Annotated in this window: 55 protein-coding genes and 2 riboswitches (1 of these 57 running past the window's edge); of the genes, 15 read left to right on the top strand and 40 right to left on the bottom strand. The window is 70.1% G+C overall.

The genetic code is table 11. The annotated features are described in order from the left end of the window. Window positions 1-156 precede the first annotated feature (156 nt). Window positions 157-681: a TetR/AcrR family transcriptional regulator gene (locus tag AWQ68_RS28480; RefSeq protein WP_245656159.1), complete on the bottom strand. Its 525-nt coding sequence runs from the start codon at window positions 679-681 to the stop codon at window positions 157-159. A gap of 65 nt (window positions 682-746) precedes the next feature. After that, on the bottom strand, window positions 747-1,559 hold the full coding sequence (locus AWQ68_RS28475) for a sugar phosphate isomerase/epimerase family protein (RefSeq protein ID WP_066945806.1): 813 nt from the start codon (window positions 1,557-1,559) through the stop codon (window positions 747-749). Between the two features lie 80 nt (window positions 1,560-1,639). Here AWQ68_RS28475 and AWQ68_RS28470 point away from each other — a divergent pair, with 80 nt between their 5' ends. From AWQ68_RS28470 to disA, 5 genes are all read left to right on the top strand, one after another. Then, the gene (locus AWQ68_RS28470) at window positions 1,640-2,338 is read left to right on the top strand and encodes a class I SAM-dependent methyltransferase (protein WP_066945803.1); all 699 of its coding nucleotides are present in this window, start codon (window positions 1,640-1,642) and stop codon (window positions 2,336-2,338) included. 64 nt (window positions 2,339-2,402) lie between these two features. Then, window positions 2,403-2,783: a MerR family transcriptional regulator gene (locus AWQ68_RS28465; protein WP_066945800.1), complete on the top strand. Its 381-nt coding sequence runs from the start codon at window positions 2,403-2,405 to the stop codon at window positions 2,781-2,783. After that, the gene (gene trxA, locus AWQ68_RS28460; protein ID WP_066945797.1) at window positions 2,780-3,094 is read left to right on the top strand and encodes a thioredoxin; all 315 of its coding nucleotides are present in this window, start codon (window positions 2,780-2,782) and stop codon (window positions 3,092-3,094) included. Before AWQ68_RS28465 ends, trxA begins: the two co-directional genes overlap by 4 nt. A gap of 60 nt (window positions 3,095-3,154) precedes the next feature. Beyond that, on the top strand, window positions 3,155-4,582 hold the full coding sequence (gene radA, locus AWQ68_RS28455; RefSeq protein ID WP_066945794.1) for a DNA repair protein RadA: 1,428 nt from the start codon (window positions 3,155-3,157) through the stop codon (window positions 4,580-4,582). A 56-nt stretch (window positions 4,583-4,638) separates the two neighbouring features. Beyond that, complete coding sequence (gene disA, locus AWQ68_RS28450) at window positions 4,639-5,727, top strand: DNA integrity scanning diadenylate cyclase DisA (protein WP_066945791.1); 1,089 nt, start codon at window positions 4,639-4,641, stop codon at window positions 5,725-5,727. Window positions 5,728-5,758: 31 nt separating this feature from the next. Here the strand turns inward: disA and AWQ68_RS28445 are convergent, their stop codons facing one another. Beyond that, window positions 5,759-6,523, bottom strand: coding sequence for a hypothetical protein (locus AWQ68_RS28445; RefSeq protein ID WP_066945788.1), 765 nt, complete (start codon window positions 6,521-6,523; stop codon window positions 5,759-5,761). Between the two features lie 82 nt (window positions 6,524-6,605). On the opposite strand from AWQ68_RS28445, the gene AWQ68_RS28440 reads away from it, so the two are divergent. Beyond that, on the top strand, window positions 6,606-7,472 hold the full coding sequence (locus AWQ68_RS28440) for an iron-sulfur binding domain-containing protein (RefSeq protein WP_066945785.1): 867 nt from the start codon (window positions 6,606-6,608) through the stop codon (window positions 7,470-7,472). On the opposite strand, the gene AWQ68_RS28435 is transcribed toward AWQ68_RS28440, so the two are convergent. The 6 genes from AWQ68_RS28435 to AWQ68_RS28410 all read right to left on the bottom strand — a co-directional run bounded on the left by AWQ68_RS28435 (window position 7,473) and on the right by AWQ68_RS28410 (window position 15,152). Then, window positions 7,473-8,408 (bottom strand): sugar phosphate isomerase/epimerase family protein, encoded by a 936-nt coding sequence (locus tag AWQ68_RS28435; RefSeq protein ID WP_066945782.1) that lies wholly within the window; start codon window positions 8,406-8,408, stop codon window positions 7,473-7,475. It abuts the gene before it with no gap. 325 nt (window positions 8,409-8,733) lie between these two features. Beyond that, complete coding sequence (locus AWQ68_RS28430; protein WP_066945780.1) at window positions 8,734-11,238, bottom strand: ATP-dependent Clp protease ATP-binding subunit; 2,505 nt, start codon at window positions 11,236-11,238, stop codon at window positions 8,734-8,736. 269 nt (window positions 11,239-11,507) lie between these two features. Further along, on the bottom strand, window positions 11,508-11,852 hold the full coding sequence (locus AWQ68_RS28425; RefSeq protein ID WP_066945776.1) for a histone-like nucleoid-structuring protein Lsr2: 345 nt from the start codon (window positions 11,850-11,852) through the stop codon (window positions 11,508-11,510). A 514-nt stretch (window positions 11,853-12,366) separates the two neighbouring features. Then, window positions 12,367-12,963 (bottom strand): RDD family protein, encoded by a 597-nt coding sequence (locus tag AWQ68_RS28420; RefSeq protein ID WP_084464489.1) that lies wholly within the window; start codon window positions 12,961-12,963, stop codon window positions 12,367-12,369. 180 nt (window positions 12,964-13,143) lie between these two features. Next, window positions 13,144-14,475 carry an RDD family protein gene (locus AWQ68_RS28415; protein ID WP_066945770.1) on the bottom strand — a complete coding sequence of 444 codons (1,332 nt, stop codon included), beginning with the start codon at window positions 14,473-14,475 and terminating at the stop codon, window positions 13,144-13,146. Window positions 14,476-14,585: 110 nt separating this feature from the next. After that, on the bottom strand, window positions 14,586-15,152 hold the full coding sequence (locus tag AWQ68_RS28410) for an amino-acid N-acetyltransferase (protein WP_066945767.1): 567 nt from the start codon (window positions 15,150-15,152) through the stop codon (window positions 14,586-14,588). Window positions 15,153-15,548: 396 nt separating this feature from the next. Then, a riboswitch (cyclic di-AMP (ydaO/yuaA leader) is annotated at window positions 15,549-15,695 on the top strand. A 75-nt stretch (window positions 15,696-15,770) separates the two neighbouring features. On the opposite strand from AWQ68_RS28410, the gene AWQ68_RS45825 reads away from it, so the two are divergent. Further along, window positions 15,771-16,820 carry a C40 family peptidase gene (locus tag AWQ68_RS45825; protein ID WP_281217758.1) on the top strand — a complete coding sequence of 350 codons (1,050 nt, stop codon included), beginning with the start codon at window positions 15,771-15,773 and terminating at the stop codon, window positions 16,818-16,820. 100 nt (window positions 16,821-16,920) lie between these two features. On the opposite strand, the gene AWQ68_RS28400 is transcribed toward AWQ68_RS45825, so the two are convergent. The 3 genes from AWQ68_RS28400 to lysX form a co-directional block, all read right to left on the bottom strand. Further along, on the bottom strand, window positions 16,921-17,169 hold the full coding sequence (locus AWQ68_RS28400) for a LuxR C-terminal-related transcriptional regulator (RefSeq protein WP_066945764.1): 249 nt from the start codon (window positions 17,167-17,169) through the stop codon (window positions 16,921-16,923). Between the two features lie 203 nt (window positions 17,170-17,372). Next, window positions 17,373-17,768, bottom strand: a complete 396-nt coding sequence (locus AWQ68_RS28395; RefSeq protein WP_066945761.1) for a winged helix-turn-helix transcriptional regulator — start codon at window positions 17,766-17,768, stop codon at window positions 17,373-17,375. 90 nt (window positions 17,769-17,858) lie between these two features. Beyond that, a complete protein-coding gene (gene lysX / locus AWQ68_RS28390; protein ID WP_373281549.1) occupies window positions 17,859-19,346 on the bottom strand; it encodes a bifunctional lysylphosphatidylglycerol synthetase/lysine--tRNA ligase LysX in 1,488 nt (495 codons plus the stop codon). Between the two features lie 109 nt (window positions 19,347-19,455). Here lysX and AWQ68_RS43745 point away from each other — a divergent pair, with 109 nt between their 5' ends. Further along, complete coding sequence (locus AWQ68_RS43745; protein WP_169809005.1) at window positions 19,456-19,596, top strand: type II toxin-antitoxin system VapB family antitoxin; 141 nt, start codon at window positions 19,456-19,458, stop codon at window positions 19,594-19,596. Here the strand turns inward: AWQ68_RS43745 and AWQ68_RS28385 are convergent. The 4 genes from AWQ68_RS28385 to AWQ68_RS28370 form a co-directional block, all read right to left on the bottom strand. Next, entirely contained in the window at window positions 19,575-20,357 is a 783-nt protein-coding gene (locus tag AWQ68_RS28385) for a type III pantothenate kinase (RefSeq protein ID WP_066945758.1), read from the bottom strand. The genes AWQ68_RS43745 and AWQ68_RS28385 overlap by 22 nt on opposite strands. A 46-nt stretch (window positions 20,358-20,403) precedes the next feature. Further along, a complete protein-coding gene (locus AWQ68_RS28380; RefSeq protein WP_066945756.1) occupies window positions 20,404-22,959 on the bottom strand; it encodes an L-aspartate oxidase in 2,556 nt (851 codons plus the stop codon). Window positions 22,960-23,055: 96 nt separating this feature from the next. Next, window positions 23,056-23,904, bottom strand: a complete 849-nt coding sequence (gene panC / locus AWQ68_RS28375; RefSeq protein WP_066945753.1) for a pantoate--beta-alanine ligase — start codon at window positions 23,902-23,904, stop codon at window positions 23,056-23,058. Continuing rightward, window positions 23,895-24,785 (bottom strand): Rossmann-like and DUF2520 domain-containing protein, encoded by an 891-nt coding sequence (locus AWQ68_RS28370; protein WP_066945750.1) that lies wholly within the window; start codon window positions 24,783-24,785, stop codon window positions 23,895-23,897. The genes panC and AWQ68_RS28370 overlap by 10 nt, the downstream gene beginning before the upstream one ends. Window positions 24,786-25,167: 382 nt before the next feature. On the opposite strand from AWQ68_RS28370, the gene AWQ68_RS28365 reads away from it, so the two are divergent. Further along, on the top strand, window positions 25,168-26,130 hold the full coding sequence (locus AWQ68_RS28365; protein WP_066945747.1) for an SAM-dependent methyltransferase: 963 nt from the start codon (window positions 25,168-25,170) through the stop codon (window positions 26,128-26,130). Here AWQ68_RS28365 and AWQ68_RS28360 read toward each other — a convergent pair. Next, on the bottom strand, window positions 26,114-27,319 hold the full coding sequence (locus AWQ68_RS28360) for a cytochrome P450 (protein WP_066945744.1): 1,206 nt from the start codon (window positions 27,317-27,319) through the stop codon (window positions 26,114-26,116). The genes AWQ68_RS28365 and AWQ68_RS28360 overlap by 17 nt on opposite strands. A gap of 120 nt (window positions 27,320-27,439) precedes the next feature. After that, a riboswitch (SAM riboswitch) is annotated at window positions 27,440-27,555 on the top strand. 47 nt (window positions 27,556-27,602) lie between these two features. Between AWQ68_RS28360 and AWQ68_RS28355 the strand changes: the two genes are divergently transcribed. Further along, window positions 27,603-28,892, top strand: coding sequence for an aminotransferase class V-fold PLP-dependent enzyme (locus tag AWQ68_RS28355; protein ID WP_066945741.1), 1,290 nt, complete (start codon window positions 27,603-27,605; stop codon window positions 28,890-28,892). A 44-nt stretch (window positions 28,893-28,936) separates the two neighbouring features. Beyond that, window positions 28,937-30,127, top strand: coding sequence for an NADH-quinone oxidoreductase subunit D (locus tag AWQ68_RS28350; RefSeq protein ID WP_066945739.1), 1,191 nt, complete (start codon window positions 28,937-28,939; stop codon window positions 30,125-30,127). Between the two features lie 7 nt (window positions 30,128-30,134). Here the strand turns inward: AWQ68_RS28350 and AWQ68_RS28345 are convergent, their stop codons facing one another. The 11 genes from AWQ68_RS28345 to dacB all read right to left on the bottom strand — a co-directional run bounded on the left by AWQ68_RS28345 (window position 30,135) and on the right by dacB (window position 39,873). Next, window positions 30,135-30,584 (bottom strand): DUF3180 domain-containing protein, encoded by a 450-nt coding sequence (locus AWQ68_RS28345; protein ID WP_066945735.1) that lies wholly within the window; start codon window positions 30,582-30,584, stop codon window positions 30,135-30,137. A 19-nt stretch (window positions 30,585-30,603) separates the two neighbouring features. After that, a complete protein-coding gene (gene folK / locus AWQ68_RS28340; RefSeq protein WP_066945732.1) occupies window positions 30,604-31,107 on the bottom strand; it encodes a 2-amino-4-hydroxy-6-hydroxymethyldihydropteridine diphosphokinase in 504 nt (167 codons plus the stop codon). Continuing rightward, the gene (gene folB, locus AWQ68_RS28335) at window positions 31,104-31,475 is read right to left on the bottom strand and encodes a dihydroneopterin aldolase (RefSeq protein ID WP_066945729.1); all 372 of its coding nucleotides are present in this window, start codon (window positions 31,473-31,475) and stop codon (window positions 31,104-31,106) included. Before folB ends, folK begins: the two co-directional genes overlap by 4 nt. Further along, on the bottom strand, window positions 31,472-31,891 hold the full coding sequence (locus AWQ68_RS28330; protein WP_066945727.1) for a nuclear transport factor 2 family protein: 420 nt from the start codon (window positions 31,889-31,891) through the stop codon (window positions 31,472-31,474). The genes folB and AWQ68_RS28330 overlap by 4 nt, the downstream gene beginning before the upstream one ends. Next, window positions 31,878-32,735, bottom strand: coding sequence for a dihydropteroate synthase (gene folP, locus AWQ68_RS28325; RefSeq protein ID WP_066945724.1), 858 nt, complete (start codon window positions 32,733-32,735; stop codon window positions 31,878-31,880). Before folP ends, AWQ68_RS28330 begins: the two co-directional genes overlap by 14 nt. Window positions 32,736-32,779: 44 nt before the next feature. After that, window positions 32,780-33,361 carry a GTP cyclohydrolase I FolE gene (folE, locus tag AWQ68_RS28320; protein ID WP_373281550.1) on the bottom strand — a complete coding sequence of 194 codons (582 nt, stop codon included), beginning with the start codon at window positions 33,359-33,361 and terminating at the stop codon, window positions 32,780-32,782. An 8-nt stretch (window positions 33,362-33,369) separates the two neighbouring features. Then, on the bottom strand, window positions 33,370-35,370 hold the full coding sequence (ftsH, locus tag AWQ68_RS28315; protein ID WP_066945721.1) for an ATP-dependent zinc metalloprotease FtsH: 2,001 nt from the start codon (window positions 35,368-35,370) through the stop codon (window positions 33,370-33,372). Window positions 35,371-35,634: 264 nt separating this feature from the next. After that, window positions 35,635-36,192, bottom strand: a complete 558-nt coding sequence (gene hpt, locus AWQ68_RS28310) for a hypoxanthine phosphoribosyltransferase (RefSeq protein WP_084464484.1) — start codon at window positions 36,190-36,192, stop codon at window positions 35,635-35,637. Between the two features lie 11 nt (window positions 36,193-36,203). Next, window positions 36,204-37,190, bottom strand: coding sequence for a tRNA lysidine(34) synthetase TilS (tilS, locus tag AWQ68_RS28305; RefSeq protein ID WP_066945715.1), 987 nt, complete (start codon window positions 37,188-37,190; stop codon window positions 36,204-36,206). Window positions 37,191-37,244: 54 nt separating this feature from the next. Further along, on the bottom strand, window positions 37,245-38,402 hold the full coding sequence (locus tag AWQ68_RS28300; RefSeq protein WP_174554160.1) for an Rv3626c family coenzyme F420 biosynthesis-associated protein: 1,158 nt from the start codon (window positions 38,400-38,402) through the stop codon (window positions 37,245-37,247). Window positions 38,403-38,493: 91 nt separating this feature from the next. Continuing rightward, complete coding sequence (gene dacB / locus AWQ68_RS28295) at window positions 38,494-39,873, bottom strand: D-alanyl-D-alanine carboxypeptidase/D-alanyl-D-alanine endopeptidase (protein WP_174554159.1); 1,380 nt, start codon at window positions 39,871-39,873, stop codon at window positions 38,494-38,496. Between the two features lie 88 nt (window positions 39,874-39,961). On the opposite strand from dacB, the gene AWQ68_RS28290 reads away from it, so the two are divergent. Continuing rightward, a complete protein-coding gene (locus tag AWQ68_RS28290; RefSeq protein WP_066945712.1) occupies window positions 39,962-40,459 on the top strand; it encodes an inorganic diphosphatase in 498 nt (165 codons plus the stop codon). Here AWQ68_RS28290 and AWQ68_RS28285 read toward each other — a convergent pair whose 3' ends face one another. The 6 genes from AWQ68_RS28285 to AWQ68_RS45820 form a co-directional block, all read right to left on the bottom strand. Next, window positions 40,460-41,626, bottom strand: coding sequence for a C40 family peptidase (locus tag AWQ68_RS28285; RefSeq protein WP_084464483.1), 1,167 nt, complete (start codon window positions 41,624-41,626; stop codon window positions 40,460-40,462). Window positions 41,627-41,815: 189 nt separating this feature from the next. Next, window positions 41,816-43,429, bottom strand: a complete 1,614-nt coding sequence (locus AWQ68_RS28280; RefSeq protein ID WP_157545827.1) for an RNA polymerase sigma factor — start codon at window positions 43,427-43,429, stop codon at window positions 41,816-41,818. A gap of 180 nt (window positions 43,430-43,609) precedes the next feature. Next, window positions 43,610-44,710 (bottom strand): saccharopine dehydrogenase NADP-binding domain-containing protein, encoded by a 1,101-nt coding sequence (locus AWQ68_RS28275; RefSeq protein WP_066945849.1) that lies wholly within the window; start codon window positions 44,708-44,710, stop codon window positions 43,610-43,612. 83 nt (window positions 44,711-44,793) lie between these two features. Beyond that, on the bottom strand, window positions 44,794-45,576 hold the full coding sequence (locus AWQ68_RS28270) for a hypothetical protein (protein ID WP_245656156.1): 783 nt from the start codon (window positions 45,574-45,576) through the stop codon (window positions 44,794-44,796). 95 nt (window positions 45,577-45,671) lie between these two features. Then, window positions 45,672-47,282 (bottom strand): ABC-F family ATP-binding cassette domain-containing protein, encoded by a 1,611-nt coding sequence (locus tag AWQ68_RS28265; protein WP_066945700.1) that lies wholly within the window; start codon window positions 47,280-47,282, stop codon window positions 45,672-45,674. A gap of 177 nt (window positions 47,283-47,459) precedes the next feature. Next, window positions 47,460-47,585, bottom strand: coding sequence for a hypothetical protein (locus AWQ68_RS45820; protein ID WP_281217756.1), 126 nt, complete (start codon window positions 47,583-47,585; stop codon window positions 47,460-47,462). Between the two features lie 215 nt (window positions 47,586-47,800). Between AWQ68_RS45820 and AWQ68_RS28260 the strand changes: the two genes are divergently transcribed. After that, on the top strand, window positions 47,801-48,181 hold the full coding sequence (locus AWQ68_RS28260; RefSeq protein WP_066945697.1) for a PPOX class F420-dependent oxidoreductase: 381 nt from the start codon (window positions 47,801-47,803) through the stop codon (window positions 48,179-48,181). An 18-nt stretch (window positions 48,182-48,199) separates the two neighbouring features. Here AWQ68_RS28260 and AWQ68_RS28255 read toward each other — a convergent pair whose 3' ends face one another. Both AWQ68_RS28255 and AWQ68_RS28250 read right to left on the bottom strand, forming a co-directional pair. After that, on the bottom strand, window positions 48,200-48,904 hold the full coding sequence (locus AWQ68_RS28255; protein ID WP_066945694.1) for an N-acetyltransferase: 705 nt from the start codon (window positions 48,902-48,904) through the stop codon (window positions 48,200-48,202). 60 nt (window positions 48,905-48,964) lie between these two features. Then, complete coding sequence (locus AWQ68_RS28250; RefSeq protein WP_066945692.1) at window positions 48,965-49,591, bottom strand: DedA family protein; 627 nt, start codon at window positions 49,589-49,591, stop codon at window positions 48,965-48,967. Between the two features lie 84 nt (window positions 49,592-49,675). On the opposite strand from AWQ68_RS28250, the gene AWQ68_RS28245 reads away from it, so the two are divergent. Further along, window positions 49,676-50,008, top strand: coding sequence for a cupin domain-containing protein (locus tag AWQ68_RS28245; protein WP_066945690.1), 333 nt, complete (start codon window positions 49,676-49,678; stop codon window positions 50,006-50,008). 599 nt (window positions 50,009-50,607) lie between these two features. Here the strand turns inward: AWQ68_RS28245 and AWQ68_RS28240 are convergent. The 3 genes from AWQ68_RS28240 to AWQ68_RS28230 all read right to left on the bottom strand — a co-directional run bounded on the left by AWQ68_RS28240 (window position 50,608) and on the right by AWQ68_RS28230 (window position 52,874). After that, window positions 50,608-51,810 carry a TolB-like translocation protein gene (locus AWQ68_RS28240; RefSeq protein ID WP_066945687.1) on the bottom strand — a complete coding sequence of 401 codons (1,203 nt, stop codon included), beginning with the start codon at window positions 51,808-51,810 and terminating at the stop codon, window positions 50,608-50,610. Continuing rightward, a complete protein-coding gene (locus tag AWQ68_RS28235; RefSeq protein WP_066945684.1) occupies window positions 51,807-52,307 on the bottom strand; it encodes a SigE family RNA polymerase sigma factor in 501 nt (166 codons plus the stop codon). Before AWQ68_RS28235 ends, AWQ68_RS28240 begins: the two co-directional genes overlap by 4 nt. A 276-nt stretch (window positions 52,308-52,583) precedes the next feature. Next, on the bottom strand, window positions 52,584-52,874 hold the full coding sequence (locus tag AWQ68_RS28230) for a hypothetical protein (RefSeq protein ID WP_066945681.1): 291 nt from the start codon (window positions 52,872-52,874) through the stop codon (window positions 52,584-52,586). 147 nt (window positions 52,875-53,021) lie between these two features. Between AWQ68_RS28230 and AWQ68_RS28225 the strand changes: the two genes are divergently transcribed. Further along, window positions 53,022-53,522 carry a hypothetical protein gene (locus tag AWQ68_RS28225; protein WP_066945679.1) on the top strand — a complete coding sequence of 167 codons (501 nt, stop codon included), beginning with the start codon at window positions 53,022-53,024 and terminating at the stop codon, window positions 53,520-53,522. A gap of 331 nt (window positions 53,523-53,853) precedes the next feature. On the opposite strand, the gene AWQ68_RS28220 is transcribed toward AWQ68_RS28225, so the two are convergent. Continuing rightward, window positions 53,854-55,018, bottom strand: the 3' portion of a protein-coding gene (locus tag AWQ68_RS28220) for an MMPL family transporter (protein ID WP_157545823.1). It continues 1,001 nt past the right edge of the window; 1,165 of the gene's 2,166 nt are visible here — the last part of the coding sequence; its start codon lies beyond the right edge, outside the window; it ends in the stop codon at window positions 53,854-53,856.

The following is a 55,018-nucleotide window of genomic DNA, read 5'->3' as shown; positions in this document are numbered from 1 at the left end:
CCCTTTACCGAAGTTGGCTGCCAGCGTACAAACGCAGGTCATCCCACGATTACGCCGAGGCCGTACCAAATCCTACCCACGGGTAACTTCTCGGGCAAAAGTCGATACGTCCGGCCCCGATAGTAGAAGAAAGCTCTGGAGAGGGACGACCCCGGGTCACGCGGTCAGGTAACGCTGCAGCGTAGGGGCGAGGATCTCGACGAGCTCCTCCGTGTCCGCCGAGGCGAGCGGTTCCAGTTCGACGATGTACCGCATCATCAGTACCCCGAACATCTGGGCGAAGGCGACCTCCATCCTGATGGGTGGGATGGACAGCGCCTGCGCGACCCGGGTCAGGATCGCGTCGGTGATGAACTCGCGCAGCATGCCGGCCGCCTGCTCGTTCACCATCGCGGTTCGCAGCAGCGCCACGATGGGCTCGCGGGCCTCGGGTGCGGACGTCATCGTCAGCAGGAAACGGACGATCCGCTCGCCGATCCGCTCGCGCGGGCCGGCGAGGATCTTCGGGAGCACGTCCGCCGGCATCATGGGGAACTGCATGGCCGCGACGAAGACGCCCTCCTTGGAGGAGAAGTAATGGTGGACGAGCGCCGGGTCCACCCCCGCCTCGGCCGCGATCCCCCGAACCGTCGCCTTGTCGTACCCCTTCTCGGCGAAGATCTTCCGCGCGGCTGAGAGCACCTGGCCGCGAGTGTCGGCGGACCCCGGCCTGCGGCCCGGCCGCCGCCTCGGCGCCGTCTGCTCCGTCACCGCCGGCCCGAGGCCGCCAGGTGCTGCCGCGCGAAGGCCAGCGCCTCGGCCAGATCGTCGATCCGCTCGCTCCGGCCGGCCGCCCTGCGGGTGTTGATCTCCAGCACCACCAGGCCGTCGTACCCGTTGCTCGCGAGGCGCTGCAGCATCGGGGCGCACGGCTGGTTGCCCCGTCCGGGCACCAGATGCTCGTCCTTGTTGGTGGTCCCGACGCCGTCGGCCAGGTGCAGGTGCGCCAGCCGGTCGCCGAGCTTGGCCGCCATCTCCATCGCGTCCGACCCCGACACCGCGGTGTGCGACAGGTCCAGCGTGACGTTCGGGAAGTCGTAGTCGATCGGGTTCCACCCCGGCGCGTACGGGACGACCTCGCTGCCGCGGGCCCGGAGCGGGAACATGTTCTCCACCGCGAAGACCACGTCGGTCTCGTCGCGCATCCGCGCCAGCCCGACCTCGAAGTCCTTGGCGTAGTCCCGCTGCCAGCGGAAGGGCGGGTGGACCACCACGGTCTGCGCGCCCAGCCGCTCGGCCGCCCGCCGGGCGCGCTGCAGCTTGAGCCACGGGTCGCGCCCCCACACCCGCTGGGTCACGAGCAGGCACGGCGCGTGCACGGCCAGGATCGGCATCTGGTAGTGATCCACCAGCCGCTGGAGGACATCGACGTCCTGGCTGACGGGGTCCTGCCCGACCATGATCTCTACGCCGTCGTATCCCAGGCGCTGCGCCAGCTCGAAGGCGTCCGGCGTCCGCTCGGGGTACACCGACGCCGTTGACAACGCGATCTTCGCGCTGGGGACACGGATGGCACTCACGGATCCAGCCTAAGCCGGGCGGAGAGCGGGTGCCGCGACGCCACAATGATGCAGCCAAGATCACAACCTATCGTTGACGCATGGCGCGCATCCTGACCGGGGCGATTCCCAGCCCGAACATCTGGAACTCCCCGCAAATTTACGAGGTGGAAAACCAGGCGGTGGACCCCGACGGGGTCGCCGACGCGGCCATGCGCGCGATCCGCCCCTGGGACGGCGGCAACGTGCTGGACATCGGCTGCGGCACCGGTTTCCACCTGCCCACGCTCGCCGCGACCGCCGCTCGCGTGGTCGGAGTGGAACCGCACGCCGAACTCGCCTCGCACGCCGCCACCCGCTGCGCCTCCCTGCCCAACGTCCGGGTCCGTACGGGCACGGCGCAGGCGCTTCCCGTGCCCGACGCCTCGGCGGACGTGGCCGTCGCCCGCTGGGCGTACTTCTTCGGGCCCGGATGCGAGCCGGGGCTGCGCGAGCTGTCCCGGGTCATGCGCCGCGGCGGCGCGGCCTTCGTGGTGGACCTGGACGCCACGAGGGGTGCCTTCGGGCGCTGGTTCCGCCGGACGCTGCCGTCGTACTCGCCCGAGGACGTGGAGGCGTTCTGGTCCCGGCAGGGCTGGCAGCGCCGCGAGCTCGACCTGCGGATGGTCTTCGCGTCCAGGGCCGACCTGGAGAGCGTGCTGCGGATCGAGTTCACGCCCGAGGTCGCCCGCGCCGCGGTGGAGGAGACCGAGGGCCTGGAGATCGCCTACCCCAACGTCCTGCGCTGGCGGCATTTCTGAGCCCCTGTACGCCTTGACATTGACGTTGGCGTCAAGGCTTACGGTCGGGGCTCTGGGAGGGCCGATGCGCATAGGGGAGCTGGCTCGGCGCGCGGGGGTGAGCACCCGGGCGTTGCGCTACTACGAACAGCAGGGGCTGATCGAGGCGCGCCGCTCGGCGAACGGATACCGGGAGTACGACGAGGCCGACGTGCGGCTGGTCGCGGAGATCCGTTCACTCATGGCGGTGGGGTTCACCTTGGAGGACGCCCGGCCGTTCGTGGAGTGCCTGCGCTCGGGCAAGCCCTCGGGGAACGCCTGCCCCGACTCGGTGGCGGTCTACCGGCGCAAGCTGGCCGAGATCGACACCGAGGTCCGCGCGCTGCTCGCCCGCAGAGCCGAGGTGGCGGCCCAGCTCGCACTGGCCTGTCCCGGCTGCGTGTTTTCCAGAGGAGGAGAGCCATGATCACCGTGACCGCCGAGACGTTCGACGAGCAGGTGCTGCGGAGCGACAAACCCGTCCTGGTGGATTTCTGGACCGAGTGGTGCCCGCCCTGCCGCATGCTCGCCCCGATCCTGGCCGAGATCGACGCAGAGTACGGCGACCGCCTCACGGTGGCCAAGATCAACGCCGACGACCATCCCGAGATCGCCCGCCGGTACGACATCCTCGGCTTCCCGACGCTCAACCTCTACCGGAACGGCGAGGTGGTCCGGCAGATCCGCGGGGCCAAGCCCAAGCGCCTCCTGCTCGCCGACCTCGACGGCTGCTTCTGAGCCGGGCACGTCCCTGGACGTACGTCCCTGATTGTCGGCGTGGACCGGTAGCGTGCCCCCGTGGCGACGAAGCAGAGGGTGTCCTACCGGTGCGGCGAGTGCGGGTGGACCACCGCGAAGTGGGTGGGGCGCTGTGGCGAGTGCCAGGCGTGGGGCACGGTCGAGGAGGCCGGCGCCCGCCAGGGCGTCAGCGTGGTCAAGCCGGGCGCGGTCTCCGCTCCCGCGGTCCCGATCGGCGAGGTGAAGGCCGAGGTCGCGCACGCCCGCTCCACCGGGGTGGGCGAGCTCGACCGGGTGCTCGGCGGCGGCCTGGTGCCGGGCGCGGTCGTCCTGCTCGCCGGCGAGCCCGGCATCGGCAAGTCCACGCTGCTGCTGGAGGCCGCCGCGCGCACCGCGGCCCACGAGACCGTCCTCTACGTCACCGGCGAGGAGTCCGCCGCCCAGGTCCGGATGCGCGCCGACCGCATCGGCGCGATCGAGTCCAAGCTCTACCTCGCCGCCGAGACGGACCTGTCGGCCCTGGTCACCCATGTGGAGAAGGTCCAGCCGCGGATGCTCATCGTCGACTCGGTGCAGACCATCGGCTCCGCCGAGGCCACCGGCGTGCCGGGCGGCGTCACCCAGGTGCGCGAGGTCGCGGGCAACCTCGTCCGCCTGGCCAAGGAGCGCGGCATGTCCACGGTCCTCGTCGGCCACGTGACCAAGGACGGCACGATCGCCGGTCCCCGTGTGCTCGAACATCTCGTCGACGTGGTGCTCCACTTCGAGGGCGACCGCAACTCCCGGCTCCGCATGGTCCGCGCGGTGAAGAACCGGTTCGGCCCGATCGACGAGGTCGGCTGCTTCGACCTGAACGAGCGCGGCATCACCGGGATCACCGACCCCAGCGGGCTGTTCCTGTCCCGCCACGCCGAGCCGGTGCCGGGCACCTGCGTCACGGTCACCATCGAGGGCACCCGCCCGATCCCCGCCGAGGTGCAGGCCCTCGTCGGTCCGACCGAGGCGCCGCAGCCGAGGCGGACCTCCTCCGGCCTGGACTCCTACCGGGTGGCGATGGTGCTCGCGGTGATGGAGCGCCGCCTGCAGGCCAAGATCGGCAAGTGTGACGTGTTCACCGCCACGGTTGGCGGCATCCGGCTCACCGACCCCGCCGTCGATCTGGCCCTCATGCTGTCCGTGGTGAGCGCGGCCGCCGACCAGGCGCTGCCCGCCGGGCTGATCGTGCTGGGCGAGGTGGGGCTCGCCGGAGAGCTGCGCCCGGTCCGCGACGTACGGCGCCGCCTGTCGGAGGCGGCCCGGCTCGGCTTCACCCGCGCGCTGGTCCCCAAGGGGTCGCTTGAGGAAGAGGCGCCCAAGCTGGAACGGGCGCCGTCGCGCGGCCATCTCGTCGCGGTCCGCGAGCCCGTGCTGCGCACCACGACCTTCGCCCCGGGCTTCGAGGTCACCGAGGCGGAATACGTCTGGGACGCTCTCTCACACGTCCGGTGAGAGCTGACTTGCGCCGGTAAACTGGGCGAGGTAATGCGTCCGACCGCGGGGGTCACGTGCCATACAACGACAAGGGATCTGACGAGCGGCGCAGGGCGATTCTCGCCGCCGTCGCCCCTGGCACCGCGCTGCGCGAGGGCCTGGAGCGGGTTCTCCGCGGCCACACCGGGGGACTGATCGTTCTCGGTTACGACCGCACCGTCGAGGAGATCTGCACCGGCGGGTTCGAGCTCGACGTCGAGTTCGCCGCGACCCGGCTCCGCGAGCTCGCCAAGATGGACGGCGCGATCGTGCTGAACAGCGGCGATCTGCGGATCGTCCGCGCGGGCGTGCACCTCGTGCCCGACCCCGCCATCCCGACCGACGAGTCCGGCACCCGCCACCGCACGGCTCAGCGGGTGGCCAGGCAGACGTCCTTCCCCGTGATCGCGATCAGCAAGTCGATGCGGATGATCGCGCTCTACCTGGACGGCACGCGCTACGTCCTGGAGGAGTCCGCGGCCATCCTCTCCAAGGCCAACCAGGCGCTCGCGACTCTGGAGCGCTACAAGATGCGGCTGGACGAGGTCTCCGGCACGCTGTCCGCCCTGGAGATCGAGGATCTGGTCACGGTCCGCGAGGTGGTGACGGTGGTCCAGCGGCTGGAGATGGTCCGCCGCATCGCGGGTGAGATCGAGGGCTACGTCGTCGAGCTCGGCACCGACGGGCGGCTGCTCTCGCTCCAGTTGGACGAGCTGGTCGCCGGCGTGGACACCGATCGTGAGCTGATCGTGCGCGACTACCTGCCCGACTCCACGCTTGAGCGCTCGGGCGACTTCACCGAGCATCTGCACGCGCTCGACGCGCTGTCCTCCGGCGACCTGCTCGACCCGTCGAAGGTCGCCCACGTGCTCGGCTACTCCGACACGGGTGCCCTGGACGGGCCGGTCAGCCCCCGCGGCTTCCGGCTGCTGGCCAAGGTGCCGCGGCTGCCCGACACGATCGTGGAGCGGCTCGTCGACCACTTCGGCGGGCTGCAGAAGCTCCTGGCCGCCAGCGTCGACGACCTCCAGTCGGTGGGCGGCGTGGGCGAGACCCGAGCCCGCAGCGTCCGCGAGGGGCTGTCCCGCCTCGCGGAGTCCTCGCTGCTCGAACGCTACATCTGAGTCACTCCGGGCATCACCCCGCCCGTCGCGGTCAGCGCAGGTAGAAGACCGTCTTCGGGCTGTGCAGTCCGTCCAGGCCGTCCGCGTGCGTCCAGGCGACGTACGTGCCCGGCAGGGCGGCCGCGCGCTTGGCCGTGCAGTCCTGCCCCGAGCGGTGCCGGTCCCAGCGGATGGTCCGCACGTACGGAATGCCGCGCTTGAGCATCTGGATGTCGTCGCCGTCGCCGCTGACGCAGTCGGCCGTGGACCACACCCGGTCGTTGCCCGAGATGATGCGCGTCTCCAGCACCCGGGGGCCGACGTCCACGGTGCAGTCCACCTTCGCGGTGCTCACGAGGGTCAGCAGGAACGTCGGCTCGGCGCTCCCCGCGTACGTCTGCTGGCCGCCCCGCAGGCTGATCACGAGTTCATTGGGGTCGCAGGGATCGCCGGGGCGGCGCGGGGCGGCGGCCTTCGCGTCCTTCGCACCCTTGCCGTCCTTGCCCTCTTTACCGTTTTTGTCGGCCCTATCGCCTTTGTCGCTCTTGGCCTCCGTCTCGCCGGACGGCGAGGGGGTGGGCGAGGCGCTTGCCGAGGGCGAGGCGAGCGGCGACGGCAGCGAGACGACCAGCGCGTCGGGCGCGGGCGTGGCACCCTTGGTCGCTCCGGCGGACGTCTGCCGCCCCGAGGCGCTCGTGCATGCCCAGGCCACGACCGCCACCACGACGAGAACGCCGGTGAGCACCGCCATGCGACGGCGCCAGTAGACGTCCGTCCCCTCGATGCCGATGTCACTACGGAACGTGTCCGGATCCATACGGTAAGTATGGTGAGTCGTTGGGCGCGAAGGGGAACGGCTCGCCGACGGCACGGCAGCACGGCCCCGGTAAGGTCGGCAGGTGGCCATCTCACTGCGCGAGCCGATCCTCGACTGGTACGCCGAGCACAACCGGGACCTGCCGTGGCGCCGGCCGGAGGCGACCCCGTGGGGCATCCTCGTCAGCGAGATCATGCTGCAGCAGACCCCCGTCAACAGGGTGCTGCCGATCTGGACCGAGTGGATGGAGCGCTGGCCCACCCCGGAGGCGCTGGCCGCCCAGCCGCCGGGCGAGGCCGTACGGCATTGGGGCCGCCTCGGATACCCGCGCCGGGCCTTGAACCTGCACGCCTGCGCCCGAGTGATCACGGCCGAGCACGGAGGCCGTGTCCCCGACACCTACGAGGTGCTGCGGGCGCTTCCCGGCATCGGCGACTACACCGCCGCAGCGGTCGCGAGCTTCGCCTACGGGCGCAGCCACGCCGTCCTGGACACGAACGTCCGCCGGGTGCTGGCCCGGACCGTACGCGGCGAGGAGTACCCGCCGAAGGCGACCACGTCGGCCGAGCGCAGGCTCGCCGAGTCGCTCATCCCCGCCGTCGGCGCACCGCGCTGGGCGGTCGCGGTGATGGAGCTCGGCGCGCTCGTCTGCACGGCGCGGGCTCCGCGCTGCGAGGGCTGCCCGGTCGCCGCGCAGTGCGCCTGGCGCCTCGCCGGACGGCCCGCCCACGACGGCCCGGTACGGCGCGGCCAGACGTACACGGGCACCGACCGGCAGTGCCGGGGGCGGCTGCTGGCCGTCCTGCGCGAGGCGCACGGCCCGGTGCCCAAAGAGGCGCTGGACGTGGTCTGGGCGGACCACGTCCAGCGGGAGAGGGCTCTGGACGGCCTCCTGGACGACGGGCTGGCCGAGGTCCTCACGGACGGGACGTACCGGCTACCCGCCTGATCAGGCGGCGAGCTTGAGCCCGAGGGCGGTCAGATTGCTGCGGGTCCAGTCGAGCTCGTCGGCCAGCCGCGCGACGAGCGCCGCGGGGCCCTTCGTCTTCGGCGCGACCCAGTCGTGGACCTCGACCTCGACGTGGGCGCTGCCGCTCACCGCGCCCGACAGGATCGCGTTGAGCGTGCCCTCGATCACCGGCTGGGTGCTCGGGCTCTCCTTGCCGTGGTTGTGCACGTGGCCGAGCTTCACCACCGGCGCGCCGGACTGGGCCAGCCCACGCAGTGCCTCGCCGGCCTTCTCGTCGCCCAGGGACAGGTGGCAGGCGTCCAGGCACACGCCGAGGTGCTCGGAGTCGATGCCGCCGACCCGCCGAAGGGCCTGCTCGGTGGTCTCCAGCACGCACCCGGGCCACGGCTCGAACCCGACACGGATCGTCTTGCCGGTCACGCTGTAGAGCCCGCGCAGCTCCCGGGAGAGCCGCTCGAGCCGACGGGAGGCTATCGCGTGCAGGTCGGCCGGCCAGTCACGGCGCCAGCCGATCGGGATCGTCGAGATGCTGCCGAACCGGACGTCATCCGGCAGCAGGAACGCGAGAATCTTGGCCAGGGCCATCGTGTACCGGTAGCGCTCGGGCTTCGCCCAGTCAGGACCGGGAACCTCCTGATGGCGGCCGCCGGTGCCGTTGAGGCTCACGACCTCCAGGCCGCGCTCCTCGAGCGACCGGCGCAGCCGGACCAGCTCTATGCGGTCGGCCATGAGGTGGTCGGCGACCGCCGGGGCGAGCCACAGGCACACACCGAGCCGGTCCACGCTCAGCTTCCTGCGCACCGGCACCGCGTAGCGGGTGAGGTGCGCGATCAGGTTCTCCAGGTCCTCGGCGGGATGCACTCCCGTGTTGTAGGCCACATGAACGAGCGTCCCGTCGTTGTGCAACAGGCGCATCAGGTCCCTCCAAGGCTTGTCCGCTTCCCGGCTCCATTGGCCCATATGGCCTGTCCTGGCCACACGGGACGGGAGTCACCTCCCGGCCGGGAATCCGGCCCGGGCCACCGAGCCTGCCCCGGCGCTCCCGGTTTCCGCGTCCACCCCGCAGCTGATTTCTTGGTACGCCGCGGGAGTGATATCGGGCCCGTCGTGTCTCCGGCGGGCGCTCTACGCAGTGTAGTACTACATCGAGTGGTGGCATAGCCCGGTGCCGGATAAAAGAAGAACCCCGCGTGAGCGATGTCTCACGCGGGGTTCCGTCGGCGAGGATCCTCGCCGTTGCTCAGTGCTGGATCGGCTCCGCGATCGAAGCGGCCGAGTCAGGCACCTCGGGGCTCTTGGTCGCGCCCGTGAAGGTGAACTTCGCGGTGTCGCCTTCGCCCTCGACGTCGATCTTGACGATCTGGCCCGGACGCAGGTCGCCGTACAGGATCTTCTCGGAGAGAACGTCCTCCAGCTCGCGCTGGATCGTACGGCGCAGCGGACGGGCGCCCATCACCGGGTCGTAGCCGCGGTCGGCGAGCAGCTGCTTGGCGGCGGCGCTGAGCTCCAGGCCCATGTCCCGGTCCTTGAGCCGCTCGTCCACCTGGGCGAGCATCAGGTCGACGATCTGGATGATCTCCTTCGGCGTGAGCTGGTGGAAGACCACGATGTCGTCGACACGGTTCAGGAACTCGGGCCGGAAGTGCTGCTTGAGCTCCTCCTGGACCTTGGCCTTCATCCGGTCGTAGTTGCTCTCCACGTCGTTGGACTTCGCGAAGCCCACCCCGATGCCCTTGGAGATGTCCCGGGTGCCGAGGTTGGTCGTCATGATGATGACGGTGTTCTTGAAGTCCACCACGCGACCCTGGGCGTCGGTCAGGCGACCGTCCTCCAGGATCTGCAGCAGCGAGTTGAAGATGTCCGGGTGGGCCTTCTCGATCTCGTCGAACAGGACCACCGAGAACGGCTTGCGCCGCACCTTCTCGGTGAGCTGGCCGCCCTCCTCGTACCCGACGTAGCCGGGCGGGGAGCCGAACAGCCGCGAGACGGTGTGCTTCTCCATGAACTCGGACATGTCGAGCATGATCAGCGCGTCCTCGTCCCCGAACAGGAACTCGGCCAGCGCCTTGGACAGCTCCGTCTTACCGACACCGGACGGGCCGGCGAAGATGAACGAGCCACCCGGACGGCGCGGGTCCTTCAGACCGGCGCGGGTCCGGCGGATCGACCGGGACAGACCCTTGATCGCGTCGTCCTGACCGATGATCCGCTTGTGGAGCTCGTCCTCCATGCGGAGCAGTCGCTGCGACTCCTCCTCGGTCAGCTTGAAGACCGGGATGCCGGTGGCGGTCGCGAGAACCTCGGCGATGAGCTCCTCGGTGACCTCGGCCACGACGTCCATGTCGCCGGCCTTCCACTCCTTCTCCCGGCGCTCACGCTTGAGCTGGAGCTGCTTCTCCTGGTCGCGCAGCGCGGCGGCCTTCTCGAAGTCCTGCGCGTCGATCGCGGACTCCTTCTCGCGCCGCACGTTGGCGATCTTCTCGTCGTACTCGCGCAGGTCCGGCGGAGCGGTCATCCGGCGGATGCGCATCCGCGAACCGGCCTCGTCGATCAGGTCGATCGCCTTGTCCGGCAGGAACCGGTCGCTGATGTACCGGTCGGCCAGCGTGGCCGCGGCCACGAGCGCGCCGTCGGTGATGGACACCCGGTGGTGCGCCTCGTAGCGGTCCCGCAGACCCTTCAGGATCTCGATGGTGTGGCTGAGGCTGGGCTCGGCCACCTGGATCGGCTGGAAGCGCCGCTCCAGAGCCGCGTCCTTCTCCAGGTGCTTGCGGTACTCGTCGAGCGTGGTGGCGCCGATGGTCTGCAGCTCGCCGCGGGCCAGCATCGGCTTGAGGATGCTGGCGGCGTCGATCGCGCCCTCGGCGGCGCCCGCGCCGACCAGCGTGTGCAGCTCGTCGATGAACAGGATGATGTCGCCGCGGGTGCGGATCTCCTTGAGCACCTTCTTCAGGCGCTCCTCGAAGTCGCCGCGGTAACGCGAACCCGCGACCAGCGCGCCCAGGTCCAGCGTGTAGAGCTGCTTGTCCTTGAGCGTCTCGGGAACCTCGCCCTTGACGATCTTCTGGGACAGGCCCTCGACGACGGCGGTCTTGCCGACGCCGGGCTCACCCACGAGAACGGGGTTGTTCTTGGTCCTCCGGGAGAGGACCTGCATGACCCGCTCGATCTCCTTCTCCCGGCCGATGACCGGGTCGAGCTTGCCCTCACGGGCGGCCTGGGTCAGGTTGCGGCCAAACTGGTCCAGCACAAGGGAGGTCGACGGCGCCGCCTCCTGTGGGCCCCCGGCTGCCGCGGGCTCCTTGCCCTGGTAGCCGTGGAGCAACTGGATGACCTGCTGCCGCACTCGGTTGAGGTCGGCCCCCAGCTTCACCAGCACCTGGGCCGCCACGCCCTCACCCTCGCGGATGAGGCCGAGCAGGATGTGCTCGGTGCCGATGTAGTTGTGGCCGAGTTGCAGGGCCTCGCGGAGCGACAGCTCAAGGACCTTCTTGGCGCGCGGGGTGAAAGGAATGTGCCCCGAAGGCGCCGACTGCCCCTGGCCGATGATCTCCTCGACCTGCTGGCGCACACCTTCAAGACTGATGCCCAGGCTCTCCAGAGCCTTGGCGGCAACGCCTTCACCCTCATGGATCAAGCCAAGAAGAATGTGCTCAGTACCGATGTAGTTATGGTTGAGCATCCGGGCCTCTTCCTGGGCCAGGACGACAACCCGCCGCGCACGGTCGGTGAACCTCTCGAACATCTCGTCGCTCCTCACAGAGCGGTCAGGCGGACCCGGCATATCCGGCCCCGTCCTTCCGCATGGTAGCCCCGACCCGGCAACCGCTCCTATCAGAGAGGACGTTCCCCGAGAGCAGGGCGTTCACCCTTCATCCAACTACCTGCCGGGGGTGAGGTGTTCCCGATACGCCGCAAGCGAACGAGGTTTAGGGAAGTACAAACAGAATCGTGCGGTCGAACCGAACGTCGTAACATCCGACGTCCGGTTAGACCGCACGATCAATAGCCCCCTCAGTGGGCGGCGTCGTACGCCTCGACGATCGAGGCGGCAATGCGTCCACGCTCGCTGACCGGGTGACCGTGCGCCTTCGCCCAAGCGCGGATCTCCGCGCTCTTCTCCCGGCTCATCGCACGCTGGGCGCCACCCGCGACACCACGACGACGACCACGGACAGGAGTCGGCTCGGCGTGCCGCGCTCCCTTGACGAAAGGCGACAGCGCCTCACGTAGCTTCTTTGCGTTCCCATCGCTGAGATCAATCTCATAAGCCTTGCCATCAAGCGCGAAGGTGACCGTCTCATTGGCCTCGCCGCCATCGAGATCGTCGATGAGAATCACCTGCGTATGCTTGGCCATACGGCAATCCTTTCGCAGAGCATTCTTGATTCGTCAGCCAAACATATACCCGCTTCGGGCAGCTGACAATTCAACTTTCAGCTCGCCCTCAGGAACTCGTGTTGTCCTTGTCACGTCGTTCCGATCCGGTACGAAGACCGGCCGCCTCGGAACGCACCAACTTAACCACGCCGTAGACGACCGCTCCGCCGACAACTACGACGGGTATCAAGGCGGACAATACCTCTGTCATTCGTCCTCGCTCGTGCCGGGGGTGTCTTTCTCGGCACCCAGGATTTTCGGGACCTTGAGGCGAGGCGCCGCTCGCGGCCCTCGCGAGGTCCCTGACCTGACGATAGCCCCACGTGACGCCAGGTGCGTCCCAGGGGGGCGGCAGTCCTGACGGAGCGAATCCATGTCTCTCCAGCCGCCTTACCGGATGCATAGAAATCGTACCCATGAATGACAAGTGGGGCGGTCCACCACGGGCCCGCCCCACTGTTTTGACCGGACGCCGGTCAAGTTGTTCCGGAGATCAACGAGCCGCCTTCACCACCACGGTTCCGGCGACCTTGTCGTGCAGCCCCTGGCTCAGGGGCTTGTCGACGAGGATGAACACACCGGTCGCCAAGGCGAAAAGGCTGCCCAGGAGACCGACGACCGGAATGCCGTAGAGCACGAGGACACCCGGATAGAGCACCGAGCGCCTCATCACGACCGAGGAATCCAGCGGCGCGCCCCCGAGGGCGGCCACCCGGATCTTCATGATCTTCTTTCCGATCGTCTGGCCGTCCTTCGAGTGCAGCACGTAATCGTAGGCCGTGTACGCACCATAGGCGATCAGAGCGGGGATGAAGCCGCTGAGAAAGGAGCCGCCGCCCCCGAACACCAGGATGGTGGTGAGAATCAGGTACACGACTCCGAAGACGACCGTGTCGATGATTCGCGCGACCAACCGTTCCCACCATTCGGCGAGCGGGGCCGGAACGCCCGGCGGAAGGGGCGCGCCCGGCGCCGCCCCATATGCGCCCTGCGGAGCCCCATAAGGGCCCGGCGGAGGATAGGAGCCGGGCGGCGGAGGCGGCGGAGCCGAACCGTAGGGGTTCTGGCCGGGGGGCGGTTCCGCGGTCATTGGGTTCACCTCTCAGTGTGAGGACGTGCGTGCCCCAAGCATCGCACCACCGATCCCGACTGTTACCGCTTTTCCGCCGCCTTTTCGACACACTTCCGATCCCTGCCGCGCCCCTAAGAAAACGGGACCGATGGCCCGTTCCATCGGTCCCGTTTTCCCGGAGTTTCCCGGCTTCGGCTGCTACTTGATCTTTACGACCACGGTGCCGGCCGCCTTGTCGTGCAGCGCCTGCTGCAACGGCCGGTCCCAGAGCTGCCAGAGGACGTTGACCAGGGAGAAGATGCTCAGGATCCAGCCGACGATCGGGATCCACCTGAGGAACTGCGGTCCGTAAAGGACGCCGGCGCGCTTGACGGCCACGTCCGCCGGGAGGCCGCCGGGCGGGAGAGTGCCGCCGACGGGAACGACCTTGATGCCCATGACGATCTTGCCGACGGTCTGCCCGCGCTGCTTGAGCAGCAGGAACTCATATCCGCTCATCACCGCGGCGGAGAGGAGCGTGATGAGCAGGCCCGCCAGGAAGACGCCGCCTCCGGCGGTGAGGACGCCCGTCTCCGGGTCAAAGCTGGGTGCGGTGACGAGAATCCCCGTGAGCACCAGCGAGATGATGAAGTACGGGATGCCGATGATCACGCCGTCGATGATGCGGGCCACGAGGCGCTGCCACCACTCGGCGAGCGGGGCGGGGGCTCCGGTCGGGACCGCACCGGCCGGCGCGCCGTACGGCTGGCCATAACCGGGCTGGCCGTACCCCTGCTGGGGATAGGGCTGAGCGTAGCCCTGCTGGCCGTACGCCTGCTGGCCGTAGTCGGGCTGCTGGGCATAGCCCTGCTGCCCATACCCCTGCTGCTGGCCGTAGTCGGACTGACCATAGCCCTGCTGGGGCTGCTGGCCGTAGCCCTGCTGCGGCTGCTGCTGGCCGTACGACTGCTGCTCCTGCCCGTAGCCGGGCTGGGCCTGCTGCGGGTAGCCGGGCTGCTGACCGTACCCCTGGGGCTGGCCGAAGGCGCCGGTACCGGGCTGCTGGCCGTACCCCTGCTGCCCGTACCCCTGCTGCTGGCCGTAGTCGGACTGACCATAGCCCTGGGGCTGCTGGCCGTAGCCCTGCTGCGGCTGCTGACCGTACTGCTGCGGCGGCTGCTGACCGTACTGCTGCGGCGGCTGCTGCTGCTGGCCGTAGCCCTGCTGGGGCTGCTGACCGTAGGGCGCGGACTGGCCGAAGGCACCCGTGCTGTACGGCTGCTGCTGACCGTAGCCCTGCTGGGGCTGCTGCTGGCCGTAGCCGCCCTGCGGCTGGCCGTATGCCTGCTGGTCGTGCTGCTGGCCATACCCGTAGGCCTGCTGCGGCCCGGTCGGCTGGGAGGGGTTCTGGGACTGGTTGCGATAGGTGACGACCGTGACGTCAGGGTCGTACTGCTGGCTGGGGTTGCCCGTACCCTGCTCACGGTCCGAAGGCGGCGGTGGGGTGCCGTCCGGCGCGTCGTGGGGGTACGGCGGCTGTCCGGAGCTCACCGTTTCACCTCGTTTCGGGTTCGCATGCACAATCGTCATGCGCATGCCGATATGGCCAAAGTAGCGACAGGAATGTCAACAGTCACCTTTCCCGTCGGTCACCACAATGGTCAGCATCGTGGGTGGAGATGCAGCAACATGCGCGTATTGCCCAATGTGTTGGGCTTGACGTGCTCGAGATCGAGGAACTCGGCCACCCCCTCGTCATAGGAAGCGAGAAGCTCGGCGTACACCTCCGGGGACACCGGTGTCCCGTGGACGGGCACGAATCCGTGCCTTCCGAAGAAGGCGACCTCGAAGGTCAGGCAGAAGACCCGGCGCACGCCCAGCTCGCGGGCCGCGTCGATGAGCGCGGAGACAATCCGGTGGCCCACGCCCATGCCGCGCACACCGGGATCGACCGCCACCGTGCGGATCTCGGCCAGGTCCTCCCAGAGCACGTGCAGCGCCCCGCAGCCGACCACCATGCCGTCGAGCTCGGCCACCCAGAACTCCTGGACGTCCTCGTAGAGGGTGACCGTGGTCTTCTTCAGCAGCCGCGGCCCGACGCCGGAGTATTCGTCGACGAGACGGCGGATGGCACGGACGTCGGGGGTCCTGGCCCGGCGCACCCGTACGTCCCGGGGCGCGCGTTGGCCGCTCTCGGCTTCCGAGGGCCGGCCCGCAACCTGCTCCATGAACGGCCAGCCTAGTCGGCGAGCGGGCGACACGAGCGCGCAGAGAGGGCCCTCGTGCAGGAGGCGGAGTAACGGTCATGCCCAAACTCCGGAGACTTCCGGATCACCTCACAACGCGTATCCGTTCGCGCACGTTCCGCTCTCCCGCGATCCGCGTTCCGGAAATTTCCCCTTTAGGGAAGACGGGGAGCGCGGTGACCTGCCGGGAAGACGCCGCCGACCTGGTCAACGCAGGGTAACGGCCGTTCCGTCTCTCTATCACATGTGACCCGACCGTGATCGTTCGGTTGTGGAACCTAGACGGAATCCGGAGTTCTGGTTGAGCAGGAACCCCGGGTGCACTAGTGTCCACCGACGATGCCGGTCATCGTGAAAGGCGCGACGGCCGGACCGCCGAATCCCCAGGCGCCCATGCCGAGGGAGCCGGGGAACCAACTGCGAAGATCCGGGGTCGCACCCGGGTCGTCACGGGGTGAATCCGAAAGGTAGGGCTGCTCCGGCCCGAACCCGACAGCTAACCCGGTAGGCGGCCAGAGTGCCATGCAGACGCAGCCGTCGCCTCCGGGAGCCACGCGGCGCGGAATCCCCCTGCCGGGCACGCGTAGGAGAGGAGCTTTGGTGCGCATCTCTGGAGGACGATCAGCGGGCAGGCACGCCCGCGGGCGACGGCGCCGCCCCCGGTCTTCCACCGGCGGCCCGATCCGCAGGGCCGCGATCCTCGGCGTCGCCCTCATCGCGATGACCTTCGGCGTCCCCGCGGTGTCCGCGACGGCCGACCCCGAGCCCAGCCTCAAGGAGTTGACCGCCGAGGTCGAGCGGCTCTACGACGAGATCGAGACCGTCACCGAGCAGTACAACGGCGCCCGGGTCAAGCTCAAGGATGCCCAGCGGTCCGCCGACCTCGCGCAGAAGACCCTGGCGAAGAGCGAGGCAGAGCTGGAGACCCGGCGCAGGACAGCCAGCCTGCTCGCCCAGAACTCCTACATGACCGGCGGCCTCGGCTCCGCGTTGGCGCTGTTCGGCTCCGACGACCCGGAGTCCTACCTCGACCGGGCGTCCACGACGTACGCGCTCCAGATGCAGCAGGGCGAGGAGGTCGCCCAGGTCGCCAAGGCGATGGAGGCGGCCGAGCGGGCCAGGACCAGCGCCAAGGCGCGGCAGAAGGAAGTGAAGGACCTGCTCGCCGGCCTCGCCGGGCAGACGGACAAGATCCGCAAACTGATCAAGAAGTCCGAGAGCAACCTCTACAGCAGGGTCGCGGGGAGCGTCGGCAGGGGCAACTCCGCCAAGCGGCTGGCCTTCCCCATCATCGGCGACGGCAAGGCCGCCGAGGCGGCGCGCTGGGCCCTCACACAGCAGCTCAAGCCGTATGTGTGGGGCGCCGACGGCCCGAACTCCTTCGACTGCTCCGGACTGGTCATGGCGGCCTACCAGAGGGTCGGCATCAGCCTCCCCCACTACACCGGCTCGCAGTGGTCGGCGGGCACGCACGTCCCCGTCAAGGACATGCGCCCCGGTGACCTGGTCTTCTTCTACCAGGACCTGCACCACGTGGGCATCTACATCGGCGGCGGCTACATGGTGCACGCGCCGCGCACGGGCGACGTGGTGCGGATCGCCTCCCTGGCCAACCGGCCCATCGTCGGCGCCGTACGGATCGCGGACTAGAGCGGACCGGAGCGGGCCGAACCGACCGCGGCGCGCGCTCACGTATCAGCCCCTGATCGAGCAGAGGATCAGGGGCTGACGCGTTTCCGGGGTCCGGGGGTCAGATCAGGCGGCGCCTGGCCGCCCACGCGACCGCCTCGATGGCGGTCGCGACGCCGAGCCGATCGCAGATGCCCCGCAGCCGCCGCCGCACGGTGCGCCCGCTCACGTCGAGGCGGCGGCCCACCTTGTCCACGGTGCCGCCCTTGGCCAGCTCGGCCAGCAGCTTGAGGTCGTCGTCGCTGAGACCGGCGCGTTCGCATTCCGACGCGGGGCTCTCGCCGCGGGAAACCACATCGGAAAGCGGCATCGTCAGCCCTCCCCCACAAGGATCAAATATCGGCTTGCCCTCGGAAGGTAAACACTTTGTTCAAAAATCGTCAAGTTCGGACCCTCATTGGTCATTGACAGTCCGTACGGCATAGCAGACGGTCGCCATGGTTTAGGCACCGCCTTTATCCCGCATTTCCCGGCATGCACGGAAACGCCGTGCGGGAGCGGGACCGAAAGGACTCACAGATCGGCCTCATAGGTGGCGCGGGCCGCCTCGACCTCTTCCACATGGACCTCGGACCACTCTTTCACCGCATACATGAGTGGCATGAGGGTCCAGCCGAGCGGGGTCAGCCCGTAGTCGACGCGTACGGGCACCGACGGGGTGACCCGGCGGGACACCAGTCCGTCGCGCTCCATCACGCGCAGCGTCTGGGTGAGCATCTTCTGGCTCACGCCGCCGACGATCCGGGCCAGATCGCTGTAGCGCAGGGGTCCGTCGGCCAGGGCGCTCAGCAGGAGGACGACCCACTTGTCGGCGAGGCGGTCGAGCAGCGGCCGCGAGGGGCAGGACGGGTCATAGGCGTCGCACTGCCCGGCCTCCACGCGCCGCCGCGCGTCCGGCTTCGTGGCCATTCGCACTCCTTGAGAGATGTTGCCCGCTTTTAGGGGAGCTTCTTCCCAAAAGAGAGTAAGTCTCCCAAGATCATGTAACAACACCCACGGTCAGCGGGATGGCCTGACCAGGGGGAACAGGATCGTCTCGCGGATGCTCCTCCCGGTGAAGGCCATGATCATGCGATCGATCCCCACGCCCACCCCGCCCGTGGGCGGCATGCCGTACTCCAGGGCCCGCAGGAAGTCCTCGTCGAGCCGCATGGCCTCCGGGTCGCCGCCGGCCGCGAGGAGGGACTGCTCGGTGAGGCGGCGGCGCTGCTCGACCGGATCGACCAGTTCCGAGTACGCGGTGCCCAGCTCGGTGCCGAACCCGATGAGGTCCCACTTCTCGGCGAGGAGCGGATCGTCCCGATGTGGGCGGGTGAGCGGCGAGGTCTCCAGGGGGTAGTCCATGACGAACGTCGGCTGGATCAGGGTGTGCTCCACGAGCTTCTCGAAGATCTCCTGAACGAGCTTGCCCTGCCCCCAGCCGGAGTCCCAGTCGACCCGCCGCCGATCCGCATATTTCCGTATCTGTTTCAGCGGAGTGCGCGGGGTCACCTCCTCGCCCAGGGCGTCCGACACCGCGCCGTACAGCGTCGTGCGCGGCCACTCGGGCAGCCCCAGGTCGACCTCCTCGCCGTCGTGGACGACGACCGTCGTGCCCAACGCGGCCACGGCCGCCTGCTGGTACATCCTCCCGGTCAGGTCCGCCATGTCGTTGTAGTCGAGGTACGTCCCGTACGCCTCCAGCATGGTGAACTCAGGATTGTGGGTGGCGTCCACGCCCTCGTTCCGGAAGTTCCGGTTGACCTCGAAGACCTTCTCCAGGCCGCCGACCACCAGCCGCTTGAGGTAGAGCTCGATCGCGATGCGCAGGTAGAGGTCCATGCCGTACGCGTTGATGTGCGTGCGGAACGGCCGGGCCGCCGCGCCGCCGTGGATCGGCTGCAGCATCGGCGTCTCGACTTCGAGGTAGCCCTCGTCGTGCCAGAAGTCGCGGACGGCCCGCACGGTGGCGCTGCGGAGCCGGGCCATCCGCCGGGCCTCGTCGTTCACGATCAGGTCCACATAGCGGAGGCGGACCCGCGACTCGGGGTCGGTGAGCCCGGCGTGCTTCTCCGGCAGCGGGCGCAGACACTTGGCGGTGATCTGCCAGCGCTCCGCCATGACGGACAGCTCGCCCCTGCGCGAGGCGACCACCTCGCCCTCGACGCCGATGTGATCGCCGAGATCGACGTCGCGCTTCCAGGCGGCGAGCGACTCCTCGCCGAGCCGGTCGAGCGACAACATGATCTGCAGGTCGCCCGAGCCGTCCCGAATCGTGGCGAAGCAGAGCTTGCCGGCGTCCCGCGACAACATCACCCGGCCCGCGACGCCCACCCGGTCACCCGTCGCGGCGCCCGGCCCGAGATCGCCGTACTTCTCCCGGACCTCGGCGACGGTGGCGGTGCGCGGGAAGTTCACCGGGTAGGGATCGATGCCCTCGGCCCGCAGCCGGTCCAGCTTCTCTCTCCGGACCCGCATCTGCTCGGGCACCCCGTTGAGGTCGCTCACAGTCAAAAGGCTAGCGACCGCGCCCCCGCCCCGATCCGGTACGGCTACGCTTCGCGAAAACCTATGCGCACTAAGTGACGAACGTTATAAAGTCGGGCACGTGATACGAATGTCGATCGATGTAGACGACGAACTGCTCGCCGACGTCATGCGCCGACTGCCCGAGATGTCCACCGAAGAGGTCATCGATCACGCCCTCCGGCGGCTGATCTATCCCCGGCTCGTCGCTCAGCCGGTGTTGCGGGCGTAGATCAGCCGAAGGCCGATCAGCGTCAGCCACGGCTCGTGGACGTCGATCGTGCGCGCCTCGCTGACCACGAGGGGCGCCCCGGTGCCCGTGGCGACCACTGTGACGTCCTCGCGGTCGTCGGCCAGCTCCGCCGCTATCCGCTCGACGATGCCGTCCACCAGTCCGGCGAAGCCGTACACGATGCCGGACTGGAGCGCCTCCACCGCGTTCTTGGCGATGACCGAGCGGGGTCGGATCAGTTCGACCTTGTGCAGTTGGGCCCCGGCCGACGCGAGGGCGTCCACGGAGATCTCCACGCCGGGAGCGGTCACCGCGCCGATGTACTCGCCGCGCGCGGAGACCGCGTCGAACGACGTCGCCGTGCCGAAGTCGACGATCACGCACGGCCCGCCGTACAGCGTGGTGGCGGCCAGCGCGTTGACGATGCGGTCGCTGCCGACCTCCTTGGGGTTGTCCATCCGGACCGGCACGCCGGTCCGGACACCGGGCTCGACGACGACGGCGTTGACGTCACCGAAGTAGCGCCGGGACATGTCGCGCATCTCGTTCAACACCGACGGCACGGTGGAGCAGATCGCGATGCCGCTGATGTCGGCGTCCTTGAGCAGCGGCGACTGGTTGAGCAGGCCCTGCAGGACCACGGCGATCTCGTCCGCGGTGCGCCGGGGGTCGGTGGCGATCCGCCAGTGTTCGATGACCTCTTCACCCTCGAACAGGCCAAGCACCGTATGGGTGTTGCTGACATCGATGGTGAGGAGCATGCCCCGATTATGCACTCTGTCGATCAATCCCTCACCACGGTCACGTTCAGAGGGCACCGGGCCGGTCCGCCTCACGCAGGTCGAGGGCGATGTCCAGCGCCGGCGCCGAATGCGTCAGCCCGCCCACGGCGAGATAGTCCACCCCGGTCGCCGCGACGGCGGCCGCGGTGTCCAGGGTCAGGCCGCCGCTCGACTCCAGCCGCGCCCGGCCGTCCACCAGGCGTACGGCCTCGGCCAGCTGCTCCACGGTGAAGTTGTCGAGCAGGATCTCCTCGGCGCCCTCCGCCAGCACCGGCTCGATCTGGTCGATGCGGTCCACCTCCACCTCGATCGGCAGGTCGGGGTAGGCCCGCCGTACGGCGCGGAAGGCCTCGGCGACCCCACCCGCCGCGACGACGTGGTTGTCCTTGATCAGCGCGGCGTCGTGCAGCCCCATGCGATGGTTGACGCCGCCGCCGCAGCGCACGGCGTACTTCTCCAGCGCGCGCAGGCCGGGCAGCGTCTTGCGGCTGTCGCGGATCCGCGCCTTCGTGCCCGCGACGGCGTCCACCCACCGCCGCGTCACCGTGGCGATGCCGGAGAGGTGGGTGAGGAAGTTCAGCGCGGTGCGTTCGAGCGTCAGCAGGTCCGTCGTCAGGCCGCGCACGGTCATCAGGACGTCGCCGCGGGCCACCCGGTCGCCGTCCTTGGCACGCCGCTCGACGGTCACCCCGCCGGGGGCCTGCCGGAACACCGCCTCCATGACGGCCAGACCCGCCACCACGCCGTCCGCGCGGGCGACCACGTCCGCGACGGCGGTCTGGTCGGCGGGGATCGTGGCGGCCGAGGTGACGTCCCGCAGGCCGGCCAGGTCCTCGGTGAGGGCCTCGTTCACCAGCGCGAGCAGGCGCGCCGCATCGACACCGAGCGCGGCGAGCTCGGTGGACAGCTCTTCCGGGAGCTCCGCCGGCCGGTGGCCGGGCCGCTCCTCGTGGGCCGCGTGCCGCATGAACAGTCCTTCCTCTTCCAGGGTGACGTCGATGTGCGACCGCCAGCGCCGGTCGTCGCGCGCGGGGTGGTCCTCGCGCCAGTGCGATCCGCGCGTCTCGCGCCGCTCGGCGGCGGCGCCGGTCAGGGCGCACGCCACCGTGAGCAGGTTCGTGGCCTCCCACGACTCGGTGCACGGCTCGACCGCGACCGGGGTCCACAGGGCCCCCGACAGCGCCCGGGACACGTCGATCAGGCTCCGCTCGCTGCGCAGCACGCCCGCGCCGCGGCTCATGTGGTTCTGGATCCTGGGCCGGGTGCGCGGGTCGACCAGCCCCTCGGGGCGTCCGTCGTCGACCGGCTCGCCCGGCTCCGCCGGCGTCGCCACCAGGTCGCGGGCGATCCGCTCCGCGAAGACCAGCCCTTCGAGGAGCGAGTTGGACGCGAGGCGGTTGGCCCCGTGGACGCCGGTGCAGGCGACCTCTCCGCAGGCGTACAGGCCGGGGACGGTGGTACGGCCGCGCAGGTCGGTGCGTACGCCGCCGCTCGCGTAATGGGCAGCGGGGGCGACCGGGATCGGCTCGGTCACCGGGTCGATGCCGTGCTCGCGGCACACGGCGAGGATCGTGGGGAAGCGCGCCCGCCACTTCTCCTCGCCGAAGTGCCGCGCGTCGAGGTGGACGTGGTCCGCGCCGGTCTCCCGCATCTTCCGCGTGATGGCCTTGGCCACGACGTCCCGCGGCGCGAGGTCCGCCAGCTCGTGGACGCCGCGCATGAAGCGCTCGCCGTCCGCGTCGATCAGCACCGCGCCCTCGCCGCGTACGGCCTCGGAGACGAGGGGCTGCTGGCCGGTGGAGTCCTCGCCGAGCCACAGGACCGTGGGGTGGAACTGGACGAACTCGATGTCCCTGACGACGGCGCCGGCGCGCAACGCGAGGGCGACGCCGTCGCCGGTGGACACGACCGGGTTGGTGGTGGAGGCGTAGACCTGGCCCATGCCGCCGCTTGCCAGCACCACGGCATTCGCCCGCGCCGCGCCGACGCCGTCCCGGGCGCCCTCGCCCATGACGTGCAGGGTCACGCCGCAGGCCCGGCCGTCGCCGTCCTTGAGCAGGTCGAGCGCGAGGGCGTGCTCGATGACCTCGATGCGGGGCTCCGCCGCGGCCGCCGCGACGAGGGCCCGCTGCACCTCCGCGCCGGTGGCGTCGCCGCCCGCGTGGACGATCCGGTTGCGCCGGTGGCCGCCCTCGCGGGTGAGCTGCAGTTCGCCGCGCGCGTCGCGGTCGAAGCGGGCCCCGCGGTCCATCAGCCGGCGCAGCGCGTCCGGCCCCTCGGTGACGAGGACGCGCACGGCCTCCTCGTCGCAGAGGCCGACGCCGGCGACGAGCGTGTCCCTGAGGTGCTCGCCGGGGGTGTCCTCGGGGTCGAGCACGGCGGCGATGCCGCCCTGGGCCCAGCGAGTCGAGCCGGCCGACAGCGTGTCCTTGGTGACGACCAGCACCTTCCCCTCAGGGGAGAGCTCGGTGTAGCGGAGCGCCAGGGTCAGCCCGGCGATGCCGGAGCCGATCACGACGACGTCGGCGTGGACGGTCCAGCCGGGGGCGGGTGCGGTGAGCCTTCTCGGAATCGCCACCATCGGGGGTTCCCCTTTCGTCAAGATGACGATAACGCCCCAAGGATACGCGGCCCCACGGGCCCCCCTCCAAACCGCAAAGGCAGGGGACCTCCCAGCTCAGGAGAGGTGAACGGTGAAATTGTCGATCAGCCGGGTGACCCCCACCTTGGCCGCCACGGCCAGGATCGCCTCGCCGCGGTGCTCGCCGCCGACGGGGGCGAACGTCTCCGGGTCCACGAGCGCCAGGTAGTCCAGGAGCAGCGGAGGCGAAAGCCGCGCCGCCTCGTCCAGCACGGCCCGCGCCGCGTCGAGCACCCGGGACGGGGTCGTCTGGGCGGCTCCGGCGCGCAGCGCGCGGGACAGGTGCAGGGCGGTGCCCCGGTCGGCGTGCGACAGGTAGCGGTTGCGGCTGGACAGGGCCAGCCCGTCCGCCTCGCGTACGGTGGGCGCGCCGACGACCGCGACCGGCACGTTGAGGTCGCGGGCCATCCGCCGGATGAGGGCGAGTTGCTGCGCGTCCTTCTGCCCGAAGATCGCGACATCGGGCTGGACCAGGTTGAACAGCTTCAGCACGACGGTCAGCACCCCGTCGAAATGGCCGGGCCGGAACGCGCCCTCCACCGTGGCGCCCATCGCCCCGGCGGACACCCCCACCTGGTGGCCCTCGGGGTACATCTCATCGGCGGGCGGCGCGAAGACCACCCGTACGCCCTCCTCCGCGCAGACCTCCAGGTCGGCCTCCAGCGTGCGCGGATAGCGGGTGAAGTCCTCGGACGGGCCGAACTGCAGGGGGTTGACGAAGATGCTCACCACCACGTGCTCGGCGTGCTCGTGGGCCAGCCTCATCAGCGAGCGGTGGCCGAGGTGCAGCGCCCCCATCGTCGGGACCAGCGCGAGCCGGCCGGGGCCGATGGCCTCCCTCGCCTTGGCGAGCTCAGCACGGTCGCCCGCGACGATCACGTCCATATGTTCCCTCCCAGCGCGTCCAGGAGGCGCTCGGCCGTCTCGGGCTTGAGCAGCCCGGCGGCGAGTGCCCGGTCGGCGGTGAGCCTAGCGAGGGCGACATAGGCGTCCGCCGCCTCGGGTGCCGCGAGGATCAAGGCGTCCACGTGTTTGCGCACCGTGCCCGCGTCTCCGCGCACGACAGGGCCGGTCAGCCCGGTGATGCCGAGGCGCAGCACGTTGTCCAGCGCGGCCCCGAGCAGCGGGCCCAGCATCCGGCCCGGATGCTCGACACCGATCCGCGACAGCAGTTCCTGCGACTCGGCGATCAGCGTGACCATGTGGTTGGCCGCGCCCGCGATCGCGGCGTGGTAGAGCGCGCGATCCTGGTCGGCGATCCAGACCGGCTCCGCGCCCATCTCGATGACGAGCGCCTCGGCCACCGGCCGCAGCATCACCGGGGCGGTCACGCCGAAGGACGCGCCGGTGAGCCGGGTCAGGTCGTCCTCCCGGCCGGTGAACGTCATGACCGGGTGCAGCGCCAGCGGCAGCGCCCCCGCCTCGGCCGCCGGATCGAGCACGCCCAGGCCGTACGCGCCACTGGCGTGGACGAGGAGCTTGCCGCGCAGGTCGGCCCCGGTCGCGGCCAGCCCGGACACCAGGTCGGGCAGCACGTCGTCCGGTACGGTCAGCAGCACCAGGTCGGAGCGCCTGAGCACCTCCTCGGGCCGGCTCAGCTCGACGCCGAGCCGCTCCGCGGCGCGCCTCCTGGAAGAGTCGGAGACCCCGCTGGCCGCGACGATCTTGTGGCCCGCCTGGGCGAGCGCGGCCCCGAGGACCGAGCCCACGCGCCCAGCGCCGAGCACCCCGACGGCAAGCCGCCCGGGGCGGTCACCTGTATCCATGACGCCTCCCTCCAGCCCAGCGTAACGGCGGCGGGCATCGCCCCGCCGCCGTGACCACGGTGTCTGATCGCGCTCGCTCCGCTCGCGCGGGCTCGGGGCGCCCTCAGGCGATGTCTTCCCTCGTCACTCGGGGCCTCGTCCCTCAGTCCAGACACCGCCGCGCCCTGTCTATTCGCGCTCGCTCCGCTCGCGCGGGCTCGGGGTGCATACAGGCGATGCCTTCCCTCGTCGCTCGGAGTCGCTCGTCCCTCGCTCCCCACTCGCTCCTCAGTCCAGACACCGCCGCGCCCCTCGCGGTTCCTTTGCCTCGTGCCTCTCGCGGATCTTGCCCTGATCAGGCGCTGTCTAATACCCCGCTCGTACGGCGGTAACGTCGGTCGGCGTGTGGGTCACCTGGCGGGAGGCGACGCGGCGGGCGCTGTACGGCGACGGCGGTTTCTACATGCGGGAACGGCCCGGCCGGCACTTCCGCACCTCGGTTCACGCGTCGCCGGCGTTCGCCGAGGCGGTGCTGCGCCTGCTCGGCGAGGTGGACGAGGCCCTCGGGCGCCCTCCGGCGCTCGATCTGGTCGACGTCGGCGCGGGGGACGGCGCCCTCGCCGCGTCCGTGCTCGCGCTGGCCCCGCCCGAGCTGGCCGGGCGGCTGCGGGTCACCGCGGTGGACCTGTCTCCGCGCCCCGACGGCCTGGACGGCCGCGTGGTCTGGGCGCCGGCCGTACCGGACGGGGTGACCGGGCTGGTCTTCGCCAACGAGTGGCTCGACAACGTGCCGGTGGACGTGGCGGAGCTGACGCCGGACGGGCCGCGCCTGGTCCTGGTGGATCCGCGGACCGGCGAGGAGCGGCTCGGGCCCACGCCGGACGAGCCCGACCTCACCTGGCTCGCGCGCTGGTGGCCGCTGGCGGCCGCGGGCGACCGCGCCGAGATCGGCCGCCCCCGCGATGAGGCGTGGGCGGCCCTGATCGTACGGCTCGCGCGCGGGACCGCGGTCGCGGTGGATTACGCACACCCTGTGGACGACCGCCCGCCGACCGGGACCCTGGCGGGCTATCGCGACGGCGCCGCGGTGCGTCCCGTGCCGGACGGGTCGTGCGACATCACGGCGCACGTCGCCCTGGACGCGTGCGCCGCGGCGGGAGAGCGGTCGGGCGCGCGGGCGACGACGCTGACCACGCAGCGCGCGGCCCTGCGGCGGCTGGGCGTCACCGGAGCCCGGCCGCCGCTCACGCTCGCGCACACCGATCCGCTCGGCTACCTGCGGGCGCTGCGGCGCGCCTCCGAGGAGGCCGAGCTGATCGACCCGGCCGGCCTCGGGAGGTTCGGCTGGCTCAGCCAGTCACGCTGACCTTGAGCGACTCGAGGCCGCGGATGATGTAGCCGGGCTTCCAGACGGGCTCCTCGACCAGCTCGATCGTCTTCGCCGTGTCGAGCAGCGCCGAGAAGGATTCCACCAGTTCGACCCGCGCCAGCGGGGCGCCCAGGCAGAAGTGGATGCCCGCGCCGAACGAGATGTGCGGGTTGTCCACCCGGCCGACGTCCAGCCGATCGGGGTCGGGGAAGACCTCGGGGTCCCGGTTGGCCGAGCCGAAGAGCAGCCCGATCTCCACGCCCCGCGGGATGGTGACGCCGCCGACCTCGATGTCCTCGAGCACCCACCGCTCGAACATCTGCAGCGGGGTGTCCCAGCGCAGCAGTTCCTCGATCGCCGTGGGCATCAGGCTCCGGTCGTTCCGCAGCCGCTCCAGCTCACCGGGGTTGCGGAACAGGGACCACCAGCCGTTGCCGGTGACGTTCACCGTGGCCTCGTGGCCGGCGTTGAGCAGCAGCACGCAGGTGCCGATCAGCTCGTCCTCGGTCAGCCGGTCACCGTCGTCCACGACCTGGGCGAGCGCGGAGATCAGGTCGTCGCCCGGCTGCTCCTTGCGCGCCCTGGCCAGCTCGCGCAGGTACTCGGCGAACTCCTCCGCCGCGCGTACGGCGGTGTGCTGGGCATCCAGCGAGGGGTTGAGCTCGTACATGCCGCAGATGTCGGCGGACCAGGGCCGGAGCAGGTGCCGGTCGGCCTCGGGCACGCCCAGCATCTCGGCGATCACGGTCACCGGGAGTGGCTCGGCCACCTCGGCGAGCAGGTCGCCGCCGCCGCGCTCGACCAGCCCGTCCACGAGCTCTCTGGCGATCTTGCGGACCCGGGGGCGCAGCGCCTCGACCATCCGCGGCGTGAACGCCTTGGACACCAGACGCCGCAGGCGGGTGTGGACGGGCGGCTCGACGTCGAGCATGCCGGCCCGGACCACCCGCCAGAAGGGTCCCTGGAACTCCGGCTCGGGTTCCCGGCCGAACGCCTCATGGGAGGCCACGTGGAGGTAGGAGCGGCCCAGCCGCCGGTCGCGCAGCAGCGCGTTGACATCGGCGTGGCGGGCGATCAGCCACTGGCCGGTCGGCTCGAAGAAGCTGACCGGGTCGTTCTCCCGCAGGTCGGAGTAGACGCCGTACGGGTGGGCCACGAACTCGGGATTCCAAGGATCAAACTTCACAAAGCCACCATACGGAGCATTTTCCCTGGTCGCATCACCTGGACCCCCGCCACAGACATCACATTTCGGGCAAGCGTCGGCTTGCGACGCCAGGGAGAGGGTGGGCTATAGTGCCGCACAGGTCATGAGTGCCAGCGCAAAGCCCCGGCTTGCTGGCCGGCAACCCTCGCGTCCGCGGCGGGGTGCCCCGGGTGAGGACCAGGTCCGGCGCGAGGCGCGCCGGACAAGCGCGGGCTCCGCCATCGACGCCACGGCCGGGGTCCCTGACCCGAGGAGGCCGTCCTTGTCCGTCCTGTCGCTCCCCGCCGTCCCCGCCGCCGCCCCGGCCCGGACGATCCCCGCCGTCCTCGGCGCCGACCTCCAGGTGCCGGTCAAGGGCGGGCGGCTGGTGCCGTACGCGAACCTCGACTACGCGGCGAGCGCGCCGTGTCTCGAGCCGGTGAGCGCCGCCGTCGCCGCCGCGCTCCCGGCCTACTCCAGCGTGCACCGCGGCGCCGGATACGCCTCTCAGCTCACCACCGAGAGGTACGAGCGGGCACGGCACACGGTGCGGGCCTTCGTCGGCGCCCGCACCGACGACGCCGCGATCTTCACCCGCAACACGACCGACGCGATGAACCTGCTCGCCCGCTGCCTCCCCGAGGGGACCACGGTCGTCGTCTTCGACACCGAGCACCACGCCTCGCTGCTGCCCTGGACCGACGTGGTACGGCTCGCGCCCCCGGCCTTCCCCGGCGAGGCGATCAGGGCCGTGGACGAGACGCTGGCCGGGATCGAGGGCCCCGCGCTGCTGGTCGTCACCGCCGCCTCCAACGTGACCGGCGAGCTGTGGCCGATCGCCGGGCTGGCGCACATCGCGCACCGGCACGGCGCCCGCATCGCCGTGGACGCCGCCCAGCTCGTCCCGCACCGGCGGCTCAACCTGGCCGCGCTCGACCTCGACTACGTGGCGTTCTCCGGGCACAAGCTCTACGCGCCCTTCGGCGCCGGGGCCCTGGTCGGCCGGCCCGACTGGCTCGCCGCGGCGAAGCCGTACCTGCTGGGTGGGGGCGCGGTCACCTCCGTCGGCGTGGACGGCGAGGAGACGCTGTGGAGCGACGACCCCGAGGTGCGCCACGAGGCCGGCACCCCCAACGTGCTCGGCGCCGTCGCCCTCGCCGCCGCCTGCGACGCGCTGACCGCGACCGGCTGGACCGCCCTGGTACGCGAGGAGGAGCGGCTGGTGGCCCGGCTGCGCGCCGGCATCGCGGGCATCGAGGGCGTGCACGAGCTGTCCCTCTGGGGTCCGGACCACCCCAGGGTCGGCATCGTGTCGTTCACCGTGGACGGCCTGACCGCCCGCGAGGTGGCCGAGGCCCTGTCCGCCGACCACGGCATCGGTGTGCGGGACGGCAAGTTCTGCGCCCACCCGTTCGTCCGCCACCTGCTCGGGACGTCCGACGGCGGCTGCGGGGACGGCACGGCCAGCGCCGTACGCGCGTCGTTCGGGATCGGCACGACGGACGAGCACGTGGACCGGCTCATCGAGGCGCTGCGCGCCCTTGCCGCCCAGGGAACGGGCGTTTCCTCCTGATCCGCGCACCCTGAACCGCGCCCAGGCGTGGGAGCATGGGCCGTATGACAGGAGAGCCTCGGGCCGCGGGCGCGTTCCAGGAACGCGTGGTGGGCGTCGGGTCGGGCGCGGGAGCGGTCGCGCCCCGTGAGCTGGCCACCGAGGACATGGTCCTCAACATCGGCCCGCAGCACCCCTCGACGCACGGCGTGCTGCGACTGCGGATCACCCTGGACGGCGAGCGCATCGTCGCCGCCGAGCCCATCGTCGGCTACATGCACCGGGGCGCCGAGAAGCTGTTCGAGGTGCGCGACTACCGCCAGATCATCGTCCTGGCGAACCGGCACGACTGGCTGTCCGCGTTCGCCAACGAGCTGGGCGTCGTGATCGCGGTCGAGCGGATGCTCGGCATGGAGGTCCCGCGCCGCGCGGTCTGGGCGCGCACCCTGCTGGCCGAGCTCAACCGGGTGCTCAACCACCTGATGTTCCTCGGGTCCTATCCGCTGGAGCTCGGCGCGATCACCCCGGTCTTCTACGCGTTCCACGAGCGCGAGACGCTGCAGCACGTGATGGAGGAGATCTCCGGCGGCCGCATGCACTACATGTTCAACCGCGTCGGCGGGCTCAAGGAGGACCTGCCGCTCGGCTGGCTCGACCGCACCGCGCGCGCCGTCGCCGACGTGCGCCGCCGCCTTCCCGACATCGAGAACCTCATCTCCGGCAACGAGATCTTCCTCGCCCGGACCAGGGGCGTCGGCGTCCTCTCCCCCGAGATGATCATGCAGTACGGCGTCAGCGGGCCGATCGCCCGCGCCTCCGGCGTGGACTTCGACCTGCGCAGGGACGAGCCCTACCTCGCGTACGGCGAGCTGCCCGTCCAGGTGGTGACCAGGACCGCGGGCGACTGCCACGCCAGGTTCCAGGTGCTGCTCGACCAGGTCAAGGTCTCCCTCGACCTGGCGGACGCCTGCCTGGAGCGCCTGCGGGAGCTCCCGCCCGGCCCGATCAACCAGCGGCTGCCGAAGATCCTCAAGGCCCCCGAGGGCCACACGTACGCGTGGACCGAGAGCCCGCTCGGCATCAACGGCTACTACCTGGTGTCCCGGGGCGAGAAGACCCCGTGGCGGTTGAAGCTGCGCAGCGCGTCGTTCAACAACATCCAGGTGCTGCGCGAGATCCTTCCGGGCAACCTGGTGGCCGACATGATCGCCATCCTCGGCTCGATGTTCTTCGTCGTCGGAGACATCGACAAGTAGCGGATCCCTAGGTGCGGTCCTTCGGCTCGCCCGGCACCCGGCAGCAGTGTTCGAGGAAGAGCGCCGCGCAGATCAGCACGACGCACGAGGCGAACGAGCCGCCCGCGACGAACGCGTCCTGCCGCGGCTGGGGCAGGTCGAGCAGGTTCAGCACGTGGAACACGAAGCCCGCGAACACCCCGGCGAACACCGCACTCGCGTGCGCGGTCGCCTTCGCCAGCGCGGCCAGCCGGGCGACGGCGAGCGGCTCCGGCGGCTTCGTGCCCGGCCTGCGGCGGATCCTGGCCCGGGTCAGCCAGCCGGTGTAGCCCTCCCCGATCGCGAGCAGCAGCAGCGTCGGGATCGCGCTCCAGGGCACCGTCGGGAGGACCGAATAGGTCTTCTGCAACAGGCCCCAGGTGATCAGCGCGAACACCACCACCAGGCCGACCAGCACGCCGGGGTTGCTGGGCTTCACGCGGGCTCCTCGAACGACATCAGGCGGGGGGCTCCAGGGAGAGGTCCTCGCGCAGCCGTACGCCGGTCTGGTCGAGCCCGGCGAGCAGGTCCGCCACCGCGCCGCGCCCGGGGACCGTCGCGTCCGGGTCGGCACGCGACCAGGGAACCAGTACGAATGCCCGCTCGTGCGCCCGGGGGTGCGGGAGCGTGAGCTCGGGGTCGTCCGACACGATCTCGTCCACCACGATCAGGTCCACGTCGAGCGTGCGCGGCCCGTTGCGCACGAGGCGCACCCGGCCGAAGGCGTTCTCGACGCCCTGGGCGCGTTCGAGGAGCGCCCGCGCGTCCAGCATGGATTCGGCCACGACGACCGCGTTGAGGTAGGCCCCCTGCTGCTCGGGCCCGCCGACCGGATCGGTCTCGTAGACGGGGGACACGGCGACGAAGGTCAGCCCCGGAGCGTCGAAGAGGGCGTCGAGCGCCCCCTGAAGGTTCTCCATCCGGCGGCCGAGGTTGCTGCCGAGCGCAAGTACCACCCTCATGCCCGCCCCCTCCTGATGGTCACCACCACGTCGTCGAACGGCAACGGGATGGGCGCGGCGGGCTTGTGCACGCTCACCTCCGCCTCCTCGACCAGGTCGTAGGAGAGGCAGACGGCGGCGAGGCGCTCGGCGAGGGTCTCGATGAGATCGACCGGCTCACCCTCGACCGTCTCGACCAGGCGTACGGCCAGCGCGCCGTAGTCGACGGTCTTGGTCAGGTCGTCCCCGGCGGCGGCCGGCGCGGTGTCGAGGAACAACGTCGCGTCGACCACGAACTCCTGCCCCAGCTCGCGCTCGGCGGGCAGGCAGCCGTGCCGGCCCCGCGCCCGCAACCCCACCAGACGGACGCTGTCCCTTGGGCGGCTCACTCTTCCTCCTCCTCGTCCTCGCTCTGCAGGACAGGGGAACCGTGGTAGAGCCACAGACGCCAGCCCTCAGGTGTGCGGACATAGGTGCTGGTCGCGACCACCCGGCCGGCGGCGAACCCGGCCTCGTCGGTGTCCGCTGCGGTAAGGATGTTCTCCGCACAGGTGAGCACGGCCACGTCGCCGAGCACAGAGGTCCGCACGTCGGTCAGCACGAACTGGATGTACGGCGTGTTCGCCATGATCAGAGCCCACGAGCGCAGCACCTCGGCCCGGCCGCTGAGCATGGGCCAGCCGGGATGGACGCACATCGCGACCCGATCGCCCGCGTCCTCGGCCCAGATCTCCGACATCCGGTCCAGATCGCCGCTCTCGATCGCGTCGTAGAACTCCTGGTTGAGCTCCTCAACGGCCTTCATCGGCTGCCTTCCAGGCCGCCGCCACGCGTACGGCGTCCGCGTTGGGCCCGACCTGGTGGACGCGGACGCACCAGGCGCCCTCTCGCGCGGCGAGCGCGGTGACCGCCAGCGTGGCGTCGTCATTACGATCGAAGGAACGCGGCCTGCCCTCGGCGTCCGCGAGCAGCCGTCCGAGGAAGCGCTTGCGCGACGCGCCGATGAGCACCGGGTGCCCCAGCTCATCCAGGCGGCGGATGCCGGCCAGCAGCTCCCAGTTGTGCTCGGCGTTCTTGGAGAAGCCGAGCCCGGGATCGACGACGATCTGCTCCTCGCGCACGCCCTCACCGAGCACCGAGTCGACCCGCTTGCGCAGCTCCTCGACCACCTCGGTGACGACGTCGCCGTACATGGCGCGGCTGTCCATGTCGTGGCTGTGGCCGCGCCAGTGCATCACGACGTACGGCACGCCCGTCGCCGCGACGACCCTGGGCATCGCCGGATCGGCCAGCCCGCCGCTCACGTCGTTGACGAGGCCGGCGCCCGCTTCCACGGCCGCCTCGGCGACCTCGGCCCGCATGGTGTCGACGCTGACCGTCACGCCCTCCTGCCGGAGGGCGCGGATCACCGGCTCGACCCGGCGCAGCTCCTCCTCCAGAGAGACGCGGGCGGCGCCGGGGCGGGTGGACTCGCCGCCGACGTCCACGATGTCCGCGCCTTGAGCGACCAGCTCCAGCCCGTGGGCGACGGCGGCGTCAGGGTCGAACCACTGCCCGCCGTCCGAGAAGGAGTCGGGGGTCACGTTGACCACGCCCATGACCAGGCAACGCTCGGGGGCGGGCATACCGGGCACGTGGTGTGTGGTCATGCTCCCCTCCTCTTCCATGACGGAGGTGACGAACGGAATCCGGATCAGTTGCGCCCGAGGATCAGCGACATCGCCTCGGCCCGCGTGCTCTCGCAGGTGCGGAAGTCGCCCCTGACCGCGGAGGTGATGGTCTTGGCACCCGGCTTACGGACTCCGCGCATGCTCATGCACATGTGCTCGGCCTCGATCACGACGATCACGCCGCGCGGTTCGAGCACCCGCATCAGCCCGTCCGCGATCTGCGACGTCATCCGCTCCTGGACCTGGGGGCGGCGGGCGTAGACGTCCACCAGCCGGGCCAGCTTGGACAGCCCGGTGATCTGCCCCTTGGCGTTCGGCGTGTATCCGACGTGGGCCACGCCATGGAAGGGCAGCAGGTGGTGCTCGCAGGTGGACATGACCTCGATGTCCTTGACCAGCACCATCTCGTCGTGGTCGGCGTCGAACATCGTGGTGAGCGCGTCCTCGGGGCGCTGCCCGAGGCCGGCGAACTGCTCGGTGTAGGCGCGCGCGACCCGGGCCGGGGTGTCGCGGAGGCCGTCCCTGTCGGGATCCTCGCCGATCGCGAGGAGGATCTCCCGGACGGCCTTCTCGATCCGGCCCTGGTCCACGTGGTGGGGCTCCACCGTCACGGTCAGGCCTCGTCCTTCTGCGGTGCCTGGTCGTTCATCCAGGGGGCCGGGCTGCCCGCGGGCAGGGCCTGGCCGTTGCCGTTGGCCCGCTCCTTCGGCGTGATCACCGGCGGGCGGTCGGACGGGAGGCGCTTGCCGTACCCGGCGTACGACGGCCGCTTCTCCTTGATCTGGACCGGCGCGAAGACCTCGAGCACCTGCTCGCGGGAGAGGGTCTCCTTCTCCATGAGCTCGAGCACGAGGTTGTCGAGCACGTCACGGTACTGGACGAGGATCTCCCACGCCTGGTCGTGCGCGGACTCGATGAGCCGGCGGACCTCCTCGTCGATCGTGGAGGCGATCTGCTCGGAGTAGTCGCGCTCGTGGCCCATCTCACGGCCGAGGAAGACCTCGCCGTTGCCGCTGCCGAACTTACGGGCGCCGAGCTTCTCACTCATGCCGTACTCGGTGACCATGCGGCGGGCGATGGAGGTGGCCTTCTCGATGTCGTTGGACGCGCCCGTGGTGGGCTCGTGGAAGACGAGCTCCTCCGCCGTGCGGCCGCCCAGCAGCATCGCGAGCTGGTCCATCATCTCGGACCTGGTCGCCAGGAACTTGTCCTCCATCGGCAGCGTCATCGTGTAACCGAGGGCGCGGCCGCGGGACAGGATCGTGATCTTGTGAACCGGGTCGGAGTTGGGCAGCGCGTGCGCGACCAGGGCGTGACCGCCCTCGTGGTACGCGATGATCTTCTTTTCCTCGTCGGACATCACGCGGGACTTGCGCTCGGGACCCGCCATCACGCGGTCGATGGACTCCTCAAGGGTGTTCATCGAGATGAGCTTCTGGTCCTGACGGGCGGTCAGCAGCGCCGCCTCGTTGATCACGTTCGCGAGGTCGGCACCGGTGAAGCCCGGCGTACGCCGCGCGATGACGTCGAGGTCGACGTCCTGACCGAACGGCTTGCCACGCCCGTGGACGCGCAGGATGCCCTTGCGGCCCTCCAGGTCGGGGCGGTCGATGACGACCTGACGGTCGAAACGGCCGGGACGCAGCAGCGCCGGATCGAGGATGTCGGGCCGGTTGGTCGCGGCGATGAGGATGACGCCGCCCTTCACGTCGAAGCCGTCCATCTCGACGAGGAGCTGGTTCAGCGTCTGCTCGCGCTCGTCGTGGCCACCGCCGAGACCGGCGCCGCGGTGGCGGCCCACCGCGTCGATCTCGTCGATGAAGATGATCGCCGGGGCGTTCGCCTTCGCCTGCTCGAACAGGTCACGGACGCGCGAGGCGCCGACACCCACGAACATCTCGACGAAGTCGGAACCCGAGATCGAGTAGAACGGCACCCCTGCCTCGCCGGCCACGGCCCTGGCGAGCAGGGTCTTACCGGTGCCGGGCGGGCCGTACAGCAGGACGCCCTTGGGGATCTTGGCGCCGATCGCCTGGAACTTTGCCGGGGCCTGCAGGAACTCTTTGATCTCCTGGAGTTCCTCGATGGCCTCGTCGGCACCCGCGACGTCGGCGAACGTCGTCTTGGGAGTGTCCTTGGTGATCAGCTTCGCCCGCGACTTACCGAAGTTCATCACTCGGGAGCCGCCGCCCTGCATCTGGTTCATGATGAACAGGAAGATCAGGACGATGATGATGATCGGCAGGAAGCTGACCAGCAGGCTGACCAGGAAGTTCTCCCTGGGGACCTCTACGGTCCAGCCTTTGGAGGGGTTGGCCTTCGCCAGCGCCTCGGTGAGCTGGACGCCCTGGCCCTGCACCCAGGGGGCCTGGATGCGGTCGACGGACTTGCCGGCGACGTCGATCGGCTTGTTCAGCGTCAGTTCGACCCGCTGGTCCTTGTCGACAACTGTGGCGTTCTTCACGTTGCCCTGCTGGATCTGCTGGACAACAGTAGAAGTATCGGCAGTGGCGTAATTGCCGTCACCGTTGAACATCGTGGTGACGAGCAGGAGAAGCACGACGATGCCCAGGATCCACAGTAGTGGCCCACGTGTAAATCGCTTGAGATCCATCCGTTGCGGAACCCCGGCGGGCCCGTCCCTTCCTGACCAAGGCCTGGCCCCGGGTGGAACCCGGGTCGCGGCATCCCTCGCCGCTCCTACTGACTACCCGCAGGTAACCGAATGGCACCCTGCAGATATCCGAAGGTACACCGGGCCGCCGCATGCGGTAACTGCAAGAGCGGCTCCGGCTTTACCTTTCCAACGTACGTCACGCAATCCGTGTTCCCTACCTGGGAGCGGATCGCGGCCGCACAAGGGGACTTCGCTCAGGGCTTACTCGCCGCCGTATACGTGCGGGGCGAGGGTGCCGATGAACGGAAGGTTGCGGTATCGCTCCGCGTAGTCGAGTCCGTAACCGATCACGAACTCGTTGGGAATGTCGAACCCGAGATACTTCACGTCGATCGGGACCTTGACCGCGTCCGGCTTGCGGAGCAGCGCGAAGATCTCCAGCGACGCCGGGTCGCGCGACTTCAAATTGTTCATCAGCCAGGAGAGCGTGAGCCCCGAGTCGATGATGTCCTCGACGACGAGCACGTGGCGGCCGGCGATGTCGGTGTCGAGGTCCTTCAGCACCCGCACCACGCCGGAGGACTTCGTGCCCGCGCCGTACGAGGACACGGCCATCCAATCCATGTTCACCGGGACGTGCAACGCCCTGGCGAGGTCGGCCATGACCATGACCGCACCCTTGAGGACGCCGACGATCAGCAGGTCCTTACCGTCGTAGTCGGCGTCTATCTGGCCGGAAAGCTCCTTGATCTTCGCTTGGAGCTCGTGTTCCGGAATGAGGACGCTCAAAAGGTCCTTGCCCATGTCGGCAGCATCCACCTGCGGATTCCTTACGCGAGGTTGTTCCCAGTAGCAAATATCAGGGTGCCACAGCGCCGGACCGCTCCCACCCCCCCGGGTAGATCGACCCGCTTCTGCCCCCGCCAGGCCGTGAGCAGCCGCTCCACCTCGTCGATGTGCACCGCGGCCAGCGCGGACGCGGGCGCGCCGGCCTCGACGGCGGCCCGCTGGATGACCCTCCGCCGCACCGCCCCCGGCACCTTCTCCAAAACGGCCACCGCCAGCGGCGCCCCCGGCCCGGTCCGCGATTCCGCCAGAACTGCGTCGGCCCACTCGTCCAGCGCGTCGGCGTCGTCACGGCACAGGCGGGCGGTGCGGGCGAGCGCCTCCGCGACGCCCGGCCCGAGCGCCGCCTCCAGGACGGGCATGACATCGTGCCTGACCCTGACCCGGGTGAAGGCGGGATCGGTGTTGTGCGGGTCGTGCCAGGGTTCCAGGCCGAGCGCCGCGCACGCCTCCTCGGTCCTCGCCCGGCTCAGTCCGAGAAGCGGCCTGCGGTACAGCCCGGACACCGAGGCCATCCCGGACAGCGAGCGGGTGCCGCTGCCGCGCGCCAGCCGCAGCAGCACCGTCTCCGCCTGGTCGTTCAGCGTGTGCCCCAGCAGCACGGCCGTCGCCTCCAGCCGCCCGGCGGCCTCCGAGAGCGCCGCGTAGCGGGCCTCGCGCGCCGCCGCCTCCGGCCCGCCCTCGGTGCCCACGGTGATCGGCAGGGCCAGCGCGGGGTCGAGGCCGAGCTCCGGCGCGAGCCGTACGAGATCGCGGGCACGGGCCGCGGAACCGTCCTGCAGGCCGTGGTCGACGGTCAGCAACCCCGCGCGCAGACCCATGCGGGGCGCGGAGAAGCCGAGGGCCGCCGCGAGGGCGAGCGAGTCCGCGCCGCCGCTGCACGCGGCCAGCACGAGCGCCCCGGCGGGCAGGTCCGCGAGCGACAGCCGTACGGCACGGCGGACGTCGGCGACGGCGGGATGGGGACCCATGAGGCCATTGTGTCCGCCGCGTGGCCGTACGGAGAAAACGCCGGGCGTGAGGAGTCAGGCGCCGGGACCGGCGGCCTCCGCGTCGGCCGAGGGATCCTCGGGCCGCCGCCCGTTGCCCGACGACGGGTTCTCCGGCGGCGTGTTCTCCGACGAGGCGAGCGAGCGGGTGCCGAGGACCCGGCTCATCCACGCCTGGGGAGCGGTGATCTCCTCCTTGGTCGGCAGCGTCTCGGGTGACGTCCAGACCCGGTTGAAGCCGTCCATCCCCGCCGCCTCGACGACCGTGCGGACGAAGTGGGAGCCCTCGGCGTACTGCTTCATCTTGAGCTCGATGCCGAGCAGGCGCCGAATGAGCTGGTCGATGCGCGACCCGCCCTCGCGGCGGCGCTGGAACCTGGACCTGATCTCGGCCACCGACGGGACGACGGACGGGCCCACAGCGTCCATGACGTAGTCGCCGTGCCCCTCGACCAGCGTCATCACCGCGGTGACCCGGTCGAGCACCGCCTTCTGCTCGGGGGTCTGGATCGCCTCGATGAGGTTGCCGTCGCCTCCCTTGAAGGCGTCGGCGACCGCGTCCGAGGCGGCGCGCAGCCGTTCGAGCAGGGTCGTCAGGTCCATGTCGGAGGCGAGCAGGAAGTCGGTCATCTGGGTCCGGACGTAGTCGCGGAGCCAGGGGACGCCGGTGAACTGCACGCGGTGGGTCTCCTCGTGGAGGCAGACCCAGAGACGGAAGTCACGCGCGTTGACCCCCATCTCGCGCTCGGTGTGCACGATGTTGGGCGCGACCAGGGTGAGCCGTCCCGTCGGCGCGCGGCCGTCGGGGTCCGGCGGGAGGAACAGCTCGTACTGCCCGAGCACCCGGGAGGCGAGGAACGCCAGGACGGCGCCCACCTCGACCCCGGTGATCCGGGAGCCGACGGCTCCGACGATCGCCGGCATGTTGGACGACACCTTCTGGGTCAGGGGCTCGAAAACCACCCTGAACCCGTCCACGTTCGCGCGGATCCACCCCGGCCGGTCGACGATGGTCGCCGCCTCCGGCGGCGCCGAGTCGATGCGGGTGAAGTCCCGCACGTGCCCCTCGGCCTCACGGGACAGCCGCCTCAGCTCGGCGACCGCCTGTCTGGCCTCTTCCCGGCTCACCTGTGGGCCCGGGCGCACGAGACGCACGCCGGTCGCTACGGCCAGATCCCAGTCGATCACCTGCATACACACCACCGTACGTTCTTCCCCCACGCCGTGCGCGCGAGGGGCGCGCCTGGCCTCGGCGCCGGCCCCAGCTCTGGCCTCGGCTCCGGCCTCAGCTCTGGGCGACGATCGTGGCCAGGCGGTCGAGGGCGCCCACGGCGGCCCAGGGATCGGGGACGTCGTCGGCCATGAACGCGAAGGCGAGGAGCCGCCCGTTCGCGGTGGAGGCGACCCCGGCGAGGGTGTTCACACCGTTGAGCGTCCCGGTCTTGGCCCGGACCAGCCCGGCTCCGGCCTCGGATCCCGGCCGGTCGTAGCGGTTGTGCAGGGTGCCGGTGAAACGGGCGATGGGCAGCCCGGTGACGAGTGAGTGCAGGTTCTGGTTGGCCGGCTGGGCCGCGTAGGCGAGCACGCGGGCGAGCGCGGTCGGGGTGATGCGGTTCTTGATCGACAGGCCGCTGCTGTCGGTGATCGTGATGTCCTTGTCGAGGCCGATCCTTGCGAGGACGCGGTGGACCGCCGCCACCTGCCCGGCGAAGGTGTGCGGGAGCCCCTCCTTGATCGCGATCTGGCGGCCGAGCGCCTCGGCGAGGTCGTTGTCGCTCATGGTGAGCATCCGCTCCACCAGGGCGTAGACGGGTGCCGACTCGACCCGGGCGAGTTCCTTGGCCGTCTTCGGGGCCGTGACGGACTTGACGTCCTTGCCGACCTTGATTCCGTACGTGCCGAGGAGCGACGCGAAGGCGCCCGCGGCGGCGCGCGGCGGGTCGGGGACCCGGGCGCTCTCGCCGGGCGCGACCCTGCCCTCGTCGATGGCGAGCGCGGTGACCGTCGAGGCGCTTCCCTCCGGCACGTACGTCGGCTTCCAGCCGGGCGGGGTGACCGGCCCCTCGAAGAGGGAGTCGTCGTACCCGAGGGTGACCGACGTGATCTTGGCGGCCTTGAGCGCCTTGGCCGTACGGGCGGCCAGGGTGGCGAGCGAGGCGGGCTCGGGATAGACGTCGCGGCCCTTCTTCGGCCCGGCGAGGGTGGGGTCGCCGCCGCCGACGAGGACGATGGAGTTCTGCTCGGCGCCGGTGACGACCTTGGTCGCGAAGGTGGTGTCGGGGTCGAGAGAGGAGAGCGTGGCCACGGCCGTGACGATCTTGGTCGTGGACGCGGGGGTGAGGGCGACGTTGGAGCGGCCGTCGAACAGCGTGGTGCCGGTCTCCACGTCGATGACGACGCCGCCAAGGCTGTGGCCGAGCGCGGGGTCACCCAGGGCATTGGTGAGCCGCGCGGTCAAAGTACCCTTAGCGGGGAGAGGCGCGTCCCCAACCGCGGCCAGCACCGCGCCTGCGGTGATGATGGGGGTGGGGGTCGGTTCCGGAGACGCGATCGGAGCTGACGGTCCGCGGGTGACCTTGGCGAACATATGGACGCCTGCGGCGACGGCGAACACCTGCAATAGGGCGAGGGTGGCCAACAGCACCCATCGCTCTCGTCGCACCATGTCACCTCTTGTCGCGCCAAATGGGATATACGCCTACGAGACATTAACGCCCCCGGGATGCCGGGAGAGCTTGAGTGGAGGAACCGTAGTGGAGTTCGACGTTGTCGTTGAGATTCCCAAGGGGCAACGGAACAAGTACGAGGTGGACCACGAGACCGGACGCATCCGGCTGGACCGCCTGCTTTTCACATCCACTCAGTACCCCGCCGACTATGGCTTCATCGAGAACACGCTCGGCGAGGACGGCGACCCGCTCGACGCGCTCGTCCTGCTCCAGGAGCCGACCTTCCCCGGCTGCCTGATCAAGTGCCGCGCGGTCGGCATGTTCCGCATGACGGACGAGAAGGGCGGCGACGACAAGGTCCTGTGCGTGCCCGCCACGGACCCGCGCATGGAGCACATCCGCGACATCCACCACGTCGCCGAGTTCGACCGGCTGGAGATCCAGCACTTCTTCGAGGTCTACAAGGACCTGGAGCCGGGCAAGTCAGTCGAGGGCGCCAACTGGGTGGGCCGGGCCGAGGCCGAGGTTGAGATCGCCAACTCCGCGAAGCGCTTCCAGGAGCAGGGCCACGAGCACGCCTGATCAGCTCGGCCTGGTGGCTCCGACGAGGTCGGGACGCCAGATGGGCGCGATGCGCACCACGTCCCCCGTCTGGGGGGCGTGGACCATCATGCCCCGTCCAATGTAGAGGCCGACGTGGTGGATCGACCCCGGATCCTGCGACACGTGTCCGAAGAAGACCAGGTCTCCCGGCTGGAGCTGGTCGATCGACACGTGCGGCCCCGACTGCCACTGGGTGCCGGTCCAGTGGTCGAGATCGATCCCCGCGCGCTCCCATGCCCGCATGGTCAGCCCCGAGCAGTCGAAGCTCGACGGCCCCGCCGCCGCCCACACGTACGGCTTGCCGAGCTGTTGGAGCGCCCAGTTCGCCGCGACACCGCCCGGGCCGCCCGCCTCGGCGGTCGCCCACGACGGGGCCTTGAGCGCCGCCCGTGTGCTGATGGTCCGCAGCCGGGACTGCCTGCGCGCCTCGCGGGCCTGCCGTAACCGCTCCACCCGGGAGCGTGCGGCGTCGAGGCGCTGGGAGATCTCCTCGGTCGTCTTTTTGATCTCCTCCATCTGGCGCTCCTGCTCAGCCACGGCGTTGGCCGCCGCTTCCTTGGCGAGCCTGGCCTCCTCGGCGTGCTGCTCCTGCTCGTCGTACGCCTGGGCCGCCTGGGTACGGACGATGCCGAGCACGGTCTGGGTGTCGGCCAGGTTCTGCATGCTCGCGGCCTGCTCGCTGCCGAGCTGGCTCAGCACCCCGGCCTGCCGCATGAATCCCTCGAACCCGTCGGCCCCCGTCATCAGGGCGAGGCCCATCTCGCCGACGCTGATGTTGTTCGCGTAGCGCTGCGCGGCCACCGCCGCGACCGGCTCCCTGGCGTCCTCGACCTCGGTCCGCGCCTGGTCCAGCCGCTGCGAGACCTGGTTGTACGCCTCTTCGGCCGCACGCAACATGACGAGCCGACCGTTGTAGGCCTCGACGAGCCGCTCGACCTCGGCGTTGAGCTCGGCCAGATGGGCCTTGGCCTCGGCGTATTCGGCCTGGGCTCGGCCGAGTTCCTGGGCGCGGGCGCGGACCTGCTCGCGCGCGTCGGAGATCTTTCCCACCGGTTGTCCCGGATCGGCGCCCGCCGGGGCGGTCAAAGTAAGAATGAGCCCGCAAGCGAGCCCGGCGACGTGCCCGGATGCCATGCGGAGTGGCATGGTGCCCCCTTCCCTTTCACCACCCCCAGATTCCCCGATAATAACTCTGCGCACACGCTAGGCTCACCGAGCGTAATCGTCGTGAGCGGAAAATTCTCGGCGGCATTCTCGGGCAATTCCGGCTACGGCCGGACGGCATGGAAAAAGGGCCGGTTTATCGTTTTGATGGGATAACGACGACGGATGGGATTATCCGGTCGACGCCGATTCCGCAGGGGTCGGAACGGCGGCTGAAGCGTTCGGAGAGCCGTCGTCGTGGCGGCCTCCGGGGCGTTCCGGAGATCCCGCTGCCCCTCCTGCGATGACCGGCCGTGCGGGCTCCTCCGGCAGGGCGGAGCGGGCGGGGCGAGCCGGTCGCTCCGCCGGGGCCGGCGTGCTCGACGCGCTCGGCGTCGCGGACGGGGTGGGGCTCGCGGTCGGGGTACGGCTGGGGGACGGCGACGGCGAGCGCTCGGGCGGGCAACTGCGCCACGGACGGGGATGACGCTGATGCTCACGATCGGGTGTCTGGGGGTCGTCGGGAGTGGGCGATTCGCTCGGCGGGTCCGACGGCTCCGGCAGCGGAGACACGTCGTCGGACGGGCTCGCCGACGGCCGCGCGGACGGCGTTCCCACACGTGACGGCCGGGGCGACGGCGTAGCCGAGGTGGAGGGCGACGGCGTGCCGCCCGCCCCGGTCCCCGCATCCGGACTGGTCTGTACGGCGGGCCACTCCTCGTCGTCGCGCGCCCCTGCGGTACGGGCCGGGTCGCGGTCGAGGATCGGGGTCAGGATCATCGGCCGATCCCGGGGAGTGGCCTTCCACGGCACCTTCAGCCCGGGCGGGTCGCCCGCGCCGGGGAACGCGTCGGACGCGATGCCGACGATCCGGTCCTCCGGACGGCCGGCGAACTGGTTGAACGACATCAGCACGAGCCCGACCGCCGCCACGGTCGCCAGGGCACCGCCGAGCGCCCGCGGCCAGACCCGGCCGCCGCCGCCCGACGGAAATCCGGCGGAGGTGAGCCGCCCCACCCGGTTGGCGACATAACGGCGGTAGGCGACCAGATCGGGGTCGGCGAAGCAGCTCATCACCCGTACGCGCACGGTGTCCGGCAGGGTCGCCTGGGGAAGCAGACCGAAGACCTTGGCCAGCGAGACGTGCCGCACGCGATGAGCGGCACAGGTGTCACATCGGGCGATATGGCGAGAGATTCGCTCGCGGGTCTCGGCGGTCAGCTCACCGGAGAACCCGGTCAGGATCTTCGCCCTGCGGGGGCAGTCGTAGGGCCCTTTCCGCGCCAGGATCTCGACGGTGACCGCGTCGCTGAGCCGCTCGGTCGCGGCCTCCTGGAGGCCGTCGGCGTAGCGCTGGCCGGTTCCGAGGACGGTCGCGAGGTCGGCTCCGGTCAGCCCGTGCCGGCTGGCGAGTTCGAGGACCTCCCGGTCCTCCGGGGCCAGGCAGCGGGTGGCGTGCCAGGCGACGACCCGCAGCTCCGCGTCGGCGGGATCGGACAACTGGGGCACGAGCACGGTCGAGAGGTCGGTGTCCGGCGGCTCGGCGCCCTGCGGGGTGCGGCGGCGCAGGCACTCGCCTCGCGCCAGCGTGTAGAGCCAGACGCGGAACCGCTCCGGGTCCGCCAGCGAGCCGACCAGCGCCTCCGCGGCGATCAGCGTGTCGCGCAGGGCGACCTGCGCACTGTCCGGGCCGCCGAGCATGACGAGGCAGTATCGGTAAATCGCTTCGGCATATGTGTCGTACAGCGCGGCCAGGGCGCCCGGGTCCCGAGCCCGCAACGCCTCGACCAGCACGCGGTCATCCATATGACCGAGAGTAAATGATTAATAACTAGCAGTTCTACCGATTCCACAGAACGAGCGCAAATGATATTGGCGCTCCCGCCTCATACAATGGGAATCGCGTTTTGTCCGCCTTGCGGCGGCCCGTCACTGATTTTCCCGGCGGCAATTCCCGTATTCAGTGGCATGTGGCGACAATTATCGCTAGGCGGGCGAAAGGTGCAACCCGGCGCCGGAGCAGCCCTCGAGCAGGGCGTCCAGCCCGAACGCCTCGACCGGCCCGAGTGCCCCCGTGCCCTGCACGCCATCGGCCAGCGCGGTGGTCGCCGCCCAGGCCAGGATGCGGGCGGTGAAGTCGTACGGGTCGCCCCCGTCGAGCTGCACCGAGGCCAGCAGGCGGCCGTCCTTGTTGTACGCCTCCGCCACCGTCTGGGATGAGATGCCGACATCGACGGGCTTGCCGCGGTTGCCGAGCCGGATCACCCGGTCGGCCATCGCCTCCGTCACCCGTTTGGCGCCGGGCAGCGCGGCCAGCACCGGCGTCGCCTTGGCCAGCACCCCCGCCGCGCGCGTCAGGCCGCCAAGCCAGCCGAGGTAGACGTTCACCTCGCGCAGCCCCGGGAACGCCCGCGGCAGCGCGAAATGCTCCGAGGCGCCCATCGAGATGCCGTGGCGGCGCCGCCCGCCCACGGTGAACTGGCGGGTGCGGCCGTGTTCGCGGACGATGCGGCCCTCGCGGAAGCCGTACATGGGCTCGAGGACGACGCCGAGGGCGGAGGCCCTGGTCCCGGCGCTGGCGCGCTTGGCCATGTTGCCCCGGACGAAGTAGCCGACGTCGACCCGGACCGCGTCGGCTCCCGCCTCCCGCAGCGCCAGCGCGGCGGCGACGTTGCCGGGCACGTAGTCGTACCCGAAGGCGGTGATCAGCGCGGCCTGCCGGGTCGCGGCGGCCGGGCCGTACCGCTGGAAGATGCGCTTGATGAACGTCGGTTCGCCGGCCGAGTCGAGGTAGATCGCGCCCGCCTCGGTGGCGGCGGCGACCGCGCCCTCGCCCCACCGGGTGAAGGGGCCGACCGTGGAGATCAGGACGTCGCCGGAGTTGAGCAGCCGGGCCAGTGACTCGGACCGGCCGGCGTCGGCGACCGCCGTGGGGAGCGCCACCGGCAGCGACGCGGCGAACGCGTCCAGCCGGGTCTGGTCGCGCCCGACGAGGAGCGGCCGGGCGCCCAGCATCAGCAGCGCCTGCGCCGTGAGCCTGCCGGTGAACCCGGTGGCCCCGAACAGCACGATCCGGGAGGTGGTCATGCCGTTACGGTAACCCGCCTCGGAATTCAAGATCCACAGTGGGTCGGCACCGATCCTGGGCTCCGGGACGGTCACGACGCCCTTCATGGCCGCCGATCGCCTATCGGCGGATACCCGCGATCCTTGACGAACGGCTTGGTCGTGGGCTTGGTCACGTTGACGGGGACCGTCCCGCCCGCGACCAGTTGCTCGTACGGCTTCGCCGTCGCGCCCCAGGTCCGGACCGTGACGTCGGTGTCGGTGACCTTCCCCTTGACGCCGCTCGCGGTGATGACGAAACGCCGTTTGAGATCGGACCGGACGTCGTCGACGAAGGTCGTGCCGCCCCCGAGCAGCCGGCCGGCCTCGTCACGGAGCAGCGCGGTGACGACCAGGCTGTTCGCGACCTTGCGGAACGGGTCGCTGATGTATCCGGTGACGAGGTAGGAGCCGGGATCCAGCTTCTCCGTCGCCACGTCGGACACCGGGAACCGGCGGAACGCCGACGGAATCCGAGCCGCCTGGCGCCATGACGCGGGGCGGTAGTCGATCTTCACGCTCTCGGGCTTGACCTTCGCCACCGCCTGTCCGGTGAACGCCAGGGAACGGCCCGGCGGGACGGCGTCCAGCGGCTGCTCCATGCGGAGCACCTCCTTGCCGGAGCCGTCGCGGGCGCTGATCAGGGCGACCGCGTTCTCCCCGAAGTGCCACCGGTTGGCGTTGCCGAGCACACCCGACCAGGTCACCAGGTATCCGTTGCTCGACTTGTCGATCGAGGACGCCTGCTCCTTCAGCGTGAGCGGAGCGAGCTGCTTCTTGTTCTCGCTCGTTTCATCACTGCACCCCGCCGCCACGACCACGACGACGAGGGCCATTCCTGCTGCCATGCGGCTGCGCTGAGTCACTTAGCCGTCATAACCCGGTGAATGGGACGCGACCCAACGGACACGCGCGAGCCGTACGAACTCTTTAGGATCTTCGCCTACCTCGGGCGGACCACCCGGGTCTCGTCCCAAACGGGCTCAGGAGCCTCATATACCCGCCCGTCCGATCCGAAGACCAGGAAGCGGTCGAAGTCCGCGGCGAACCACCGGTCGTGGGTCACGGCGAGCACGGTGCCGTCGAAGGCGTTCAGACCGGCCTGCAACGCCTCGGCGCTGGCCAGGTCGAGGTTGTCCGTCGGCTCGTCGAGCAGCAGCAGCGTGGCGCCCGACAGTTCGAGCAGGAGGATCTGCAGCCGCGCCTGCTGGCCGCCCGACAGCGTCTCGAACCGCTGCTCGGCGATGCCGCCCGCCAGTTCGTAGCGGGCGAGCGCCTTCATCGCCTCGTTCTTGAGCTTGGCGTGCTCGGTCATGACGATCTCGCACGGCGTCCGCTTCAGCAGTTCGGGTCTGGAGTGCGTCTGGGCGAAGTGCCCGGGAACGACGCGGGCGCCGAGCCTGCCCACACCTGTGTGCCGTACCGCCTCTCCGGCGACCAGCCGGAGGAAGTGCGACTTGCCCGAGCCGTTCGAGCCGAGCACGGCGACGCGCTCGCCGTACCAGACCTCCAGGTCGAACGGCTTCATCAGGCCGGTGAGTTCGAGGTTCTCGCAGATGACGGCGCGTTTGCCGGTGCGGCCGCCGCGCAGGCGCATGTTGATGAGCTGGTCCTTGGGCGCGAGCTCGGGCGGCCCCGCCTCCTCGAACCTGCGCAGCCGCGTCTGCGCCGCGTGGTAGGCGCTGGCCATGCCGTCGTTGTAGGTCGCCTTGTTCTTCAGCATGACCACAAGGCGCTTGAGCTTGGCGTGCTCCTCGTCCCAGCGGCGGCGCAGCTCGTCCAGGCGCTCGTTGCGCTCCTTGCGCGCCTCGGCGTACGTCCCGAACCCGCCGCCGTGGACCCAGATGTTGCCGGACTCGACGGTGACGATCCGGTCCGCCGCGTTGGCCAGCAACTGCCGGTCGTGGGAGACGAGCAGGACCGTCTTCGGCGTCTCCCGCAGCGCCTGCTCCAGCCAGAGCTTGCCCGGCACATCGAGGTAGTTGTCGGGCTCGTCAAGCAGCAGGGTCTGGTCGGGGCCGCGGAGCAGCGCCTCCAGCACCAGCCGCTTCTGCTCGCCGCCGGACAGCGTGTTGACCTCGCGATATTTGCACCTGTCGTACGGCACGCCGAGGGCGGCCATGGTGCAGGTGTCCCACAGGACCTCGATGTCGTAGCCGCCGGCGTCCGTGTAGTCGGTGATCGCCTGGGCGTAGCGCATCTGCGCCTTCTCGTCGTCCCGCTCCATCATCACGAGCTCGGCCGCGTCCAGGCGGGCCGCCGCCTCCCTGACCCGGACGGGCGCGACGCCGAGCAGCAGGTCGTGGACGGTGCGGCCGTCACGGATGCTGCCGATGAACTGCCGCATCACGCCCAGCCCGCCGGAGTGGGCCACGGTGCCCTCCACCGGCTGGAGATCGCCCGCGATGAGCCGCATCAGCGTCGTCTTGCCCGCGCCGTTGGGCCCGACGAGCGCCGCCTTGACGCCCTCTCCGATGCGGAACGACACGTCATCAAGCAACGGCCGCCCATCGGGCAGCACATAGGTCAGATGCCCGATCTCGACGTGTCCCACGGCGCTTCCCTCCTCGCGTTCCGCGCAGGCTATCGTCCCGTCTCGTCACCGGGCATCCCAATTTCCCGGCCCGGCTGCCAGGCCGCGAACATCTCCCGTGGCGACGCGTCGGGGGAATCGGGGCCCGGAGAACGCTCGCCGCCGGCCTCCGGGCGGACGAGGACGGCCACCTGACCATCATCCAACCTGCTCAACGGAGTACATGTTGCCCTTGATCAGGAGATACCGCGTGGCGTCGTAGCGGATCAGGGTCCACCTGGCGACCGTTCCGGTGGCGTTCTCCGCGCTGAACAGCGTGCGCAACTTGGCACCGTCGGCGACCGAGTACTCCTCGATGGAGAAGCGCTGCGGCGACTACCTCCCTGTCCGGCTCTCAACGAGGACCGGACCGACGCTCCAGCAGGTCATCGCTCACACGTGAGGTGGCCGACCTCGACGTGTCCCGCGACGCCTCCCCTCCTCGCGTCCCGCGCAGGCGATTGCCCAGGGCAGGGGCGGGCGGCGCGTACGGTGCTGGCATGACAACCGTTGAACGGCTCGGCGCGGAACAGTACGTGTCGCTGGTGACGCTGCGGCGCGACGGTACTCCGGTCCCGACGCCGGTCTGGGTGATGCGCGACGGCGACGCGCTGGTCGTTTGGACCGTCGCCGACTCCGGCAAGGTGAAGCGCATCCGCCGCAATCCGCAGGTCACGGTGGCGCCGTGCGATGTACGGGGCCGACTACGCGGTGACGCGGTGCCGGCCAGAGCCGAACTGCTGCCGCCCGAGCAGGGAGATCACGTCCGTGAGCTGGTGATGAAGAAGTACGGGCTCGTCGGCAGGCTGACCATCTGGGGAAGCAGGCTGCGGCGGGGCCGCGCCGGCACGGTCGGGGTGCGCATCACCCTGTCTCCTTGATCCCCGGTCGTCGGGCGATCAGACGACGACGGTCATCGAAGTTTCGGTCACCACGAAACCGAGGCGCTCGTAGATCCGTTTCGCCGGGTTGGCGTGAGTAACGGCCAGCCCGAGCGCGGCGAGCCCAGACCGGGCGGCCCGTACCTGGACGGCTCGCAGGGTGAGCGCGCCGGTCCCGGGCGGCGTCTCGGCCGGGTGGCGGAACGCATGGGAGATCCAGGGCACTCCTTGGAAGTCGTTGACCACGACTCCCGCGACCACCGTGTCACCAGAGTCCACGACGAGGAGGCTGCACGGCAGGACCGGCCCGATCAACCGCCCCTCCAGCAGGGGAGCGAGCTCCTTGCCGATCCTTTCATCGTCGTCGGTGGGGCGGTCGGGATGGCCGGGCGGGTAGGCCGCGAGGATCGCCGGTAGCACCTGCTCCGGGGTTCGGTCACAGGGCACGAACCGGAAGCCCTCCGGTGCTTCGACCTCGGTCGGCTCCACCTTCTCCAGGTCACAGGACATGACGTGGGCGTGCCGCAACACACGTGCGCCCCGCGCGACCAGCTCCTCCGCCAGCTCCGGCGAAGCCGAGACCGCCCAGCCGCGCATTCCGGACATGATGGCGTCGGCGGCGCCCGGGCCGATCACCTCGACCTGGTCCGCCCAGGGGCGTCCGTCTCTGACACCTTCGTAGTAGCTGACCGCGCCTGCCATGATTTTGCGTTCTTCGTCCATCCCGCGATCGTCCTGCCCTTCGGGTACGGCGGGCAACGGAATTTCGGCCACGCGTCGCCGTCATGCTTTGCGGCGGCGCAGGTGGCGCACCAGACGCCAGCCGACGAAGGCGGCGACCGCGAGGCCGAGGGCGATCCAGGCGTAGTTCTGGTAGCGGCCGATCGTGCTGTAGATGACGCCGATCCTCTTCCCGGCGAAGTACGCCGCGCCCGCCCAGACGCCCACCCACAGGACGGCGCCGATGGCATTGCACACAAGAAAGCGACGCCACGGCATGCCAGTGGTGCCCGCGACGATGCCGTTGACCTGGCGCAGCCCCTCGACGAACCGGGCGATCACCACGATCTTCGCTCCGTGGCGCAGGAAGAACCGCTCGGTCGCGTGGAAGCGCTCCGGGGTGATCAGGACGTAGCGCCCCCAGCGGCGGATGAGCCTGCGGCCCCCGACCCTGCCGATGAGGTAACCGATGTTGTCACCGACGATGGCCGCCGCCAGGGCGACCACGGCGACAAGGATGATGTTGAGATGCCCGGCGCCCGCGTAGACCGCGGCGGCTATGAGGATGGTCTCGCCCGGAGCGGGGACGCCGAAGTCCTCCAGGAGGATCAGCCCCGCGACCGCGGCGTAGCCGTACTCGTGAAGGATCGGAGCCAGGTCGGCCAGCGGCCCCGGCAGCGGTGGGCGCATGCGAGAACTCTACGTCCGCGCAGCTCAGGGACGTCGCAGCCCAGGGACAGCGTCGCCGTGTGGGCTCCTGGCACACTGTGCGCCATGCGAAAGATCTCACTCGACGCTCTGGTCCGCGACCACCTGGAGCGAGCGGCGACCCGATCGGCGGGACGCAGCGCGGAGACGGTCTACGGCGGGCACGAGCACGTCCTGCGCCAGACCCTGCTCACCCTCGCCGCCGGCGCCTCCCTGGCGGAGCACGAGAACCCCGGCGAAGCGACGCTGCTCGTCCTGCGCGGGCGGCTGGTGCTGCGCAGCGGCGACGATTCCTGGGAGGGGCGCGCCGACGACCTGCTGGTCATCCCGCAGGCACGGCACAGCGTAGAGGCGCTGGAGGACACCGCGTTCCTCCTCAGCGTGGTGCAGCGCTCCTGACCGCATTCGCCGTACGGGGGCGACCTTCGCCGAGGTGCGTGACCCGGAGCGGCCGACACGACCGGTTGCCGCCGGTTGCCGCCGAGCACTTCGCGTCAGGGCGCGGCGTGGCGGGCCTCGGCCCAGGCACGTGAGCGTTCTTGCAGGTCGTTGAGGCGCTCCCAATGCGCCTCGACGGACCGCCGACCTGATTCGGTGGCACAGCATGGTCATACCGGGCCGCTCCTCCTCCCCAGGGCACAAATGGGCACCGGTCCTTGGAAGTACCAAGGCGACTTTGACGCACGGGTATGCGAGCCGACCGTACCGGCCGCGCTCAACAGAGCCTGGGGGACGGGCTTCTACGGGTGCGACAGGCGGTCGACTCCAGAGAGCGCGCCCCGCACCCCGTAACCAACGGCCGGCCGAAGAGCGGCAGCGGACCGGGCCGCCGCCGCAACGATCAGGACGAGCCATCGGGCCCTGGCACGATCTCCACTTGGGCAGGTGGGACGGGGACGGCTCGGGTCGATCTCGGTCGGCCGCCTGTACGAGATCCATGTCTCATCAGGTCGGGGGCGGAGACACCGCCCACCCGGCCGCCCGTCGAGGTGACGCGTTCACCGGATCTTCGCGAGATCGATGATCACGTACTCGCTTCCCAGCGGGTACGCCACCATTCGTCCGTCTCCGAAGCCGAGTTCGACCGCGAACGACTGGCCTTTCACGTTCGGGCGCAGGCCCAGGTCTCCCGACTTGCCGGTGACCAGGTCGTACAGGGCCTGACCGCCTGGCGGATTCGGCAGAAAGGGGGTCAGGAAGCGGTCCCGGGCGAGTCCGGACATCGAGGACCGGGTCAGGGGGCGTTCCTGTGAACCGTCGCGCAACCGGTAGAAGGCCGTGTGATCGCCTCTGGTGCCGGTGCACGTCGTCACGCCGCACCTTACGTTCTGCTCCTCCGGATGGACGACCGCCCTGCTCGTCTCCCCGGTCTCGACGTTGAGCAGTTCCTGGAAGCTCGCCTCGCCCTCCGGCGTGTACAGGCCCGGGGTGCCCACCCACGGCCAGCGCAGGATGTGGTGCCCTGCCGCACCCGCGACCGGCTCGACGGCCCCACCGTCGAGAGGAACGGTGAAGACGCCGCCTTCGAGAAGGCTGAAGGCCAGCCTGTCGCCGACCACGGTGAGTTTGTCGCCGCTCCCCTTGACCGCCCGCTCGGTTGCGACGGCCGTCACCTCCCCTCCGGAAACGGGGGCCCACCAGAACGAGGTGACGGGCTTGCCGTGCACCACGTCGATCGTCTGCCAGACGATCCGCCCGCCGCCCGCCGCGTAGCCTGACGCGTACACCCCCTTCGGCGTACGGATGTTCGTGATCTTGCGGACGCGATCGCTGTCCAGGTCGTACGCGTAGATGGCGTTGGCCTTCTCGAAGCTCTCCCAGGTCTCCAGCAGCAGTGTGTGGTCGTCGACGAAGCCCCGGGGGTTGAATTTGCGTCCGCCGGGCAGCTTGACCGGGATCTTCCATACCGCCTCGGGCCAGACCTTCTCGACAGAGGCGGGGATCCTCGTCTCCGTCGCTGTGGGAGACGGCGTCACGCTCGGATTGACCGCCGTGGCATCGTGTCCGGCGCCGCGTACGGCCACCGCCACCCCGCCCGCGATCACCACCACCGCGGCGGCCGCGAGCAGGGCCTGCGCGCGTATCCGGCGCACCCGGGACCTGCGCACGATGTGCGTGGACAGGTTGTTCGGCGCCTGCGGTGCCAGCTCGGATGCGTGGCCGAGAGCGCTGCGGAGCATCTCCTCCAGGTGCTCGTTCATGAGGCGCTCCCTTCGGTAGCGGTGGGGTGTGGCACAGAGGAGCGGAGCTTGCTCAGGCCCAGCGAGGCGTGGCTGCGAACCGTCCCTCGGGAGACGCCGAGCACGGTTGCGATCTCCGCGTCGGTCAGTTGCTCGTAGTACCGCAGGACGAGTACGGCCCGCTGCTTGCGGGGCAGGCCTTTCAGCGCCTGCCAGAGGTCCTGTTCCGCTTCCGAGGGCAGCGTGTCCAGATGCGCCTGATCGGGCAGGTCCCAGAAGAGCCGTTCACGACGGCCCCGCCGCCACACGCTGATGTGCAGCCGGGCCATGATTCTTCTGGTGTAGCTCTCCGGGTTGTCCTTGCGGTACACCCGCGACCACGCACGATGCAGCCGGAGGAGCGCCTCCTGGGTGAGATCGGCCGCATCGTGGGGATCGCCGCTGAGCACGTAGCCGTAACGCAGCAGCGCATCGGCCCGTGCGGCGACGAAGTCCGCGAAGCGGGAGTCGTCGTCCAATTGCCTTCGCCTTTCCTCGGTATTCACCACTCAGACGAAGTCGGCGTCCCAAGTGTTGAATCGCCGGCGCGCAAGCAGGGCGCCATTGGCCGGGAGGCTTCTCGTCCTCGCCTCGTGTTAGGCGCCCTGGTCTCTCCTTCGCCATCGACCCGCCGCGAAGCGCAACGGGCCGGCGGTTTCAGGGGGCGGCAGCAGGCCGACTCCATAGAGCGCGCACCGCCCTCTTGACCAAGGCCGAACGAAGAGCGACAGCGGACCAGGAGACCACCGGCACGATCATTGCGAGCCTTCGGGCCTGGAACGGGGGCCCCGGCACAACCTCCAGATCAGCCATCCCTGAACCACGCCGAGTGCGAGGAAACAGGCCCAAAGCACCAGGCCGTTGTCGATCGGAGCCCACAGCAACGGCCAGCCCAGGGGCACCCCCAGCACGAGGGGCCAGAGCACGACACCGTCCTTACCGGAGAGCAGCGCCACAAGAACGCCCGAAGCCACAGCGACGAGGGCGATGCCGTACAGCGTCACGACGACGGCGGCTTTGCGCCCGAACTGGTATGACTTGATCATGCCCGCTCCTGGTCGGCTGGCCCGTACTTTATAGGCCGCCTCGGCGGGCGAACACAGGCCGCATGCCCGGCCGGCTGGCGATCTGCCTTAAACGCCGAGAAGAAAAGTTGTTTTCAATCAGGACGGCTGGCCTGGCAGGCTCGCAGCGTGGCGGTTACGCAGCAGCTCGTTCGGGTTCCCGACGCTCAGCTTGCTGCCTGCCGCCGGTCGGTCGAGGAACTGGACCGGCTCTGCTCCTTCGAACTGACTCCTCGCGCGGATCATCTCGATCTGGACTGGGCGCCCGCGCCCTTGCTCCGGGCCTGCGAACTGGCCAGTGGTTCCGAGTACCTCGTCGCGTTGCGGCGTTCCCTCGACGGTGACGCGGAGGTCAATCCGGCTTACCGTCACTACGCCGGCGCGATATGGGAGCATCCCGTCAGCGCCCTTGAGGGACCTGCCGTCCTCCACGTCGCCGGGACCCTTCGCGGGCTCGTCCCCGATACGGTCTTGGCCTCCCTTCCCATCGACGGCTGGGAAGCGCTTGGTCAAAGCACTGGGGCGATGGCGGACCCTCGCGGCTATGTGGCCAGGCACTTTGCCGCACTACTCGACTTCTACGAGGAGGCTGCCCGTCGTCGACTGGCGGTCGTCATGTGGTGGGACTGATCAGTAGGTGGTCTTGATGCCGTGTACGGTCTCCAGTTGCATTCGCGAGGTGGCGCCGTCTGCTTGTGCTCCTCGTCGTCGGGGACGGTGTACTCCTCCGGCCAGGGGGACGGAGCCATCAGCGCCTCTCGAGATCCGATCATGGGGACCGGCATCGTGGACCCGTCGTCCCAGCGGACCTGCGCCCCAGCCGGCGGAGCGGGGAACGGGCCGGCCATAACCCAGCCCGTGCTGTGCGGTCAGTCGATCTCGGCATCGAGGTCGTCGACGGTCAGGTGGATGCGGTTTCGTCCGGCGGTGGCGGCATCGCTCGCCGTAGGTCGAGGAAGAGTCAGACCCTGGCCTCTTCCACGATCTCGGCCGGGGGAACCGAGGTCACCTTCGGTGCCCGGCGTCCGGGCATCCACCAGTTGGCCTTGCCGCACAGTTCCATCACCGCGGGGACGAGGATCATCCGGATGATGGTGGCGTCGATGAGCACGGCGACGGCCATGCCCAGACCTCCCTGCTTGACCGCGACGTCGGGGCCGAGCAGGGAGGTCGTGAAGACGGCGACCATGATGGCGGCCGCGGCCGTGATGACCTTGGCGGTCCGCGCCATCCCGCTGGCGACGGCCGTCCGGGTGTCGCCGGTGCGCTCGTACTCCTCACGGACCCGCGAGATCAGGAAGACCTCGTAGTCCATGGACAGGCCGAACAGGACCGGGAAGATCATCATCGGCACCCAGGTCGTGATCGGCATGGCGGTGGGGAAACCGAGGGCCGAGCCCAGCCATCCCCACTGGACGACCGCGACGAGCACGCCGTAGGCGGCGCCGATCGACAGCAGGTTCATGACGGCGGCCTGCAGCGCGATCGTGACCGACCGGACCAGCGCGATCAGCAGTACCAGGGACACCGCGACGACGACCGCGATCATCAGGGGCAGGCGCGAGCTGATGTCATCGGCCATGTCGATCGTGCCGGCGTTCGGGCCGCCGACGTAGACCCCTTCACCGCCGGGCGCCTTGGGCAGCACGTCGTCGCGCAGGTGGTGCACCAGGTCCGCGGTCGCCTTGTCCTGGTATCCGGTCTTGGGGAAGGCCATGAAGATCGCGGCCTGCCCGTCCTTGCTGACCTGAGGCGGCGTGGCGTAGGCGATGCCCTCGGTCATGCCGACCGCTTCGATGACGGGACGCAGATCGGTGTCGTTGGAGCCGACCTCGGTGGCGAAGATCAGGGGTGCGCCGTAGCCGGGGCCGAAGCCCTCGGAGAGAATCTCGTATGAGGTGTAGCTGCTCCTGTCGTGGGGCTGGACACTGGCGTCGGGGTTGCTCAGCCGCATCGACAGCGTGGGGGCGGCCAGCACCACCAGGACCGCGCCGGCAAGTATCGCGGCGACCAGCGGCTTGCGCTGCACGACGCCGGCCCAGCGCTCGGCGATGGTCCGGCGCTCTCGGGACGCGGCACTGGCGAACTTCTGGCGGCGGGGCAGGCGTAGCGAGTTGATCTTGTGA

This window comes from Microtetraspora fusca (assembly GCF_001570365.1).
GTDB lineage: Bacteria > Actinomycetota > Actinomycetes > Streptosporangiales > Streptosporangiaceae > Microtetraspora > Microtetraspora fusca.
Note: the sequence above shows the minus strand (reverse complement) of the source record. Positions and strands in the feature narration are given on the sequence as shown.

Bases quoted from the DNA above. Each gene is read 5' to 3' on its own strand.
- AWQ68_RS28470 (WP_066945803.1), top strand. From the start codon at position 1,640: ATGGCGCGCATCCTGACCGGGGCGATTCCCAGCCCGAACATCTGGAAC.
- AWQ68_RS28465 (WP_066945800.1), top strand. From the start codon at position 2,403: ATGCGCATAGGGGAGCTGGCTCGGCGCGCGGGGGTGAGCACCCGGGCG.
- trxA (WP_066945797.1), top strand. From the start codon at position 2,780: ATGATCACCGTGACCGCCGAGACGTTCGACGAGCAGGTGCTGCGGAGC.
- AWQ68_RS28445 (WP_066945788.1), bottom strand. From the start codon at position 6,523: ATGGATCCGGACACGTTCCGTAGTGACATCGGCATCGAGGGGACGGAC.
- AWQ68_RS28435 (WP_066945782.1), bottom strand. From the start codon at position 8,408: ATGCGCCTGTTGCACAACGACGGGACGCTCGTTCATGTGGCCTACAAC.
- AWQ68_RS28430 (WP_066945780.1), bottom strand. From the start codon at position 11,238: ATGTTCGAGAGGTTCACCGACCGTGCGCGGCGGGTTGTCGTCCTGGCC.
- AWQ68_RS28425 (WP_066945776.1), bottom strand. From the start codon at position 11,852: ATGGCCAAGCATACGCAGGTGATTCTCATCGACGATCTCGATGGCGGC.
- AWQ68_RS28420 (WP_084464489.1), bottom strand. From the start codon at position 12,963: ATGACCGCGGAACCGCCCCCCGGCCAGAACCCCTACGGTTCGGCTCCG.
- AWQ68_RS28410 (WP_066945767.1), bottom strand. From the start codon at position 15,152: ATGGAGCAGGTTGCGGGCCGGCCCTCGGAAGCCGAGAGCGGCCAACGC.
- AWQ68_RS28400 (WP_066945764.1), bottom strand. From the start codon at position 17,169: ATGCCGCTTTCCGATGTGGTTTCCCGCGGCGAGAGCCCCGCGTCGGAA.
- AWQ68_RS28395 (WP_066945761.1), bottom strand. From the start codon at position 17,768: ATGGCCACGAAGCCGGACGCGCGGCGGCGCGTGGAGGCCGGGCAGTGC.
- AWQ68_RS43745 (WP_169809005.1), top strand. From the start codon at position 19,456: ATGTCGATCGATGTAGACGACGAACTGCTCGCCGACGTCATGCGCCGA.
- AWQ68_RS28385 (WP_066945758.1), bottom strand. From the start codon at position 20,357: ATGCTCCTCACCATCGATGTCAGCAACACCCATACGGTGCTTGGCCTG.
- AWQ68_RS28380 (WP_066945756.1), bottom strand. From the start codon at position 22,959: ATGGTGGCGATTCCGAGAAGGCTCACCGCACCCGCCCCCGGCTGGACC.
- panC (WP_066945753.1), bottom strand. From the start codon at position 23,904: ATGGACGTGATCGTCGCGGGCGACCGTGCTGAGCTCGCCAAGGCGAGG.
- AWQ68_RS28370 (WP_066945750.1), bottom strand. From the start codon at position 24,785: ATGGATACAGGTGACCGCCCCGGGCGGCTTGCCGTCGGGGTGCTCGGC.
- AWQ68_RS28350 (WP_066945739.1), top strand. From the start codon at position 28,937: ATGACAGGAGAGCCTCGGGCCGCGGGCGCGTTCCAGGAACGCGTGGTG.
- folK (WP_066945732.1), bottom strand. From the start codon at position 31,107: ATGAGGGTGGTACTTGCGCTCGGCAGCAACCTCGGCCGCCGGATGGAG.
- AWQ68_RS28330 (WP_066945727.1), bottom strand. From the start codon at position 31,891: ATGAAGGCCGTTGAGGAGCTCAACCAGGAGTTCTACGACGCGATCGAG.
- folP (WP_066945724.1), bottom strand. From the start codon at position 32,735: ATGACCACACACCACGTGCCCGGTATGCCCGCCCCCGAGCGTTGCCTG.
- ftsH (WP_066945721.1), bottom strand. From the start codon at position 35,370: ATGGATCTCAAGCGATTTACACGTGGGCCACTACTGTGGATCCTGGGC.
- tilS (WP_066945715.1), bottom strand. From the start codon at position 37,190: ATGGGTCCCCATCCCGCCGTCGCCGACGTCCGCCGTGCCGTACGGCTG.
- AWQ68_RS28300 (WP_174554160.1), bottom strand. From the start codon at position 38,402: ATGCAGGTGATCGACTGGGATCTGGCCGTAGCGACCGGCGTGCGTCTC.
- dacB (WP_174554159.1), bottom strand. From the start codon at position 39,873: ATGGTGCGACGAGAGCGATGGGTGCTGTTGGCCACCCTCGCCCTATTG.
- AWQ68_RS28285 (WP_084464483.1), bottom strand. From the start codon at position 41,626: ATGCCACTCCGCATGGCATCCGGGCACGTCGCCGGGCTCGCTTGCGGG.
- AWQ68_RS28280 (WP_157545827.1), bottom strand. From the start codon at position 43,429: ATGGATGACCGCGTGCTGGTCGAGGCGTTGCGGGCTCGGGACCCGGGC.
- AWQ68_RS28275 (WP_066945849.1), bottom strand. From the start codon at position 44,710: ATGACCACCTCCCGGATCGTGCTGTTCGGGGCCACCGGGTTCACCGGC.
- AWQ68_RS28270 (WP_245656156.1), bottom strand. From the start codon at position 45,576: ATGGCAGCAGGAATGGCCCTCGTCGTCGTGGTCGTGGCGGCGGGGTGC.
- AWQ68_RS28260 (WP_066945697.1), top strand. From the start codon at position 47,801: ATGACAACCGTTGAACGGCTCGGCGCGGAACAGTACGTGTCGCTGGTG.
- AWQ68_RS28255 (WP_066945694.1), bottom strand. From the start codon at position 48,904: ATGGACGAAGAACGCAAAATCATGGCAGGCGCGGTCAGCTACTACGAA.
- AWQ68_RS28250 (WP_066945692.1), bottom strand. From the start codon at position 49,591: ATGCGCCCACCGCTGCCGGGGCCGCTGGCCGACCTGGCTCCGATCCTT.
- AWQ68_RS28245 (WP_066945690.1), top strand. From the start codon at position 49,676: ATGCGAAAGATCTCACTCGACGCTCTGGTCCGCGACCACCTGGAGCGA.
- AWQ68_RS28240 (WP_066945687.1), bottom strand. From the start codon at position 51,810: ATGAACGAGCACCTGGAGGAGATGCTCCGCAGCGCTCTCGGCCACGCA.
- AWQ68_RS28230 (WP_066945681.1), bottom strand. From the start codon at position 52,874: ATGATCAAGTCATACCAGTTCGGGCGCAAAGCCGCCGTCGTCGTGACG.